This window comes from Pseudomonas sp. UBA6699 (assembly GCF_002454615.1).
In the GTDB taxonomy this organism is placed as follows: domain Bacteria; phylum Pseudomonadota; class Gammaproteobacteria; order Pseudomonadales; family Pseudomonadaceae; genus Aquipseudomonas; species Aquipseudomonas juntendi.
In genome coordinates, this window is record NZ_DKJF01000023.1 from 53505 (window position 1) to 109942 (window position 56438).

General features: G+C 64.9%; 47 protein-coding genes and 4 pseudogenes (2 of these 51 cut by a window edge). 27 read left to right on the forward strand and 24 right to left on the reverse strand.

The features are described 5' to 3' along the window. Window positions 1–1056, reverse strand: the 5' portion of a protein-coding gene (gene glcD / locus B3361_RS04910) for a glycolate oxidase subunit GlcD (protein ID WP_154211006.1). It extends 444 nt beyond the left edge of the window; only the first 1056 of its 1500 coding nucleotides appear in the window; its start codon is at window positions 1054–1056; its stop codon lies beyond the left edge, outside the window. Window positions 1057–1251: 195 nt separating this feature from the next. Here glcD and glcC point away from each other — a divergent pair, with 195 nt between their 5' ends. After that, window positions 1252–2016, forward strand: coding sequence for a transcriptional regulator GlcC (glcC, locus tag B3361_RS04915; RefSeq protein ID WP_054905544.1), 765 nt, complete (start codon window positions 1252–1254; stop codon window positions 2014–2016). 60 nt (window positions 2017–2076) lie between these two features. Here the strand turns inward: glcC and B3361_RS04920 are convergent, their stop codons facing one another. Further along, on the reverse strand, window positions 2077–2394 hold the full coding sequence (locus B3361_RS04920) for a DUF2388 domain-containing protein (protein WP_009686497.1): 318 nt from the start codon (window positions 2392–2394) through the stop codon (window positions 2077–2079). 189 nt (window positions 2395–2583) lie between these two features. On the opposite strand from B3361_RS04920, the gene B3361_RS04925 reads away from it, so the two are divergent. Beyond that, window positions 2584–3216 (forward strand): glutathione S-transferase family protein, encoded by a 633-nt coding sequence (locus tag B3361_RS04925; protein WP_054905545.1) that lies wholly within the window; start codon window positions 2584–2586, stop codon window positions 3214–3216. A 61-nt stretch (window positions 3217–3277) separates the two neighbouring features. Here the strand turns inward: B3361_RS04925 and mrdA are convergent, their stop codons facing one another. Then, entirely contained in the window at window positions 3278–5173 is a 1896-nt protein-coding gene (gene mrdA, locus B3361_RS04930) for a penicillin-binding protein 2 (protein WP_054905546.1), read from the reverse strand. A 358-nt stretch (window positions 5174–5531) separates the two neighbouring features. On the opposite strand from mrdA, the pseudogene B3361_RS04935 reads away from it, so the two are divergent. Both B3361_RS04935 and B3361_RS04940 read left to right on the forward strand, forming a co-directional pair. After that, window positions 5532–6494, forward strand: a pseudogene (locus B3361_RS04935) (MFS transporter); the annotation flags it as partial. A 56-nt stretch (window positions 6495–6550) separates the two neighbouring features. Then, on the forward strand, window positions 6551–7291 hold the full coding sequence (locus B3361_RS04940; protein WP_009686503.1) for a GntR family transcriptional regulator: 741 nt from the start codon (window positions 6551–6553) through the stop codon (window positions 7289–7291). On the opposite strand, the gene B3361_RS04945 is transcribed toward B3361_RS04940, so the two are convergent. Together B3361_RS04945 and B3361_RS04950 are read right to left on the reverse strand one after the other, a co-directional pair. After that, window positions 7271–8221 carry a PDR/VanB family oxidoreductase gene (locus tag B3361_RS04945; RefSeq protein WP_054905547.1) on the reverse strand — a complete coding sequence of 317 codons (951 nt, stop codon included), beginning with the start codon at window positions 8219–8221 and terminating at the stop codon, window positions 7271–7273. The two genes, B3361_RS04940 and B3361_RS04945, sit on opposite strands and share 21 nt — an antisense overlap. A 12-nt stretch (window positions 8222–8233) precedes the next feature. Beyond that, on the reverse strand, window positions 8234–9301 hold the full coding sequence (locus B3361_RS04950) for an aromatic ring-hydroxylating oxygenase subunit alpha (RefSeq protein WP_054905548.1): 1068 nt from the start codon (window positions 9299–9301) through the stop codon (window positions 8234–8236). Between the two features lie 201 nt (window positions 9302–9502). Between B3361_RS04950 and B3361_RS04955 the strand changes: the two genes are divergently transcribed. From B3361_RS04955 to B3361_RS04965, 3 genes are read left to right on the forward strand one after another with little or no spacing between them, the layout of a single operon-like run. Next, a complete protein-coding gene (locus B3361_RS04955; protein WP_054905549.1) occupies window positions 9503–10171 on the forward strand; it encodes an ABC transporter ATP-binding protein in 669 nt (222 codons plus the stop codon). Next, a complete protein-coding gene (locus tag B3361_RS04960; protein WP_154211007.1) occupies window positions 10168–12630 on the forward strand; it encodes an ABC transporter permease in 2463 nt (820 codons plus the stop codon). The genes B3361_RS04955 and B3361_RS04960 overlap by 4 nt, the downstream gene beginning before the upstream one ends. Next, the gene (locus tag B3361_RS04965) at window positions 12620–13675 is read left to right on the forward strand and encodes a lipocalin-like domain-containing protein (RefSeq protein WP_054905551.1); all 1056 of its coding nucleotides are present in this window, start codon (window positions 12620–12622) and stop codon (window positions 13673–13675) included. The genes B3361_RS04960 and B3361_RS04965 overlap by 11 nt, the downstream gene beginning before the upstream one ends. A 101-nt stretch (window positions 13676–13776) precedes the next feature. On the opposite strand, the gene B3361_RS04970 is transcribed toward B3361_RS04965, so the two are convergent. Next, complete coding sequence (locus B3361_RS04970) at window positions 13777–14649, reverse strand: LysR family transcriptional regulator (RefSeq protein ID WP_054905552.1); 873 nt, start codon at window positions 14647–14649, stop codon at window positions 13777–13779. 135 nt (window positions 14650–14784) lie between these two features. Here B3361_RS04970 and B3361_RS23985 point away from each other — a divergent pair. The 3 genes and pseudogenes from B3361_RS23985 to B3361_RS04980 all read left to right on the forward strand — a co-directional run. Then, window positions 14785–15546 (forward strand): annotated as a pseudogene (locus tag B3361_RS23985) (muconate/chloromuconate family cycloisomerase); the annotation flags it as partial. After that, window positions 15544–16185: pseudogene (locus B3361_RS23990) on the forward strand (catechol 1,2-dioxygenase); the annotation flags it as partial. The pseudogenes B3361_RS23985 and B3361_RS23990, both read left to right, overlap by 3 nt. Before the next feature lie 173 nt (window positions 16186–16358). Further along, entirely contained in the window at window positions 16359–18449 is a 2091-nt protein-coding gene (locus B3361_RS04980; RefSeq protein WP_054905554.1) for a putative bifunctional diguanylate cyclase/phosphodiesterase, read from the forward strand. On the opposite strand, the gene B3361_RS04985 is transcribed toward B3361_RS04980, so the two are convergent. Together B3361_RS04985 and B3361_RS04990 are read right to left on the reverse strand one after the other, a co-directional pair. Continuing rightward, the gene (locus B3361_RS04985; RefSeq protein ID WP_009686520.1) at window positions 18446–18706 is read right to left on the reverse strand and encodes a DUF1652 domain-containing protein; all 261 of its coding nucleotides are present in this window, start codon (window positions 18704–18706) and stop codon (window positions 18446–18448) included. The two genes, B3361_RS04980 and B3361_RS04985, sit on opposite strands and share 4 nt — an antisense overlap. Before the next feature lie 274 nt (window positions 18707–18980). After that, window positions 18981–19628, reverse strand: a complete 648-nt coding sequence (locus B3361_RS04990) for a DUF1345 domain-containing protein (protein WP_009686521.1) — start codon at window positions 19626–19628, stop codon at window positions 18981–18983. A gap of 204 nt (window positions 19629–19832) precedes the next feature. Here B3361_RS04990 and pgm point away from each other — a divergent pair, with 204 nt between their 5' ends. The 4 genes from pgm (at window position 19833) to B3361_RS05010 (ending at window position 25473) form a co-directional block, all read left to right on the forward strand. Then, the gene (gene pgm / locus B3361_RS04995) at window positions 19833–21470 is read left to right on the forward strand and encodes a phosphoglucomutase (alpha-D-glucose-1,6-bisphosphate-dependent) (protein WP_054905555.1); all 1638 of its coding nucleotides are present in this window, start codon (window positions 19833–19835) and stop codon (window positions 21468–21470) included. A 77-nt stretch (window positions 21471–21547) separates the two neighbouring features. Next, the gene (locus B3361_RS05000; RefSeq protein ID WP_009686523.1) at window positions 21548–22060 is read left to right on the forward strand and encodes a sigma-70 family RNA polymerase sigma factor; all 513 of its coding nucleotides are present in this window, start codon (window positions 21548–21550) and stop codon (window positions 22058–22060) included. Beyond that, window positions 22057–23001: a FecR domain-containing protein gene (locus B3361_RS05005; protein ID WP_054905556.1), complete on the forward strand. Its 945-nt coding sequence runs from the start codon at window positions 22057–22059 to the stop codon at window positions 22999–23001. Before B3361_RS05000 ends, B3361_RS05005 begins: the two co-directional genes overlap by 4 nt. A gap of 66 nt (window positions 23002–23067) precedes the next feature. Then, window positions 23068–25473, forward strand: coding sequence for a TonB-dependent receptor (locus B3361_RS05010; protein ID WP_054905557.1), 2406 nt, complete (start codon window positions 23068–23070; stop codon window positions 25471–25473). Window positions 25474–25643: 170 nt separating this feature from the next. Here B3361_RS05010 and B3361_RS05015 read toward each other — a convergent pair whose 3' ends face one another. Then, window positions 25644–26060: a RidA family protein gene (locus B3361_RS05015; protein WP_029887064.1), complete on the reverse strand. Its 417-nt coding sequence runs from the start codon at window positions 26058–26060 to the stop codon at window positions 25644–25646. After that, window positions 26060–27379, reverse strand: coding sequence for a flavin-containing monooxygenase (locus B3361_RS05020; protein ID WP_054905558.1), 1320 nt, complete (start codon window positions 27377–27379; stop codon window positions 26060–26062). The genes B3361_RS05015 and B3361_RS05020 overlap by 1 nt, the downstream gene beginning before the upstream one ends. Window positions 27380–27687: 308 nt before the next feature. Here B3361_RS05020 and B3361_RS05025 point away from each other — a divergent pair, with 308 nt between their 5' ends. Both B3361_RS05025 and argE read left to right on the forward strand, forming a co-directional pair. Beyond that, on the forward strand, window positions 27688–28365 hold the full coding sequence (locus B3361_RS05025) for a DUF1028 domain-containing protein (protein WP_054905559.1): 678 nt from the start codon (window positions 27688–27690) through the stop codon (window positions 28363–28365). Next, window positions 28358–29518 carry an acetylornithine deacetylase gene (gene argE / locus B3361_RS05030; RefSeq protein ID WP_054905560.1) on the forward strand — a complete coding sequence of 387 codons (1161 nt, stop codon included), beginning with the start codon at window positions 28358–28360 and terminating at the stop codon, window positions 29516–29518. Before B3361_RS05025 ends, argE begins: the two co-directional genes overlap by 8 nt. Before the next feature lie 70 nt (window positions 29519–29588). On the opposite strand, the gene B3361_RS05035 is transcribed toward argE, so the two are convergent. Together B3361_RS05035 and B3361_RS05040 are read right to left on the reverse strand one after the other, a co-directional pair. Continuing rightward, window positions 29589–30857: a carbohydrate porin gene (locus B3361_RS05035; protein WP_192440204.1), complete on the reverse strand. Its 1269-nt coding sequence runs from the start codon at window positions 30855–30857 to the stop codon at window positions 29589–29591. A gap of 128 nt (window positions 30858–30985) precedes the next feature. After that, the gene (locus B3361_RS05040; protein ID WP_054905561.1) at window positions 30986–33403 is read right to left on the reverse strand and encodes a glucose/quinate/shikimate family membrane-bound PQQ-dependent dehydrogenase; all 2418 of its coding nucleotides are present in this window, start codon (window positions 33401–33403) and stop codon (window positions 30986–30988) included. Window positions 33404–33721: 318 nt separating this feature from the next. Here B3361_RS05040 and B3361_RS05045 point away from each other — a divergent pair, with 318 nt between their 5' ends. Together B3361_RS05045 and B3361_RS05050 are read left to right on the forward strand one after the other, a co-directional pair. Beyond that, window positions 33722–34627 carry a LysR family transcriptional regulator gene (locus B3361_RS05045; RefSeq protein ID WP_054905562.1) on the forward strand — a complete coding sequence of 302 codons (906 nt, stop codon included), beginning with the start codon at window positions 33722–33724 and terminating at the stop codon, window positions 34625–34627. A 104-nt stretch (window positions 34628–34731) separates the two neighbouring features. Continuing rightward, window positions 34732–35934: an MFS transporter gene (locus tag B3361_RS05050; protein ID WP_054905563.1), complete on the forward strand. Its 1203-nt coding sequence runs from the start codon at window positions 34732–34734 to the stop codon at window positions 35932–35934. 41 nt (window positions 35935–35975) lie between these two features. Here the strand turns inward: B3361_RS05050 and B3361_RS05055 are convergent, their stop codons facing one another. After that, on the reverse strand, window positions 35976–36587 hold the full coding sequence (locus B3361_RS05055) for a LysE family translocator (RefSeq protein ID WP_054905564.1): 612 nt from the start codon (window positions 36585–36587) through the stop codon (window positions 35976–35978). A 105-nt stretch (window positions 36588–36692) separates the two neighbouring features. Between B3361_RS05055 and B3361_RS05060 the strand changes: the two genes are divergently transcribed. Continuing rightward, a complete protein-coding gene (locus B3361_RS05060) occupies window positions 36693–37667 on the forward strand; it encodes a GlxA family transcriptional regulator (RefSeq protein WP_029887073.1) in 975 nt (324 codons plus the stop codon). Between the two features lie 34 nt (window positions 37668–37701). On the opposite strand, the gene B3361_RS05065 is transcribed toward B3361_RS05060, so the two are convergent. From B3361_RS05065 to B3361_RS05080, 4 genes are all read right to left on the reverse strand, one after another. Next, window positions 37702–38553 (reverse strand): CAP domain-containing protein, encoded by an 852-nt coding sequence (locus tag B3361_RS05065; protein ID WP_047149650.1) that lies wholly within the window; start codon window positions 38551–38553, stop codon window positions 37702–37704. Between the two features lie 231 nt (window positions 38554–38784). Then, the gene (locus tag B3361_RS05070) at window positions 38785–39396 is read right to left on the reverse strand and encodes a cell wall hydrolase (protein ID WP_054903941.1); all 612 of its coding nucleotides are present in this window, start codon (window positions 39394–39396) and stop codon (window positions 38785–38787) included. Window positions 39397–39428: 32 nt separating this feature from the next. Then, on the reverse strand, window positions 39429–40346 hold the full coding sequence (locus B3361_RS05075; protein WP_154211009.1) for an AEC family transporter: 918 nt from the start codon (window positions 40344–40346) through the stop codon (window positions 39429–39431). A gap of 124 nt (window positions 40347–40470) precedes the next feature. After that, complete coding sequence (locus B3361_RS05080) at window positions 40471–41169, reverse strand: pirin family protein (protein WP_054903943.1); 699 nt, start codon at window positions 41167–41169, stop codon at window positions 40471–40473. Between the two features lie 184 nt (window positions 41170–41353). Here B3361_RS05080 and B3361_RS05085 point away from each other — a divergent pair, with 184 nt between their 5' ends. From B3361_RS05085 to B3361_RS05095, 3 genes are all read left to right on the forward strand, one after another. Further along, complete coding sequence (locus B3361_RS05085) at window positions 41354–43858, forward strand: UvrD-helicase domain-containing protein (RefSeq protein WP_054903944.1); 2505 nt, start codon at window positions 41354–41356, stop codon at window positions 43856–43858. A gap of 152 nt (window positions 43859–44010) precedes the next feature. Further along, window positions 44011–44937: an alpha/beta fold hydrolase gene (locus B3361_RS05090; protein WP_009686546.1), complete on the forward strand. Its 927-nt coding sequence runs from the start codon at window positions 44011–44013 to the stop codon at window positions 44935–44937. Window positions 44938–45004: 67 nt separating this feature from the next. After that, window positions 45005–45445, forward strand: coding sequence for a VOC family protein (locus B3361_RS05095; protein WP_054903945.1), 441 nt, complete (start codon window positions 45005–45007; stop codon window positions 45443–45445). Between the two features lie 34 nt (window positions 45446–45479). Here B3361_RS05095 and B3361_RS05100 read toward each other — a convergent pair whose 3' ends face one another. Together B3361_RS05100 and B3361_RS05105 are read right to left on the reverse strand one after the other, a co-directional pair. Further along, window positions 45480–46049: a hypothetical protein gene (locus B3361_RS05100; RefSeq protein ID WP_054903946.1), complete on the reverse strand. Its 570-nt coding sequence runs from the start codon at window positions 46047–46049 to the stop codon at window positions 45480–45482. 42 nt (window positions 46050–46091) lie between these two features. After that, entirely contained in the window at window positions 46092–46478 is a 387-nt protein-coding gene (locus tag B3361_RS05105; protein WP_054903947.1) for a VOC family protein, read from the reverse strand. A 208-nt stretch (window positions 46479–46686) separates the two neighbouring features. On the opposite strand from B3361_RS05105, the gene B3361_RS05110 reads away from it, so the two are divergent. Then, window positions 46687–47619, forward strand: coding sequence for a LysR family transcriptional regulator (locus tag B3361_RS05110; RefSeq protein WP_029887319.1), 933 nt, complete (start codon window positions 46687–46689; stop codon window positions 47617–47619). 6 nt (window positions 47620–47625) lie between these two features. Here the strand turns inward: B3361_RS05110 and B3361_RS05115 are convergent, their stop codons facing one another. Further along, complete coding sequence (locus B3361_RS05115) at window positions 47626–48276, reverse strand: TIGR04211 family SH3 domain-containing protein (RefSeq protein ID WP_054903948.1); 651 nt, start codon at window positions 48274–48276, stop codon at window positions 47626–47628. 159 nt (window positions 48277–48435) lie between these two features. Here B3361_RS05115 and B3361_RS05120 point away from each other — a divergent pair. Further along, a pseudogene (locus B3361_RS05120) lies at window positions 48436–48540 on the forward strand (hypothetical protein); the annotation flags it as partial. A 222-nt stretch (window positions 48541–48762) separates the two neighbouring features. Here the strand turns inward: B3361_RS05120 and B3361_RS05125 are convergent. Continuing rightward, window positions 48763–50511 (reverse strand): BCCT family transporter, encoded by a 1749-nt coding sequence (locus tag B3361_RS05125; RefSeq protein ID WP_054903949.1) that lies wholly within the window; start codon window positions 50509–50511, stop codon window positions 48763–48765. Window positions 50512–50825: 314 nt separating this feature from the next. Between B3361_RS05125 and B3361_RS05130 the strand changes: the two genes are divergently transcribed. From B3361_RS05130 to B3361_RS05140, 3 genes are all read left to right on the forward strand, one after another. Further along, a complete protein-coding gene (locus B3361_RS05130; protein ID WP_054903950.1) occupies window positions 50826–51143 on the forward strand; it encodes a hypothetical protein in 318 nt (105 codons plus the stop codon). Window positions 51144–51150: 7 nt separating this feature from the next. Next, window positions 51151–51348, forward strand: a complete 198-nt coding sequence (locus tag B3361_RS05135; protein ID WP_029887314.1) for a DUF1289 domain-containing protein — start codon at window positions 51151–51153, stop codon at window positions 51346–51348. Between the two features lie 241 nt (window positions 51349–51589). After that, complete coding sequence (locus B3361_RS05140; RefSeq protein ID WP_054903951.1) at window positions 51590–52378, forward strand: substrate-binding periplasmic protein; 789 nt, start codon at window positions 51590–51592, stop codon at window positions 52376–52378. A 21-nt stretch (window positions 52379–52399) separates the two neighbouring features. Here B3361_RS05140 and B3361_RS05145 read toward each other — a convergent pair whose 3' ends face one another. The 3 genes in view from B3361_RS05145 to B3361_RS05155 are tightly spaced (at most 50 nt apart) and all read right to left on the reverse strand, a layout consistent with a single transcriptional unit that may run on beyond the window. Then, the gene (locus B3361_RS05145; RefSeq protein ID WP_047149645.1) at window positions 52400–53419 is read right to left on the reverse strand and encodes an XdhC family protein; all 1020 of its coding nucleotides are present in this window, start codon (window positions 53417–53419) and stop codon (window positions 52400–52402) included. Window positions 53420–53469: 50 nt separating this feature from the next. Then, a complete protein-coding gene (locus B3361_RS05150) occupies window positions 53470–54813 on the reverse strand; it encodes a c-type cytochrome (protein ID WP_054903952.1) in 1344 nt (447 codons plus the stop codon). Between the two features lie 17 nt (window positions 54814–54830). Next, window positions 54831–56438, reverse strand: the 3' portion of a protein-coding gene (locus B3361_RS05155; RefSeq protein ID WP_054903953.1) for a xanthine dehydrogenase family protein molybdopterin-binding subunit. The gene runs 642 nt beyond the window's last position; the window shows 1608 of its 2250 coding nt (coding positions 643–2250); its start codon lies off the right edge, out of view — the gene reads right to left on this strand; its stop codon occupies window positions 54831–54833.

The window sequence follows — 56438 nt, forward strand, 5'->3', positions numbered from 1 at the left end:
GTAGTAGTCGGGTGAAATGCGCCCCACGGCCGGGAAGGCGTTCTTGCGCCCGGCCCAGAAACGCACCCGCTCGGCCTCGTCGCAGGCCAGCCGCACGTCGCGGGCGCCGGCTTGCGCCAGCACGGCCGCGACCCGTTCGCAGTCAGCGTGCACATCGGCCTCGACACCGTCCAGCTCGCACAGCAGGATGGCTGCCGCCTCCACCGGGTAGCCCGCGTGGATGAAGTCCTCGGCGGCGCGGATTGCCAGGTTGTCCATCATCTCCAGGCCGCCGGGAATGATCCCGGCAGCAATGATCTGGGCCACGGCGCGGCCGGCGTCCTCGACACTGTCGAAGCTGGCCAGCAACACCCGTGCGACTTGCGGCTTGGGCAGCAGCTTGACGGTCACTTCGGTGACGATGCCGAGCATGCCTTCGGAGCCGGTGAACAACGCCAGCAGGTCGAAGCCAGGGCAGTCGAGGGCATCGCTGCCAAGGGTCAGGCGTTCACCCTCGACGGTGAGTATTTCGACCTTGAGCAGGTTGTGCACGGTCAGGCCGTACTTCAAACAGTGCACGCCGCCGGCGTTTTCAGCCACATTGCCGCCGATGGAGCAGGCTATTTGCGAAGAGGGGTCAGGTGCGTAGTACAGGCCATGGGGGGCTGCAGCCTGGGAAATGGCCAGGTTGCGTACCCCGGGCTGCACCCGGGCGAAGCGACCCTGCGGGTTGACCTCCAGGATGCGGTTGAAGCGCGCCATGACCAGCAGAATGCCCTTGGCCAACGGCAGGGCGCCACCGGACAGGCCGGTACCGGCGCCGCGCGCCACTACCGGTACGCCGCGTTGATGGCACAGCTTGAGCAGCGCCTGCACCTGTTCCAGGCGTTCGGGCAGCACGACCAGCAACGGTACGGTGCGGTAGGCCGACAGGCCGTCGCACTCGTAGGGCTTGAGGTCTTCCTCACGGTGCAAAACGTGCAGGTCGGGCAGGGCAGCCTGCAATGCCTGCAACAGCCCCTCGCGGTCACTGCTGGGCAGCGCACCATCGACGCGTTCGTCGTAGAGAATGGTCATTAGCTCACTCGGCAACGGTTTTTATTGTTGTTGGCAAAGCGGTCACGCTTGCAGCCTGCGCGCGGTGCTAGTCTGGGTCGAGTGGGCTCGCCACTGGTCCTACCAGTTTTTCCGCTGGGTACTGGCCGTTGGTGGCCTGGCTTGGCTAGATTGCAGGCGGGTGTGCAAGTGGTCCTACCAGCAGGAGGGTGCGCAATGGCGAACGAGGGCAGGGCGAAGGTGGCCGACCAGGTGGCCGAGCGGGTCGAGCGGCTGATTGTCGACGGCGTGCTCAAGGTGGGCCAGGCATTGCCTTCGGAGCGGCGGCTTGTCGAGAAGCTGGGGTGCTCGCGCTCTGCACTGCGTGAGGGGCTGCGGGTGCTGCGCGGGCGGGGCATCATCGACACCGAGCACGGGCGCGGCTCCTTTGTTGCCGACCTCACCGGGCAGGCGGGCCACACGCCGTTGATGCATCTGTTCAGCTCACAGCCGCGCACATTGTTCGACTTGCTGGAAGTGCGCGCTTTGCTGGAGGCCGAATCTGCCCGGCTGGCAGCGTTGCGCGCCACCGACGTGGACCGCTTGCTGATCCGCCGCCGCTATGAGGAGATGCTGGCCGCGCATCAGGCCGTCGAGGCCATTGATGCCCGTGAGCACGCCCACCGCGATCATGCGTTCCATCGGGCGATCAGCGAGGCCTCGCACAACCCCGTGCTGGTACATACCCTGCAATCGCTGAGCGATCTGACCCTTAACACAGTGTTTGCGTCGGTCAACAACCTGTACTGCCGGCCGGCGCAGAAACGCCAGATCGATCGCCAGCATGCACGCCTGTATCACGCGGTGATGGAGCAGTTGCCGGAACAGGCCCAGCGCGCGGCGCGCGAGCACATCAATGGCATTCGCGACAGTTTGCGGGAGATCGAACAGGAGGACCAGCGCCTGGTCAGGGCGACCATGCGTATGGATGGTTGGGAGTAAGCCGAACCTGCACCGGCCTCGGCGTGGGTAGATTCACGCAGAGGCGGGTGCAAGTCTGATTCAACGATCAGCGATGCGGTCATCCTGCGACAGAATGGCCCTGGCCAGCTCTTCGTCGTCGGCCTGGAGCCCTGGGTGGTCCTTGCGGGCCTGTTCCAGTGCGGCTTCGACATAAGCGCCGCGAATCGCACCCCCACTGGCAACGAACGCCGAAAGCTCGTCGCGGGCTGGAATGATGCGTTTGTCATCTTTGAAGGTGGAATACAGCGAAGCGGAAACACCGGCCGAGGTGGCGACGTCGCCCGCATCGACGCGGGCCAGTGCGGCACCGGCAGGCAGCAGGAGCAGCAGCGCAGGTGCGATGAGTAGGTGGCGCATGTCGTGTTCTCCAGAAGGGTGAAGCCCAAGGAATAAACCACTCAGAGGTTAAGAAAGCATCAGTGTGAAAGTAGTTCCGTTGTTCGTTGGCAGAATGCATGCCCGCAGGTGGTACCGGGCATTGACCGCCACGCGGTGCGCGTGGTCTGCTCTGCCATTCGCTCATCACAGCCACCGCAAGGTTCGCCCATGCCTGACTACAAGCTGCATTGCTTCGCCGAATCCGGCAACGCCTACAAGGCCGCGCTGATGCTGCAATTGACTGGCCAAAACTGGCAGCCGGTGTTCGTCGATTTCTTCAACGGCCAGACCCGCGAGCAAGCCTGGCGCGATGAGGTCAATGAACAGGGTGAGGTGCCGGTGCTGGAGCACGCTGGCAAGTCCTTGACCCAGTCAGCGCTGATTCTGGAGTACCTTGCGCAGCAGACCGGGCAATTCGGCCCCCGCGACGCGGACGAAAAGCGCGAAATCTGGCGCTGGATGCTGTTCGACAACCATAAGTTCACCAGCTATTACGCGGCGCTGCGTTTCCTGTTCTGCCTGAAGAACACGGGCGAAACCGACGTGACGCAGTTCTTGCGCGAGCGTGCCACCGCCGCGTACCGCATTGTCGATGCCCATCTGGCGAAGGCCCCGTTCATGGTGGGCGGGCGGTTGACCATCGCCGACCTGTCGCTGGCGGGGTATGTGTTCATGCCGGAGGACACCGGTATGGCGTTGGCCGAGTTCACCCACATCGAGGCATGGAAGGCACGCATCCAAGCCATGCCAGGGTGGAAGCACCCCTACGAGCTGATGCCTCGTACCGGTGAGCAGCACTGAGGGCACGGGGCTGCTCTGGGCTTGAAGCGCGGGCCCGCTCAGCCAGCAGGCCCGCGCAGCATCAGGTATGCGGCGTAGTGCGCGGTGGCACGGCACCCGCATACTCGGGCTTCAGGTGCCCCTGTTCATCCAGCAGGTAGGCGTCCATCACTTCACGCACCACAGGCCCCGCCACCCGGCCACCGGCTTCGCCGTTCTCGATCATCACCGCCACCACCACGGCCGGGTGGTCAGCCGGGGCAAAGCCGACGAACAGGGCATTGTCGCGGTGCCGTTCCAGTGTCTTGTCACGGTTGTAGCGTTCACCCTGCTTGATCGCCACCACCTGTGCGGTGCCGCTTTTGCCGGCAATCCGGTACTGCGCGCCGGCAGCGGCCGCACGGGCGATACCCCGCGGGTCGTGCATGACCATCTGCATGCCCTGGCTGACCTGGTCCCAGGCGTGCTTGTCATGCAGCACGATGTCGGGCATCGGGTGGGGGTCGACCGGTGCATCGCCGCCTACGGTCATGGCCAGGTGCGGGCGGTGCCACACGCCCTTGCTGGCCAGCAGGCTGGTGGCCTGGGCCAGCTGCAACGGGGTGACCTGCATGTAGCCCTGGCCGATGCCAAGGATCAGTGTTTCGCCAGGGAACCAGGCCTGGCGCCGGGTGGCCCGTTTCCATTCGGCAGAAGGCATCAGGCCGGCGGCCTCTTCGAACATGTCCAGCGACACCTTCTGACCCAGGCCGAACTCCGCCATGTAGTCGTGCAGGCGATCGATGCCCAGTTTGTGCGCCAGGTCGTAGAAGTAGGTGTCGTTGGAGCGCATGATGGCTGTGTACATATCTACCCAGCCGTCACCGCTGCGGTTCCAGTTGCGGTACTTGTGGGCGTAGTTGGGCAGCTCGTAGTAGCCCGGGTCGAACACCCGGCTGCCGGGGGTGATCACGCCGCTGTCGAGGCCGGCGATGGCCACTTCCGGCTTCACCGTCGAGCCGGGCGCGTACAGGCCGCGCAGCACGCGGTTGAACAGTGGGCGGTCGATCGAATCGCGCAATTGTGCGTACTGCTTGAAGCTGATGCCCTTGACGAACAGGTTGGGGTCGAAGCTGGGGTTGCTGACCATGGCCAGCACGTCACCATTGGCCGGGTCCAGCACCACGACCGAGCCACGGCGGTCGCCCAGGGCCTTTTCTGCAGCGACTTGCAGGCGGGCGTCCAGCGTCAGCACGATGTCCTGCCCGGGTGTCGGGGCCTTGTGGTTGAGCACGCGCATCACCCGGCCCTGGGCGTTGGTCTCGACTTCCTCATAGCCCACATGGCCATGCAGCTGGCTTTCGTAGAAGCGCTCGATGCCGGTCTTGCCAATCGACTGGGTGCCCCGGTATTCGGTGCTGTCGACTACCTTGGCCTCCTTCTCGTTGATACGGCCCACGTAGCCAACCGAATGGGCGAAATGCGCGCCCAGCGGGTACTCGCGGATGAACTGTGGTTCGACCTCCAGGCCCGGCAGGCGGAACTGGTTGACCGCCACCAGGGCGATCTGCTCTTCGCTCAGCCCCACTATCAGGGTGACCGGCTCGAACGGCTTGCGGCCCCGGCGCAGGTCCTTGTCGAACTGCTTGCGGTCGTCCTCGTTCAGCCCCAGCACCTGGGTCAGGGTGTCGAGCACCTTGGCCGAATTGCCGCCGGTCCGCTCGCGGGTGATGGTCAGGTCGAAGCTGGGCTTGTTGTCGGCCAGCACCACGCCGTTGCGGTCGTAGATAAGCCCGCGCTCAGGGGCGATGGGCAGCACATGCACGCGGTTGTTTTCCGACACGGCACTCTGCTGGTCGTGCTGCAGCACCTGCAGCACATAGAGCCGACCCACCAGCACGGCACACAGGCTGAAGACCAGGGCGGCGCAGGCCAGAAGCCGGCGGTTGACCAGGTGCTTTTCCTTTTCGTGGTCCTTGAGGGGGATAGGTTGCGGCATTCGGGGCTCTTTTGTGCGGGTTACGCGTCGATGTGCAGGCGCGCGAACGGGCGGGGGATGCTACGCAACCCACCCGGCAGCCTCAAGCCGGGTGGTGGCTGGCGGTAGCCTGGCTTGCGCTGTGCGCCGCATGGTCAGGGCGCTGGGGCGCTATATGAAGATTTGTTCATGGCGCCGGGTGCGATGACAGGCCTATGCGGTAATGCCGTGATCGATATGGATCCATGTACTGAATCTGTTCGATAAACGAACGCGAATTGACGGTAATCATGAATATGTAAAGTACTGATAATTAAGATTTAAATTTTTGGTTTTTGGGCTGATCAGAATGTCATCACCGGCCTGAGCCGTGCTTGCGTTAGCCCCTGGATTCGTCATTGCCAGCGAATATGCCAGCAAACGCTGGCGCGGCCTGGCGGTCAGCCTGCAGTCCACCGGCTATGCCCTGGGGGCAACCCTGGGCGGTTTGCTGGCGGTGTGGCTGCTGGGGCAGTGGGGTTGGCGGTCGGTGTTTCTGTTCGGCGGTATCGTCACCGTCTGCGTGTTACCGCTGGTGTGGTTGTGGTTGCCGGAGTCGCTGGACTTTCTGCTGGCACGCCGGCCCGCCAACGCCCTGGTGCGGGTCAATCGCTTGGCGGCAAGGCTAGGCCACCCGGCACTGGCGCAGCTGCCAGCGCTTGCGGCCAGGGTGCCGGGCAGTGCCAGCGGTTTCCGGCAACTGTTGGCGCCGGCCATGCGCCGGACCACGCTGGTGATCTGGCTGCTGTTCTTCCTGGTCATGTTCGGTTTCTACTTCGTCATGAGCTGGACCCCGAAGCTGCTGGTGGCTGCCGGGCTGTCCGCGCAGCAAGGCATTACGGGCGGTGTTCTGTTGAGCGTGGGCGGCATCCTCGGCGCGGCGCTGATCGGCGGGCTGGCCTCGCGCTGGCCGCTTACCCGCGTGCTGGCGCTGTTCATGCTGACCACTGCGGCGCTGCTGGTGCTGTTCGTGGCCAACGGCGCCTCGGCTAGCGCGGCATTGGCCCTGGGCCTGTTGATCGGGCTGTTCGCCAACGGCTGCGTGGCCGGCTTGTATGCCTTGTCGCCGGTGGTCTACGACGCATCGGTGCGCGCCACCGGCGTGGGGTGGGGCATCGGCATCGGGCGTATGGGCGCCATTGTGTCGCCCACCGTCGCGGGTGTGCTGCTCGATGGCGGCTGGCAGCCGCTGCACTTGTATGGGGTGTTTGCCAGTGTGTTCGTGCTGGCGGCGGGGTGCCTGCTACTGCTGCGCGCACCCAGGCCGGCCCCAGTGGCGGTCAGCGATGCGCTGAGCCACTGACTACTCGAGCCCGGCTTGCGCTAAGATGCCGGCTAGTTTCCCTGGAAGTTGCCTGGATGAGCAAGCCCGGTCAAATGGTGCTGGTCGCGTTGCGCAAGATGATCGCCTCAGGCGAGCTGGCGGCCGGCGAGCGCCTGATGGAAGTTCCCACTGCCGAACTGTTCGGCGTTTCACGCATGCCGGTGCGCATGGCCTTTCGCACGCTCGAACAGGAAGGCCTGCTGGTCCGCTTCGGCGGCCGGGGCTTTCAAGTGCGTTCGGTGAGCGCCGATGACATTGCCGGTGCAGTCGAGGTGCGCGGTGTGCTCGAAGGCCTGGCCGCCCGCCAGGCTGCCGAGCGCGGCTTGGCCGCGCCGGCCCGTGCGGCACTGCAGCAGTGCCTGATAGAGGGCGACCAGCTGTTCGACAAGGGCTTCGTAACCGAAGAAGACCTGCAGGCCTACCACGATCTGAACATGCGCTTTCATCAGGTGATCATCGAAGCCAGCCACAACCCGGCCATTACCGTGGCGCTGGCGCGCAACGACCACCTGCCATTCGCCTCGGTCACGGCGCTGGCGGTAGACCGCCACGACCTGGCCCGTGAATACCGGCGCTTCAACTTCGCCCACATGCAGCACCATGCCGTGTTCGATGCCCTGGTCAACCGCCAGGGTGCCCGCGCCGAAGCGATCATGCGCGAGCATGCCAATGCAACCTTGCGCTATGCCGAAACCTTCGGCGCAAACGCCTCGGGCACCGGCATGCAGGTGATCCTTCCCAGTGCGCTGGCCGCTTCAGATATCCAGCACCAGTAACGGTGTTTTCGCGCGCGAGCAGCAAGGCGTGAACTGATCGTTGAGGGCTTGTTCCTCTTCGGTCAGGAACAGGTCGCGGTGGTCTGGCGTGCCCTGCAGTACGCGGGTCAGGCACGTGCCGCAAATACCTTGCTCGCACGACATGGCGATCTCGATGCCGTTTTGCTCCAGTACCTGTACCACGGTCTGGTCGGCTGGCACCTCGAACACTTGGCCGGTGCTGTTGACCTGTACCGAGAAGCTGCCGTCGTTGCTGGCGTCCACGGGTGCGGCTGCGAAATACTCGCGGTGCAGGTTGGCCTCCTGCCAGCCCAGCTCCCTGGCGCTGCCCAGCACATGCTGCATGAACCCGCCCGGCCCGCACACATACAGGTGCACGTCAGCTTGCGGGTTGCCCAGCACCTGGCGAGCGTCCAGCGCCGTTTCCGGCTGCTGGTCAAAATGCACGAACAAGCGGTCGGCAAAGGGCGCGTTGCGGATACGCCCGACGAATGCGGCACGCTCACTGGAGCGGGCGCAGTAGTGCAGCTCGAAATCGTGGCCACTGTGGGCCAACTGCTCGGCCATGCACAGGATCGGGGTAATGCCGATGCCGCCGGCAAACAGCAGGCTGCGCCGCGCCCCATCGGCCAGCGGGAACAGGTTGCGCGGTGCACTGATCTGCAGCCGCGCGCCGACCTGCACCTGCTCGTGCAGGCTGCGTGAGCCGCCCCGCGAAGCCGGGTCATGGAGTACGCCGATCAGGTAGCGGTGGCGCTCTTGCGGGTGGTTGCACAGCGAATACTGGCGCACCAGGCCATCGGGCAGGTGCACGTCAATGTGGGCCCCGGCGCTGAATGCCGGCAGCAGGCTGCCATCTGCCGAGGCCAGCTCGAAACTGCAGATACCCTGCGCTTCATCGTTACGGGATACCACGATGGCATCGATCATGTCGGTGGCTCCTCAGGCAGGGGTGGCGCTGGTGGCGATCAGTTGCGGCTGTGCTGCACGCTCTTTGGCGATGACCCGCTCCAGCACCTTGCGCGATTGCACGCCACCGGCATCGATGTTCAGCTTCAGCAGGTTGCGCCCAGGGTTGGCCAGCAGGTTTTGTTGCTGGCGCTCGAGCATTTCCAGGTCCTCGCTGAAAATCTTGCCCTGGCCCTCGCGGATGTCGGCGGTCAGGTTCTGGTCGTGCGCGGCAAAATTGCGCGCCATGCCCCAGAAGTACCAGATCGAGGTGTCGCTTTCCGGGGTGATGAAGTCGACCACGATGCTCGCGGCCTTGTGCTGCGCTGCAGCGTGGTAGCCACCCTTGCCGGCATGTGCCACACCCACTTCGATCAGGACGTGGCTGGGTGGGGTGAAGCGGCAGATCTGCCAGCGGTCCACCGGCACATCGTCGGCCAGGCCGTTGCCGCGCAGGGCCATGCGCCAGAAGGGCGGGGCCATGATGTTTTCCATGTGCCGGGCGGTGACCACCTCGTCGCCGGTGACGGTGGTGACGGGCGGCGCTTCGTCGATTTCCTTCTGGCCGATGCTGGAGGCATGCACGTAGGTTTCGTGGGTCAGGTCCATAAGGTTGTCGATCATCAGGCGATAGTCGCAGCCAATGTGGAACAGCCCTCCGCCGTAGGCCCACTCTTCATTGTCTGCCCATTCCAGGTGCGGGATAAGCGCTGGGTCGGCTTGCGCCTGGTCGCCAGGCCAGACCCAGATGAAGCCATGGCGCTCCACAACGGCAAACGCCTTGTTGCACGGAAAGCCGCGAACCCGCTGGCCAGGCATCGACACCGTCTTGCCGTCGCAGCCCATGACCAGGCCGTGATAGCCGCAGACCAGGTTGCCGTCCTCCACGTAGCCGAGGGATAACGGCGCCCCTCGGTGCGGGCAGAAATCCTCGACAGCGGCTACGCGGTTCTGCTGGCCACGGTAAAACACGATTTTTTCGCCGCAGATCTGTCGGCCCAGGGGCTTGTCGGCAATTTCGTCAGGGGTGCAGGCAACGTACCAGGTGTTTTTCGGGTACATGAAGGCTCTCCAGGTTTTGTTTTTTTGTAATGGATCCATTAGAGCCATATGCCCGTCCGTGGTCAATCTGACTTTAGGTAATGAGTAGTGCTATTTGTGCGATTATCGAATCGCCTGTGGATCCATTGATGGGCGCGTCTCTCCTATGTGTCCGTGACCTGCTATTACTGGATAGTCACCCGATACCCCAAGGCCCCCCCGATGCTGGCCATCGAAAACCTGCACAAATCATTTGCCACCCCCCAAGGGCCGTTGCCGGTGTTGCAGGGTGTCGACCTGTGCCTGCCGCGCGCCAGCAGCCTGGCCTTGATGGGCGAGTCTGGCAGTGGCAAGAGCACCTTGCTGCACCTGGTGGCCGGCCTGGACCGTGCCGACAGCGGGCGCATCCTGATTGACGGCAGTGCCCTGGACAGCCGCTCGGAGGCGTCCCTGGCACTGTGGCGGCGACAGGGGATTGGCCTGGTGTTCCAGCAGTACAACCTGATCAGCAGCCTGGACGTGGGCAGCAACCTGGCATTCCAGGCCCGGCTGGCCAACCGGCACGATCCCGAATGGGGCGCCCACCTGGCTCAACGCCTGGGCCTGGCTGACCTGCTCGGGCGTTACCCTGAACAACTGTCGGGCGGCCAGCAGCAACGCGTGGCCATCGGCCGCGCATTGGCTGGGCGCCCGGCCTGGTTATTGGCTGACGAACCCACCGGCAGCCTTGACGAAGCCACCAGCGACGAAGTGCTGAGCCTGTTGCTGCAACTGGTCAGCGAGGCTGGCAGTGGCCTGCTGATGGTCACCCACAGCCCTCGGCTGGCGGCGCGGCTGCAGCAACGTTGCTACCTGCAGGGTGGCCGTGTGCGCAGCGGGCAGGGCGCATGAGGCTGCTGTCGCTGGCCCTGTTGGCATTGCTCAGCCACTGGCGGCGCCACCGCGTGCAGTTTTTCAGCATCTTCACCGGGCTGTGGCTGGCCACGGCGTTATGGACCGGGGTGCAGGCCTTGAACAGCCAGGCACGCAGCGACTACGCCAGGGCCAGTGCGGTGCTGGCCGGGCCGCTGCAGACGCAACTGCTGCCACGCCACGGCGAACGCTTTGACCAGGCGCTGTACGTGCAACTGCGCAGGCTGGGTTGGGCGGTGTCGCCGGTGCTGGAGGGGCGCCTGCGCCTGCCAGGCGAGCCCGGGCGCAGTGTGCGCCTGATCGGCATCGAGCCATTGAGCCTGCCGGCGGCCAGCAGTATTGCCGGGGTGCAGCCCCAGGCGTTCGACCTGCAGGCGTTCATCGGCGTGCCCGGGCAGGCCTGGGTCGGGCCAGACACCTTGCGCCTGTTGAACATGACCGCAGGGCAGGTGGCCCACGACCGCGATGGGCAACCGCTGCCACCGTTGCTGGTGCAAGCCGAGCTGGCCCCCGGGGTGATCGTGGTCGATATCGGCCACGCGCAGGCCTTGCTGCAGGCACCGCGGCAGTTGTCACGCCTGCTGGTAGCGGCAAGCCCGGGGCCTTTGCCTGCCGAGATTGCGGCTGACCTTGTCGTGCAACCCCGGCAGGATGATGGCGGTTTGCAGCGCCTGACCGACAGCTTCCACCTCAACCTCACTGCGCTAGGCCTGTTGGCCTTCGTCGTCGGCCTGTTCATTGCCCATGCCGCGATTGGCCTGGCATTGGAACAGCGGCGCGGGCTGATTCGCAACCTGCGCGCCTGTGGTGTCAGCCTGGCTACCCTGCTGTGTGCCCTGGGGCTGGAGCTGGGGCTGTTCGCAGTGCTCGGCGGGCTGGCCGGGGTTGCCAGTGGCTATGCGGTGGCGGCCTGGTTGCTGCCCGATGTCGCCGCCAGCCTGCGCGGCCTGTATGGCGCGCAGGTCGCAGGCACGTTGAACCTGCCTGCGCAGTGGTGGTTATGGGGCGTGCTGGTGAGCGTGCTCGGTGCACTGCTGGCCGGGCTGGGCAGCATCCTGCGCGCCGCGCGCTTGCCCTTGCTGGCGTTGGCGCAGCCGCAAGCATGGCGCCTGGCACAGGGGCCGTGGCTGAGGCGTCAGGCTTGGGTAGCGGGCCTGTTGCTGGTGCTGGCGTCAGCTTGTGGGGTGTTCGGTGACAGCCTGCCCAGCGCCTTCGGTATGCTGGCGGCGCTGCTGCTGGGGGCGGCATTGGCGTTGCCAGCCTGGCTCGACAGGGTGCTGGCCTGGTTGGCGCGCCGTTGTCAGCGGCCGTTGGCCCAGTGGTTCGTCGCCGACAGCCGCCAGCAGTTGCCTGCCTTGAGCCTGGCGCTGATGGCCTTGCTGCTGGCGCTGGCTGCCAGCGTGGGTGTGGGCAGCATGACCGAGGGCTTTCGCAAAACCTTTGTCGGCTGGCTGGACCAGCGCTTGTCCGCCGACCTGTACGTGAGCCCAAGCGATACCGCGCAAGGCCTGCAGATAGCCCAGTGGCTGGGGCAGCAACCTGCCGTGCGGGTGGTTTTGCCTGGCTGGCGCGTCGAAACGCAGGTGCAAGGCTGGCCGGTCCAGGTGCAGGGCATTGTCGACCACCCCGTTTATCACAGCCGGTGGCCGTTGCTGGAACAGCAGCCGCAGGCCTGGCAGCTATTGGCCGAGGGGCAGGCCGTGATGCTCAGTGAGCAGCTGGCGCGGCGGTTGCGTTTGCACCTGGGGGACCACCTGAAACTGCCCACGGACCCGTCTCGCCGCCTGCTCGTCGTTGGCCTGTACGCCGACTATGGCAACCCCAAGGGCCAAATGCTGGTGAATGCCCAATTGCTGCGCGCGCATTGGCCGGATGCTGCGTTGACAGGCTTGAGCGTCGACCTGCTCGACCCCCAGGGGACCGCCTTGAAAGCCGCGTTGCAACAGCGCTTTCACCTCGACGACAGCCGGGTCGTGCAGCAGGTGCAGTTGAAGCGGTGGTCGACCGAGGTATTCAACCGCACCTTCGCCGCCACCGCCGCGCTCAACAGCCTGACCCTGGGCGTGGCCGGCGTGGCGCTGTTCATCAACCTGCTGACCTTGGGCCAGTCCCGTCTGCGCCAGCTGGCGCCGCTATGGGCCTTGGGGGTACGGCGTACCCAGCTGGTGTGGCTAAGCCTTGGCCAGGCACTGCTGCTCAGCAGCCTCACCGTGCTGTTGGCGCTGCCGTTGGGCCTGTTGCTGGCCTGGTGCCTGGTCGCGGTGGTGAATGTTCAGGCATTCGGCTGGCGTTTGCCGCTGCATGTGTTTCCCGCCCAGTTGCTGCAACTGGCCCTGCTGGGCCTGCTCACCAGCCTGTTGGCCAGCGCCTGGCCACTCTGGCAACTGGCCCGGCGTCAGCCGCGCGAACTGTTGAGGCCGTTTGCCGATGAAACGTAGAGCCTGGCTGTTGCTCTTCAGCCTGTTGTGCGGCTGTGATCAGCCGGCACCGCAAAGCTATGCCGGCCTCGGCCAGCCGGCAGGCGGGTTCAGCCAGGTCACCCGCGGCCATCGCCTGGAATTCCCACGGGACCATGCGGCCCACGATGGTTTCCGCATCGAGTGGTGGTACGTCACCGCCAACCTCAAAGACACCCAAGGGCGTGACTGGGGCGCGCAGTGGACGCTGTTCCGCTCGGCCCTGCGCCCCGGCCCGGAGACCGGCGATTGGCAGAGCCCGAACCTGTGGATGGGCCACGCCGCGTTGACCGGCCCCGGCGGCCATCGGTCAGCTGAAACCCTGGCCCGTGGCGGGATTGGCCAGGCGGGTGTGCAGGCCCAGCCGTTTCGGGCGTGGATCGACGATTGGTCGCTGCAGGGGCCGGGCGGTATCGACAACCTGCGCATGACGGCCGCTGGCAAAGGTTTTCGCTACGACCTGCAGTTGCGCAGCGAGCGGCCTCTGGTGCTGCACGGCCAGCAGGGCTACAGCGAAAAGTCGGGCAAGGGCCAGGCTTCTTACTACTACAGCCAGCCGTTCTACCGGGTGCGCGGCGAGGTCGAGCGCGACGGCCTGTGCATCGCGGTGACTGGCCAGGCCTGGCTGGACCGGGAATGGAGCAGCCAGCCGCTGGCCGCCGGGCAAACGGGCTGGGACTGGTTCTCGCTGCACCTGGACAGCGGCGCCAAGCTGATGCTGTTCCAGGTGCGCGAAGCGCACGGGGAGGCGTATCGCGCCGGCACCTGGATCGACCCGCAGGGCCAGGGGCTAGCGCTGTTGCCGGCACAGATCCGCTTGCAGCCGTTGGCCTGGGCCCCACAGGGCAATGGCAAGCAGCTGCCGACCCGCTGGCGGGTGCAGGTGCCTGAGCACGGGGTGGATGTGCAGGTCGATGCTGTTCAGCCGCAGGCGTGGATGCAGACGCGCTTCCCGTATTGGGAAGGGCCGGTGCGCTTGAGCGGCAGTGCCGGTGGCCGTGGGTACCTGGAAATGACCGGGTACTAGGCATTTCAGGCCTCAGCATCCCCTTTGCCTGCCACATAGACCTCCCGGTACATGCACAGCCCATGCAACGCATCGCTACCTATGCCGTTGCAGCACTCGCCTCAGCCAGCCTGTCGCTCGAGCAAGGCCAGGCATCGCTGCACCATCGGGCTGATATCCCCCTGGCGGCGGCTGAGAATGATCGGGCTGACCGCGCTGCTGTCCAGCAGGCCCACGTATTCAATGTCGGTGCGGTGCTGCTGCTGCACCGATGCCGGCACCAGGGTGATACCGACACCTACTGCCACCAGGCCGATCGCTGTCTGCAACTCATTGGCCCACTGGCTGACCCGGATGCTCATGCCGTGCTGGGCAAACAGCGCCAGCACATGGTCGGCATAACTGGGCCGAGGGTTGGCCGGGTAAAGGATGAACGCCTCCGCCGCCAGTTGCGCCAGGCTCAATGGGCTGCCAGACAGCGGGTGGCCCTTGGGTAGCACCGCTACCAGCGGGTCCTCGCACAGTACCTGCTGCTCAATGGCCGGATCGTCGATGCGGATGCGGCCAAAGGCAATGTCGATACGCCCGCTTTTCAGGGCTTGCACCTGCTGCAGCGTGGTCATTTCGCTCAGGCCCAGCTCCAGGTCGCTGTCCTGGCGCAGCTCGCGGATCAAGTCGGGCAGCACGGTGTACAGGGTGGAGGGGGCAAAACCGATGCCCAGCCACTGGCGCTGGCCCTGGCCGATACGCCGGGTGTTGTCGTTGATGCTCTGCAACTGCTGCAGCACGGTGCAGGTTTGCTCATAGAAAAAACGGCCTGCATCGGTCAGCCGCAGCGGGCGTTCGCGCGCGACCAACAGGGTGCCGAGCTCGTCTTCGAGCTGGCTGATCTGCCGGCTCAGCGGTGGCTGGGCAATGTGCAGCAGCTCAGCGGCGCGGGTGAAGTTCAAGGTTTCTGCCAGGACCTTGAAGTAGCGCAGGTGGCGTAGCTCCATCAGACCTCCAGGGTATGGTGAGAGATTCATATGATATTGGACGCTGCGCAGGGTCTCGCGCAATCTTCGCACAAGCAAGCACATGCACCATCCGGGCTGGCCTTCGCCCTCCCGACCTGACGAGACCTGGCAACAATGACAAGCGCGCTGATTGAACGTATCGAGGCAGTCATCGTCGACCTGCCCACCATTCGCCCGCACAAGCTGGCAATGCACACCCTGCAGCAGCAGACCCTGGTGGTATTGCGCGTGCGCTGCAGCGATGGCGTGGAAGGCCTGGGCGAGGCCACCACCATTGGCGGCCTGGCCTATGGCTACGAAAGCCCCGAGGGTATCAAGGCCAACATCGACGCGTACCTGGCCCCGGCGCTGCTCGGCCTGCCGGCAGACAACATCAACGCGGCCATGCTCAAGCTGGACAAATTGGCCAAAGGCAACACCTTTGCCAAGTCCGGGCTCGAAAGCGCGTTGCTCGACGCCCAGGGCAAGCGCCTGGGCCTGCCGGTCAGCGAACTGCTGGGTGGCCGTGTACGCGACAGCCTGGAGGTGGCCTGGACCCTGGCCAGCGGCGACACTGCGCGTGATATCGCCGAAGCCCAGCACATGCTGGAAATACGCCGCCACCGGGTGTTCAAGCTGAAGATCGGTGCCAACCCGGTGGACCAGGACCTCAGGCATGTGGTGGCGATCAAGCGCGAACTGGGCGACAGCGCCAGCGTGCGGGTCGACGTCAACCAGTACTGGGACGAGTCCCAGGCGCTGCGGGCATGCCAGGTACTGGGCGACAACGGCATCGACCTGATCGAGCAGCCGATTTCGCGCATCAACCGCGCTGGCCAGGTGCGCCTGAACCAGCGCAGCCCGGCACCGATCATGGCCGATGAGTCGATCGAAAGCGGGGGGACCCCGCGCACCATCGAAGGGCCGCTGTACGTTGCCGGTGCCCCGCTGGCAGAAGGGGAGGCGCGCTTGGATGACGGCACCGACCCCGGGGTGGTGATGTTCCTGCACGGCCAGGTCTTTGCTGCCGACGGCCGGCCGTTGGCGGGCGCGACCGTCGATCTGTGGCACGCCAACACCCAAGGCACGTACTCGTACTTCGATTCGAGCCAGTCCGCGTACAACCTGCGCCGCCGCATCGTCACCGATGCCGAGGGCCGCTACCGGGCGCGCTCGATCGTGCCGTCGGGCTACGGCTGCGACCCACAGGGGCCTACCCAGGAGTGCCTGGACCAGCTCGGTCGTCACGGCCAGCGCCCGGCGCACGTGCACTTCTTCATTTCGGCACCTGGGCACCGGTACCTGACCACCCAGATCAATTTTGCCGGCGACCGGTATCTGTGGGATGACTTCGCCTATGCCACCCGTGACGGGTTGATCGGCGAGCTGCGCTTTGTCGAGGATGCCGCGGCAGCGCATGACCGTGGCGTGCAGGGTGGGCGCTTTGCCGAGCTGGCCTTCGACTTCCATCTGCAGGCGGCGACGGCGCCGCAAGCCGAGGAACGCAGCCACCGCCCGCGCGCCTTGCAAGGTTAGCCGCAAACACCCGCAAAGCCGTTGCCACCCGCCGCGGCACCGGCTCCGTTGGCAAACCCGCTACGGGCTTTTTTGGATCCATTTCCATTCGCAAAAACCCCGTGCGTTTCGCCAAAGCTTGAGTACAATCGTCAGCTTTTTCCGGGACTCCCGTCCCAGTGCTGGAAACCCCCATGCTGACCGGTAGCTACTCCTCTTCGCTGGTGTTGATTTCGCTGTGCGTGGCGATCCTGGCGTCCTATACCGCCCTTGACCTGGCCGGCCGCATCGCCACGGCCAAGGGCCGGGCTGCGCACTTGTGGATGTTCGGTGGCGCACTGGCCATGGGGATGGGCGTCTGGTCCATGCACTTCGTGGGCATGCTCGCCTTCAGCCTGCCCATCGACCTGGGGTACGACCTGGGCCTGACCGCGTTCTCGCTGTTGATCGCCGTGCTTTCATCGGGCTTTGCCTTGTGGCTGGTCAGCCAGCCAAGCCTGCCAGGGCTGCAATTGGCGTTTGGCGCGCTGATCATGGGTGCAGGCATTGCCTGCATGCACTACACCGGCATGGCGGCGATGCGCATGCTGCCAGGCATCGATTATGACCCGACACTGTTCGGCGCCTCGCTGCTGATCGCGGTCGGTGCCTCGGCGGCGGCATTGTGGATCGCCTTCCGCCTGCGTGCGCACACACCCTATGTGCGGCAGATTCGCGGCCTGGCAGCAGTGGTAATGGGCTTGGCCATCGTGGGCATGCACTACACCGGCATGGCAGCGGCGAACTTCCCGGATGGCAGCTTCTGCGGGGCGCTGGCGGGCGGTGGCCTGCAAGGCGATGGCCTGGTCTACCTGGTGCTTATCACCACCTTGTCCGTGTTGGCGGTAGCCTTGTTGACCTCGGTGCTGGACGCGCGCCTGGAGGTGCGCACCGCAGAGCTGGCCCGTTCGCTGACCTTGGCCAACCAGGAACTGACCCAGCTGGCCCTGCACGACACCCTGACAGACCTGCCCAACCGCACCTTGCTGGCCGACCGCATCGAGCAGGCGATCGCCAGGGTGGCGGAGCAGGGCGGCTGTTTTGCCCTGATGTTCATCGACCTGGACGGTTTCAAACCGGTCAACGATGCGTTTGGCCACCACATTGGCGACCTGCTGCTCAAGGCCGTGGCCGCCCGCCTGCGCGGCCACCTGCACAGCCAGGACACCCTGGCACGGATCGGTGGCGATGAGTTCGTGCTGCTGGTGCAGTTGCAGGAACCCGACGATGCCATGGACGTGGCGGTCAAGCAGGTCAACCTGGTGTCACGGCCATTCCGGGTGGCCGAGCACGACCTGCAGTTGTCGGCCAGCCTGGGTATCGTCCTTTACCCGGGCAATGGCCAGGACCAGCACGAGCTGCTGCGCAATGCCGACGCGGCCATGTACCACGCCAAGAGCGCCGGCAAGAATGGCTACAGGTTCTTCGACGTGTCGATGAACAGCAACGCCCGCCAGCAGTTGCAGCTGTTGCAGGACTTGCGTCAGGCCGTGGCACAGCGCCAGTTCCGCTTGCACTACCAGCCCAAGTTCGACGCCCAGGCTTGCCAGCCCATCGGTGCCGAAGCCTTGTTGCGCTGGGAGCACCCGCAGCAGGGGTTGCTGATGCCTGACCGCTTCATCGCGCTGGCAGAAAAAACCGGCCTGATCATCCCGATTGGCGAATGGGTGCTCAACGAAGCCTGCCGGCAGATGCGTCTCTGGCTGGACCAAGGCCATCATCAGTGGCGCATGGCGGTCAACCTGTCGGCTATCCAGTTCAGCCATTGCGGGCTGGTCGACAGCGTGGCCCAGGCGTTGCAGCACAATGGCCTGCCAGCCAACTGCCTGACCCTGGAAATTACCGAAACCACCGCCATGCATGACGCCGATGCCAGCCTCACGGTGCTGCAGCGCTTGTCCGACATGGGCGTGGACCTGTCCATTGATGATTTCGGTACCGGTTATTCCAGCCTGATGTACCTCAAGCGCCTGCCCGCCAACGAATTGAAGATCGACCGGGGCTTTGTGCGTGAACTGGAACAGGACAGCGATGACGCCGCGATCGTGTCGGCGATTGTCGCGCTAGGCCAGGCACTGGGGCTGCGAATCGTCGCCGAAGGGGTAGAAACTGACCGGCAGCGGGCGTTCCTGACCCGCCTGGGCTGTGACTCGCTGCAGGGCTACCTGTTGGGGCAACCCGTACCGGCCGAGCAATTTCTGAGCAAGCTGCAAGCGATGGGCCCGGGGGCCCTGGCAGCCGGTTAACCGGCGTCGCGCAAGGTAAAGGCGGGGGCGAAGGCATCCATCTCGGCCTCGACGGCCTCGATGATGCGTTCGACATCGGCGGCGGCCATGATTGCCGCACACGGGATGCCGGCAATCGCCAGCACGGTTTCTCCGGTGGCCCGGTCGAACAACCGCGCGACCATGCTGCGTGGCGCATCCATGCTGGCTTCGAAGCCCAGCGGGTGGAAATGCCAGCGCATCACCTGGCAGGCGTTGGGGAACGTCATCTTGTTCATGCCAGCCTCCTGGTCCGTGCCTGGACGTAGTGGGCGGGTGGCCACATCGATGCGGCCGCCGGGTAAGTAAACATAGCACCTGCAATGCGCGATTCTCAGCGGCGAACATGACAAATGTATTGATGCATGACAACGGTCACATCTGCGGCCCCGCCGGCGCAGTGCCAAAGCCCTCGGGGCAAACGTTTTCGCCTGTTGGATGTGCGCCCCGGCGCACCTTTCATGCGGGTTGCACTGTCGGCCCTGGCCCCTGGCTTTCAGACGAACGGCGTGCTCAACCCAGCAAACCGGCTGCGATGTTGATGGTGAACCCCAGGATCGCCGTGTTGAACACGAACCCCACCAATGAATGCGCCAGCACTACCCGGCGCAAGCCACGCCCGGCCACTCCCACGTCGGAGGTCTGCACGGCCACGCTGATGGTGAACGAGAAGTAGTGGAAGTCCCAGTAGTCGGGGTTGCGTTCGCCATCGGCAAATCGCAGGGGGGGTTCATGCTGCCGCCCGGTGTAGAACAACCGCGCATAGTGCAGGCTGAAGATGCAACCGATCATCAACCAGGACCCCGCTACCGTCAGGCCGGTGTACAGGTAGTGCAGGGCCTGGGCGCTGCCCTGCAGGCCGCGGCTGGACACCAGTTGCAGCGTCACTGCGGCCAGGCTGGCGATGGCGGCAATGCACACCGTCAGCAGCACCAGGCCGGCATTTTCATCTTCGATGCGGGCCACCTGGCGGACTTTCTCCGGGTTGGCGCTGCAGCTCAGGTACAGCACCAGCAGCAGATACAGCCAGACCCCCAGGTTCCAGCCAGCGAGAATATGCTGCACGCTGTCGCCAGCGGGTATCAGCCAGCCGCCCAGCAGGCCGACCACGGCGGCGATGCTCAGGCGGGGGTGTGTACGGGTCAGGCGGTGGAAAGCCATGGGGCCTCTTTCTCGGTCGATATGGCTATCACTCTAGCCTGTCGTGGCCAACCCGGTGGCAGGTCACCGGGCGCTTCAGGCCGCCAGCGGCAGGGTGGCCGGCGGCAACGCCGGTGTTGTTTGCTGGCGCCCATCGCACACCCTTGCAACTCTCAGTACACTGCACGTTCCAACACCAACATCCGTTGATCTCGAGGTTTTTGCATGAAGCTCAGTCCTTTGGCAGGCAAGCCGGCACCAGCCAGCGTGCTGGTCGATATTCCCCGGCTGCTCACCGCCTACTACACCGGCCGCCCAGACGCCGCCGTGGCGGCCCAGCGGGTGGCCTTCGGCACCTCGGGGCACCGCGGCACTTCGCTTGAATTGAGTTTCAACGAGTACCACGTCCTGGCCATCACCCAGGCGATCTGCCTGTACCGCAAGGAAAAGGGCATCGATGGCCCGCTGTTCATCGGCGCCGACACTCACGCCCTGTCGGCCCCTGCCGCCGCCAGCGCCCTGGAAGTGCTGGCCGCCAACGGCGTGCATGTCATGCTGTCCAAGGATGACGAATACACGCCAACCCCGGCCGTGTCGCACGCCATCCTCTGCCATAACCGTGGCCGTACCCAGGGCCTGGCCGACGGCATCGTCATCACCCCGTCGCACAACCCGCCGCAAAGCGGTGGCTTCAAGTACAACCCGCCCAATGGCGGCCCGGCCGACAGCGACGTGACCAAGTGGATCGAAGCCAAGGCCAACGACTTGCTGGCGGCCAACCTGGCCGGCGTCAAGCGCATGGACCATGCCCAGGCCCTGCAGGCGGCCACCACCCAGCGCCATGACTACGTCAGCCACTATGTGGCCGACCTGGAAAACGTCATCGACTTCGACGTCATCCGTGCTGCCAAGCTGCGCTTGGGCGTAGACCCCCTGGGTGGGGCAGGGGTGCGTTACTGGTCGGCGATCGCCAAGCATTACCAACTCGACCTGGAAGTGGTGAATACCGAGGTCGACCCGACCTTCCGCTTCATGACCGTCGACTGGGATGGCCAGATCCGCATGGACCCATCCTCGCCGTATGCGATGCAGGGCCTGATCGGCCTGCGCGACCGCTTCGACGTGGCGTTCGCCTGCGACCCGGACCACGATCGCCATGGCATCGTCACGGCCGATGGCCTGCTGCAGCCGAACAACTACCTGGCCGTGGCCATCGATTACCTGTACCGCCATCGCCCGCAATGGCGCAGCGATGCCGCCGTGGGCAAGACCGTGGTGTCCAGCGGCCTGATCGATCGGGTTACCCAGCGCCTGGGCCGCGAGCTGTATGAAGTGCCGGTGGGCTTCAAGTTCTTTGCCCAAGGCCTGTTCGACGGCACACTCGGTTTTGGTGGCGAAGAAAGTGCAGGGGCATCGTTCCTGCGCCGCGATGGCTCGGTGTGGGCCACCGACAAGGACGGCCTGATCCCCGCGCTGCTGGCTGCCGAGATGACCGCCCGCACCGGGCGCAACCCTAGCCAGGCCTATGCCGACCTGACCGAGGCACTGGGCAAACCCTATGCCACCCGCGTCGAGGCCAAGGCCGATGCGCGGCAGAAGGCGCTGCTGAGCAAGCTGGCACCGGAGCAGGTGAAATCCACCGAGCTGGCCGGTGAGCCGATCGTGCAGATCCTCAGCCACGCCCCAGGTAATGGCCAGGCGATTGGCGGGCTGAAGGTGATGACTGCCAACGGTTGGTTCGCCGCACGCCCGTCAGGCACCGAAGACATCTACAAGATCTACGCCGAAAGCTTCATCGACGAAGCCCACCTGCAGCGTCTGGTGCAGGAAGCGCAGGTGCTGGTGGACGCTGCTATCGCCTGACCGGCAACAAAGCACTTGGAACTGCGGCGCGATGTAAATTAGAATTAATCCTATTTACGCCGCCGCAGGGCCTTCCCATGATCGACGCCGCGCCGCCACAAGAGCCTAGCCTGCCTGCCCTGTATCGGGAGCATCGCAGCTGGCTGGAAAGCTGGCTGCGCCGGCGCATGGGCAATGCCTGGGATGCCGCCGACCTCAGCCAGGATACGTTCCTGCGGGTGCTGGCCAGTGCTCAGCCGCTGGCAGACATCCGCGAGCCACGCGCCTACCTGCTTACCGTGGGCAAGCGCCTGCTCAGCAACTTCCACCAGCGCCGCAGCCTGGAGCAGGCCTACATGGATGCCTTGGCGCAGTTGCCTGAGCAGCATGTACCGTCGCCCGAGCAGCGCTGGATCGTGCTGGAAACCCTGCAAGCACTGGATGAACTGCTCGACGGCCTGAAGCCGCCGGTGCGCAGGGCGTTTCTCTGGAGCCAGCTGGAAGGCCTGGGCTATGCCGAAATCGGCAAGCGGCTGGGTGTGTGCGAGCGCTCGGTCAAACGTTACATGGCGCAGGCTTACGAGCATTGCCTGTTGGCCGATCTGCAATGACCCAACCTAGCGCCGAAACCCGCAAGGCCGTGCGTGCCGCTGCCCGTTGGCTGGCACTGCTGGATTCCGGCGCCGCCAGCGACAAGGACCTGCAGCGGCTCGCGCAATGGCGCGCCAGCAGCAGCCTGCATGAGCAGGCGTGGCACAAGGCAGCCTTGTTGCGCGCGCGCTTCTCCGGGCTGCCAGGGGCGTTGGCAATGGCCACGCTGGACCGCCCGGATGCCGGCCGACGGGCGCTGCTCAAGCGCGCCCTGGGCGTGGCGGCGGTGCTGCCGGCGGCGTGGCTGGCAAGCCGTGAGCTGCCCCTGGAAACCTGGGCTGCCGACCTGCGCACCGCGGTGGGAGAGCAGCGCCAGGTGCTGTTGAGCGACGGGACCTTCCTGCAGTTGAATACCGACAGCGCGGTCGATCTCGACCTCGGTGCACGGCGCCTGACCTTGCTGCGCGGGGAGGTTGCGGTAAAGGTGCCCGCGCATCTGCAACTGACCTTGCACGTGCCCGAGGGCCAGGTGCTGCTGGGCGATGCCGAGGTGTGCTTGCGCCTGTTGGGCGACGCCTGCCGGGTGTCGGTGCTCAACGGCAGGGCCCAGCTTCAGCCGGCCCGCGGCCCGGCACGCACGCTGCTGGCAGGGCAGCAGGCCAGCTTGCAGGCAACTGGCGTCGGCGCGGTCAGCGGGCTGGACCCTTGGCGGCTGGGCTGGCGCGAAGGGGTGCTGCGGCTGGACGACCGGCCGCTGGGCGAACTGTTGCACGAGCTGCGTCGCTACCGCCCCGGGGTGCTGCGCTGGGCGCCCGCGCTGGAGCGGCTGCGCGTCACCGGCACCTTCCGCCTTGACGACACCGACCGGGTGCTGGCCTTGCTGGCTGCAAGCCTGCCGTTGCAGGTGCAGTCACGCACCCGTTACTGGGTCAGTTTGTCTGCGCGAGAAAATCGTGCATGAGGCTGTCCCCTTTTTTTCACTCGCCGGTCATTACCGGTAGGAGAAAATAAAGGGGAGCCTTGTTCAATGCCTGCAGTAAAGTCTTGCCGCTTGCGCCCACTGGCGCGCGCCGCGCATCCGTTGTTCGCTATGAGCCTGTTGCTGTGTTCACCGGCCTGGGCCGATGAGCCCGTGCGCCGCACTTACCAGGTAGCGCCCGCCAGCCTGGGGGCCGCGTTGACCCGCTTCGCCGACCAGGCGGGCGTCAGCCTTTCGCTGGACCCGGCACTGGTGCAAGGCCGGCAGAGCGCTGGCCTGTCTGGCGCCTACAGTGTTGACGAAGGGTTTGCCCAATTGCTGCGTGGCAGCGGCCTGCAATGGCTCCCGGTGGGTGAAGGGGCCTTCACCCTGGTGCCGGCCCCCCAGGCCGGTAGCGCCCTGGAAATCGCCCCTACCAGTATCGTCGGCGGGCTGGTCGCCCCTGGCCAATCGCAGCCCTACGCTGGCGGCCAGGTGGCACGCCAGGGCGCACAAGGCCTGCTCGGCTCGCGGGACTTCATGGAAACCCCCTTCAGCATCACCAGTTACACCAGCGAGGTGGTCAAGAACCAGCAGGCCCGCACCCTGGGCGAGCTGATTGCCAGCGACCCCTCGGTACGCGCCACCAACCCCGCCGGCGGGCGCTTCGAACAATTCACCATTCGCGGCTTCAGCCTGTTCAATAGTGATGTCGCCTACAACGGCTTGTACGGGATCTTGCCGACCTATTCGATCGACATGGAAATGGCCGAGCGGGTCGATATCATCAAAGGCCCCAACCAGTTGCTCAACGGCATATCGCCCCGGGGCAGCGTAGGCGGTGGCATCAACGTGCAACCCAAGCGCGCTGGCGACAAGCCGATTACCATGTTCACCGGCAGCTATGCCTCCGACAGCCAGGTGGGGGGGGCCGTGGATATCGGCCGGCGCTTCGGCGAAGGTGACCAGTTCGGTGTGCGCTTCAACGGCGTCAAGCAAGCCGGCGATACTGCCTGGGACCACCAGTCTGTCGATCGCCAGATGGCGGTGCTGGGCCTGGATTTCCGCGGCGAGCGCCTGCGCCTCTCGGCCGACCTGGGCCACACCGAGCGCGATACCGATGCGCCGCAGGAGCGTGTGCTGATCGGCGCCAACGCCAAGGTGCCGGATGCCGATGACGTGCGCCACAACTATGCCCAGGCCTGGAGCAAGGCGCGCACCAATGACACCTTTGGCGCACTGAATGCCGAATACGATATCAGTGATTCGCTGCTGGCCTATGGTGCGGTCGGCGCGCGCAAGAGCAACCATGACTTCCTGCGCCACAACGTGTCGGTCATCAATGACGCCGGCAATTTCAGTGTGCAGCCCCGCGACTTTACCCGCGATGAATCTGTGCGTACCGCCATGGCTGGCCTGCGCAAGTGGCTGCAGACCGGGCCGGTCAGCCACGAACTGAACCTGGCCGCCAGCTATTACTACATGGACTTCACCAACGGCGGCGCCCGTTATGCCGCCGCACCCAGCAACCTCTACCACCCGGTGGCCACACCCACGCCGGGCACACCCACCCGCTTCGATTCGAAGGTCTACACGGAAAACCGCTTCTCCGGCGTGGCCCTGGCCGACACCCTGGGCTTTTTCGACGACCGCCTTCTGCTGACCCTGGGCGCGCGCTGGCAGCGGGTGCAAGTGGATGACTGGAGTGATGGCGTCAAAGGCGACACCGCCTATGACGAAGAAAAGGTCTCGCCCTCTGGCGGGGTGCTGCTCAAGGTCACCGAGCAGTTGTCGCTGTACGCCAATTACATGGAAGGCCTGAGCCAAGGCAAGATCGCCCCGTCGACCTCGGTCAACGAAGACCAGATATTTCCGCCATTCACCAGCCGCCAGGTCGAGGTCGGGGCCAAGTATGACTTTGGCCAGGTGGCCTTCACCGCCAGCGCGTTCCGCATTCGCCAGCCGGCCTACGAAACCAACCCGGCTTCGCGGGTGTTCGGCCCCAATGGCAAGCGTGATAACCGCGGCATCGAGCTGAGTGTGTTCGGTGAGCCTGTGCAGGGTGTGCGGGTACTGGGTGGGGTGATGTACATCGACAGCGAGCTGACCGACACGGTCGATGGCGCCTACGACGGCAACCGCGCCCCGGCCACGCCGGAGTACAACGTGAACCTGGGGGGCGAGTGGGACGTGCCGGGGGTCAAAGGCTTGACCCTGACGGCACGCGGTATCCACTCCAGCTCGCAGTACCTGGACCAGAACAACAGCAAGAAGATCGATGGCTGGGAGCGCTATGACCTGGGGGCGCGCTACGCGTTCAAGGTGGATGAGACCGAGGTCACATTGCGTGCCAGCGTCGAGAACGTGCTGGATGACCGCTACTGGAGCTCGACAGGGGCCCCGGATGACAGCGAGCCGGGCCTGACCCTGTCGACCCCACGCACCTATCTGCTGTCTGCCACGGTCGGCTTCTAAGCCTTGCACCGTCCCCTGTAGGAGCGGCCTTGTGTCGCGATGGGGCGCGAAGCGGCCCTAAATTTCCAGCTTCGCCGCAACTTCAGCTTCGCCGCAAAAAAACGGGGCCGCTTCGCGCCCCATCGCGACACAAGGCCGCTCCTACAGGGCAAGCGCCTGGCAATTGCCGGTCACGCCTGGTCCGGCACCACGGCGATCACGTCGATCTCCATCAGCCATTCGGCCTGGGCCAGGCCGGCCACTACCAGGCCGGTGGAAATCGGGAACACGCCCTTGAGCCATTTGCCCACTTCCTTGTACACCGGCTCGCGGAAACGTGGGTCGGTGATGTAGGTGGTGGTCTTGACGATATGCGACAGGTCCGAGCCGGCTTCTTCGAGCAGTTGCTTGACGTTCTTCATCGCCTGTTCGGCCTGCGCCCGCGGGTCACCCAGGCCCACCAGCCTGCCTTCGAAGTCGGTGCCGACCTGGCCACGCACATAAATGGTGTTACCGGCCCGCACCGCCTGGCACAGGTCGTTGTCCAGGGTCTGGTTGGGGTAGGTGGCCTTGGTGTTGAACATGCGGATGCGGGTATGGGTAGGCATCAGTGGGCTCCGAGGGTGCTGACGTTGCTGAATGCGGCAGGTCGCTGCCGGTCGGCCGCGCGCTGGTCGCGGTCGAGGTAGGCGCTGTAGGTGCGTTGCGTGGCAATGTGGCCGGCGACGTGTTTGGCGTCGTGCCATACGCCCCAGATGAACGACGAGCCACGGCGCGACAGCCACGGCAGGCCCAGGAAATACACACCTGGTTCGCGAGCGACACCGCGCTGATGCTGGGGCTTGCCATTGGCGTCGAAGGTGTCCACCTGCAGCCAACTGAAGTCCACGCCGTAGCCGGTGGCCCAGATGATGCTGCGGACACCGGCCTTCGCCAGGTCCAGCTGCTGCAGTGGGTTGAGCATGCAGGCCGGGTCGGCCAGGCGCTGGCGCGCTTCAGGCTCTTGCGGCAGGTCGAGGCCGTTGCGCTCCACATAGGCATCGGCGGCGTCCAGCAAGGCCAGGTAGTTCTCATCGCCCCGCGTGATGTTCTCGACCAGGTTGTCCTGGAAGTGCGCCACGCCGTTTTCGAACGACCGGGTCAGGCCAACCAGGGTCATGCCCTGGTGGGCGAGGGCACGGAAGTCGACCGTATGGCCCCCACGGGCGCCGCTCACGGCAATGGTTACGTGCTCGCGGCCAGGCTTGGCAATCTCTGCGTCCCATTCACCCAATACGCCAAGCCACCAGCAGAAGTCGCGGTTGCGGTAAGCCCGTGGCGGGCGATCATGAGCGCCGACCGACAGGTACACCTGGCGGCCGGCACGCATCAGCTCTTCGGCGATCTGCACGCCGGACGAGCCTGCACCCACCACCAGCACTGCCCCTTCGGGCAGTTGTTCGGGGTTGAAGTAGGCGGCCGAGTGGATCTGGTGCAGGTTGGCGTCTTTTGGCGCGATCGCCGGTATCACCGGCTTCTGGAACGGGCCGGTCGCCGCCACCACGCGGTTGGCGCGGATCACGCCTTCATTGGTTTCGATGGTGAAGCCAGGGCGGTCGCTGTTGCGCTGTACTTTCTTCACTTCGATGCCGGTGCGCACCGGCAGGTTGAACTTGCGTACGTACTGCTCGAAGTAGTCGGCCACCTGGTCCTTGCCGGCGAAGGCGTCGGCATCGAGGTTGAATTCCAGCCCTGGGAAGCGGTCGTGCCAGGCCGGCCCATTGGCCACCAGCGAATCCCAGCGGCCGCTGCGCCAGGCCTCGGCAATGCGGTTGCGCTCCAGCACCAGGTGCGGCACGCCCAGCTTGCTCAGGTGTTCGCTCATGGCCACGCCAGCCTGGCCGGCGCCGACCACGAGGGTGTCGATTTCGAAGTTGTTCAGTGTCATGTCCGAGCCCTTGTTCAGGCGGTTTTTGTCAGGTCGGTTTGGGGACCGCCGTTGCCTGGGGCCAGACTAGGGATGCTGCGCAAATGGCGAAAATAGTATTTAGCTGGGGCTTGCCGATAAAACGGCGAAGGCCCGGATCTTGTGAACGCAACTGTCGTGTTGAAACGTTGAAAGCTCGCGCACTCGCTGTGGGAGCGGGCCTCAGACCCTAGTTTTTTCCTGCCTAGCTCCTCGGAAAAAGGTGGTTTCGCCTGCCCGAAGGTTCCACCCAGAATGGCCTGCATTGCACAGCACACAGGAACCATGCCATGACCTTCTCCATCATTGGTCGCTGCCAGGAAACCGGCCAGATCGGTATTGCCATCAGCTCGTCGAGCATCGCCGTAGGGGCCCGTTGCCCGTGGGTGCGTGCCGGCGTGGGCGCGGTCGCTACCCAGAACATCACCCTGCCGGCGCTGGGCCCGCAGATTCTCGACGCCATGGAGCAGGGCCAGTTGCCACCCGCCGCTGCGCTGGACCGGGTGTTGAGCGCCAATGGCTGGAGCGAGTACCGCCAGGTGACGGTGATCGACAGCACCGGCCAGGTGGCCTTGTTCACGGGGCGCGAGGCGCTTGGCACACACCATGCCGTGGCCGGCGAGCAATGCGCGGCGGCGGGCAATTTGCTGTCCTCCACCGTGGTGATCGAAGCGATGGTGCTGGCCTTCGAACAGGCCGGTGGGCACCTGGCCGACCGCCTGCTGGCGGCCATGCACGCGGCGATGGCTGCGGGCGGTGAGGCGGGGCCGGTACACTCGGCGGCGCTGAAAATTGCGGGCGAGCTGACCTGGCCACTGGTGGACCTGCGCGTCGACTGGGCCGACAACGACCCGATCGGAGCGCTCGATGGCCTGTGGCAAGCCTACCGCCCACAAATGCAAGACTACGTTACCCGCGCCCTCAACCCGACCTCTGCGCCAAGCTACGGGGTGCCGGGCGATGAGTGAGTTTGCCAGCCGCACGCTGCTGGCCAGGCTGGTCGGCTTTGCCACGGTCAGCCGTGACTCAAACCTGGCGCTGATCGGCTTCATTCGCGATTACCTGGCCGGGTTGGGCGTGGAATGCGAGCTGTTCCACAACCCGGAGAGAACCAAGGCTAACCTGTTTGCCACCATCGGGCCCAAGGATGTTGGCGGCGTGGTGCTGTCCGGGCATACCGACGTGGTGCCGGTAGACGGCCAGGCCTGGACGGCCGAACCGTTCGCCCTCAGCGAACACGATGGCCGCTTGTATGGCCGTGGCACAGCCGACATGAAAGGCTTCATCGCGTCAGTGCTGGCAGCGGTACCGGCCTTTCTCGCCCAGCCGCTACGCATGCCGGTGCACCTGGCATTTTCATATGACGAAGAGGTCGGCTGCCTGGGTGTACGCTCGATGCTCGCAGCGCTCGAACAGCGCCCGCACAAACCACGGCTGTGCCTGATCGGTGAGCCCACCGAACTCAAACCCGTGTTGGGGCACAAGGGCAAACTGGCGATGCGCTGCCAGGTGCATGGCGCTGCTTGCCATTCAGCGTATGCACCGTATGGCGTGAATGCCATCGAGTATGCCGCCAGGCTTATCGGCAAGCTGGGTGATATCGGCGACGCGCTGGCCTTGCCGCAGCATCACGACGAACGTTTCGACCCACCGTTCTCCACGGTGCAGACCGGGGTGATCAAAGGGGGCAGGGCGCTGAACATCGTGCCGGCCGAGTGCGAATTCGATTTCGAGGTGCGTGCCTTGCCGGGGTTCGAGGCACAGGCGGTGGCGGACCAACTGCAGGCCTATGCCGAGACCGAGTTGCTGCCGCGCATGCGCAAGGTCCACGCCGACAGCGCCATTCGCCTGCAGCCGCTGAGTGCCTATCCGGGGTTGGCTACACCGCAGAACAGCGAAGCTGCGCAGCTGGTGGCGCTGCTCAGTGGTTCGGACAAGTTCGGCACCGTGGCGTTTGGTACTGAAGGCGGGCTGTTCGACCAGGCGGGCATCCCCACCGTGGTGTGCGGGCCCGGGAGCATGGAGCAGGGGCACAAGCCGGATGAATTCGTCAGTGTCGAACAGCTGCAGGGCTGCGATGCCATGCTGCTCAGGCTGGTGGATCACCTCAGGCAGGCTTGACGGTTTAACTGCCGGGGCTCTGTGGGCGCGGATGCACCCGCGAATGGGCCGCAGTGCGGCCCCCGGCGACTCAGAAGGTTGCTTTTACCTGCAGGCCCACCACCAGCGCATTGTCGATGTCTTTGCCAGTGAACGCCCCTGGCTCGATGATGTACTGCACATCCGGGCGCAGGTTCAGCCATGGCGTGGCCTGGTAGCCGTAGCTCAGCTCGATCAACTGCTCGGCGCTGTCGATATCGGGGAACGGCTGGCCGGCGTTGAATGCAGCATCTTCCAGCACATCGCGGCTACGCGGGTTGGGTACGGCGCGGCCATAACCCAGTGCCACGGTATCTCTCGGGCGGCCTTCGAACGGCTTGTACAGCACCACCCCGGCGCCATACCACTTGGTAAACGGCGAAGCGGCCTTGCTCGACGCCGAATACTGGCCGAAGGCGTGCAGGCTGCGGCCTGGCGAGGCCTGATCGTTCCACAGCGCCTGGTCGACCAGCAGGTAGTGCCCGCCGCGCCCCGACACTTCGTCGTTGCTGCCGATGCGCTTCACGTCGGAGCTGTCGTAGTAGTACCCCAGCTTGTACTCGCCCGGCAGCTCGCCCTGCAGCTTGTACACCAGCTCCACCGGGACCACGGTGCCAGTGGTGTGCTTGGGCCCCAGGTGCCAGGCACGGCTGGAATTGCCGTTGCTCTCGGGGTCCACATTGAACGCTGCCACACGCAGTTGCCAGGCGGGCGACAGGTCGTACTTCACGCGCACGCCGAGGTGGGCGTTGGGGTAGTTGGTCCAGCCGCTGCCCCCCGACATGTTCAGCGGGTGGCCACAGAAGCCGGCGTTCATGAAATTGCACAGGATGCCGCTGTCCAGGCCGCCAACGTCGTTGCCCATGGCCATGTAGCCCAGCTTGACGTTGAGCGCAGGGGTGAACAGGGTGCGTTCGTAGCTCAGCTCGGTCAGGCGGGTGTACAGACCGCCGTAGTTTTCCTGGATCGGCAGGCGGTTGCCGACCAAGTCGTCCGACGCGCTGTTGCCGCGACGGTCGTTGATGGTCAGCTGGACTTTGCCGCCGTTGTCCAGGCCGTACAGCTTCGACAGGTCGAACTGCACGCCCAGCTTGACGTTCTGCGAGTAACGCGCCGAGCGGTGCAGGCCGCCATGCGCGTTGTAGGCGGTTTCACCGCTGTAGTCGCCGGTGATTTTCACCCCGTCCTGTTCCAGCTGGTGGCGCAGGCCGCCCCAGTCACCGGTGAGGGTGCTGCGGGTGAGGAGGTCGTCGTTGGCGAGTGCAGTGCTGCTGGCCAGCGCCAGCAGCAGGGTGGGGGTGAAGCGAATTACGGATGGCATTGCTGTGTCTCGGGTTGTCTGTTCGGGCCTCTTCGCGGGCGAACCCGCTGCCACAGGGGCTGCACCATTTGCCGGGGCAGTGATCCTCCTGTGGCGGCGGGTTCACCCGCGAACGGGGCGACGCTGTGTTACGGCAAGGCGTAAGCGATCACGTAGTCGCCACGGTCGGTCGACTGGCGCGCACCGCCCGCTGTCACGACCACGTACTGCTTGCCGGTTTTCGGCGAAACGTAGGTCATAGGGCCGCCCTGGCTGCCCACTGGCAGGCGCGCCTTCCAGATTTCGTCACCGTTGCCGCTGTTGTAGGCGCGCAGGTAGAAGTCCTGGGTGCCGGCAATGAACACCAGGCCGCCTTGGGTCGACAGGGTGCCGCCCAGGGTGGGCAGGCCGATCTTGATCGGCAGGTGCATGCGGATACCCAGCGGGCCGGTGTCTTCAACGGTGCCCACCGGTACCTGCCAGGCCACCTGACGGGTCTTCATGTCGATCGCGGTGAGGGTGCCGAACGGCGGCGCCTGGCATGGAATACCGGCTACCGACAGGAAGCGGTTCTTGTTCACCGCATACGGGGTGCCCTTGAGCGGTACTGCACCCATGCCGGTGTTCAGGGCTTCGCCGCCGGACGCTGCATTGCCTTTGTTCTGCGACGGAATCATCTGGATCCACAGGCCCAGGCGCATGTCGTTGACGAAGATGAAACCGTGCACCGGGTCGGTGGAAAGGCTGCCCCAGTTCATGCCGCCCAGCGAACCCGGGAAGCTCAGCGACAGGTCGGTGCCAGGCGCTGTGTACAAGCCGTCATAGCGCATCTTCTTGAAGTCGATGCGGCACAGCAGCTGGTCATACGGGGTAGCACCCCACATGTCCGACTCGGTCAGGGTCTGCGCGCCGATCTGCGGCATGCCCACCGACTTGGGCTGGGTTGGCGAGTACGGCTCGTTTGGAATGTTGCCTGGCTTGACCGGAACTTCGTCGACCTGGGTCAGCGGTTTGCCGGTGGCGCGGTCGAGCACATAGATCTGCCCGGCTTTGGTGCCGATCACTACCGCAGGTACGGTCTGGCCGTCGTCCTTGGTGAAGTCGATCAGGCTCGGCTGCATCGGCAGGTCGAAGTCCCAGAGGTCGTTGTGCACGGTCTGGTACACCCACTTCTGGTTGCCGGTGGTGGCGTCCAGGGCCAGCACCGAAGCGCCGTAGGTGTGGTCCAGCTTGCTGCGTTCAACACCGTAGATGTCGGTGGACGACGAGCCCATCGGCAGGAATACGGTGTTCATCGCCGGGTCGTAGGACATCGGTGCCCAGCTGTTCGGGGTGCTGCGCACGTAGGTGTTGTCGCCCTGCGGGGCCTGGCGGTCTTCCGGGTTGCCCGGGTCGAAGGCCCAGCGCATTTCCCCGGTGATCACGTCGAAGCCACGGATCACGCCGCCTGGCATGTCGGTCTGGACGTTGTCGGCAACGCGGCCGCCGACCACCACGGTGGTGCCGGCCATCAGCGGTGCCGAGGACAGCTGGTAGTAAGAGTCTGGCACATCGCCCAGGCCGGCCATCAGGTTGACCTGGCCGTTGTTGCCGAAGCCCTGGCAGAACTTGCCGGTGTCGGCATCGACGGCAATCAGGCGGCCATCGATGGTGTTGGTCAGCAGGCGACGCTGGCAGTTGGCGCCGGCCGGCACGCTACCGCCGGTGACCGGCGAGCTGTTGGGCTGGGTCGGCTGGGCGATGGCCGCAGTGGCATCGAAATAGGCCAGGCCACGGCAACGCTGCCAGACCTTGGACTGGGCATTGATGGCGTTCTTCCACAGCTCTTTGCCGGTGTCGGCATCCAGCGCGATCAGGTTGTTGTGCGGGGTGCAGATGAACACCTTGTTGCCGATCTGCAGGGGTGTCAGCTGGTCTTCGGCACCGTTGCCGTCGCTGATGGCGACGTCGCCGGTGTGGTAGGTCCAGGCCACCTTCAGCTTGTTCACGTTGTCACGGTTGATCTGGTCCAGCGCGGCGAAGCGGCTGCCACCTTCGGTATTACCGTAGTGGGCCCAGTCCTTCTGTTCCTTGCCGGCCTCGACCGCGGTCATGCCCGGGCCTTTGCCAGTAGGGGCCACGCTTGGGTGGGCGACGAACATGTTGCCGGCGGCAACCGCCAGCACCACGGCCATCACCGCGGCAACGCCGTAGGCACCGCGCCCGGCGCTGGCGCCATTGGCGCGGGCCAGCAGTGGGTACACCAGCGCTACCACCATGCCGATGACACCGAACATGAACAGGCGCGAGAACAGCGGCCAGAACACCAGGCCGGCGTCGACCAGCGCCCAGAGGGCAGTGCCAACCAGGAACAGCGCGTACAGCCAGGCGCCCGCTTTTTTACGGCGGGCAATGAGCACACCGGCGATGGCCATGGCCAGGCCGCCGATCAGGAAGTACCAGGAACCGCCCAGGCCGGCGAGTTTGACGCCGCCGGCAGCCAGGAGCAGGCCAAGCAGGGCGATGATCACGCCCAGGCCAATCAGGATGATTTTAGAGGCGCCAGAGGCGCGCGGTGTTTCGTTCATGCCAGGGATCTCAGCAGGTGGAATGCGCGCAGTTTAATCCCTTAGCTTGCTAATTAACAAGTTGGTACATAATTTTGTGAGGCTGATTGTCGCAGGGCTGAACTTAACGCGGTGTGTCTAAAATTCTAGATCGTGCCTGGAAAAATGCAGGAAAACACCGGGTATGGCGGGCAAGGTTTTTTTATCGCGGCTACGTTCATTTGTAGGCTTAACGCCGGTTGGGCGTGCGCCCGCCATGGCCCTGTTTGCTTGGCGCCATGCTTCTTGACCGGGCTGGCGGTTTATTAGACCTTTGCGAGTTTTCGAGGACGGCCTGACATGGACAAACTTTTGGCGATGAAAATGTTCGTGGCCACCGTCGATGCCCAGGGTTTTTCAGCGGCTGCACGCCGGCTGGGGGTGGCGACCTCATCGGTGACGCGCCTGGTCGATGCCCTTGAGTCGGCGCTGGGTGCCACCTTGCTCAATCGTTCGACGCGCCAGGTCAGTCTGACCGAGGCAGGCGCGCGCTACTACCAGCGCGCCCGAGGCATCTTCGAGGCGCTGGACGAGGCCGATGCCAGCATCTCGGACCGCGGTGAGGAACCGGTCGGTGTGCTGCGCCTGTGCTTGCCGGTGGAGTTCGGCAGGCGGGTCATCGCCCCGCACCTGGGGCCGTTTCTGGCGCGCCACCCGGCGCTGGAGCTGGACATCGACCTTAGCGACCGCATCGACGACCTGCTCGACGGGCGTTATGACCTGTCGATCCGCCTGGGTGACCCATCGCCCAGCGATGAAATGGTATGCCGCCCACTCGGCCGCTTCCAACGATGGCTGGTCGCCAGCCCGGGCTACCTGGCCGAGCGCGGGCCGCTCCTGCATCCCCGGCAGCTGCTTGAACACCCCTGCCTGCGTTTTCGCTATGGGCAAAAAGCACGGCCCTGGCGGCTGACCTGTGGCCAGGAAAGCCTGGAGCTCGACGTAAGCGGGCCGCTGCGCAGTGCCAACGCCGACATGTTGCGCGAAACGGCGCTGGCAGGCAGCGGTATTGCATTGCTGGCCGACTGGCTGGTACGCGAAGATGTTGAAGGCGGTCGGCTGCAGCGCCTCTTCCCTGAATGGCAAGCCAACCCTGGCACCGCCAACGACTGTATCAACGCCCTGTACCTGCCCAACCACCGGGGTTCGCGACGGGTCAGCGCTTTCATCGGGTTTTGCGAAAATGTGCTGAATACTGGCCGCTAGCGTTGCGCTGTACGCAAAGGCGCGTTGCGTAGCTGCCCAATTCTCGGCGCCGCTGCCCGCAGGTAAGGTGGCCGTCATCCCCATACCTTGTCGAGGAACCTCGCATGAACCCTTCCGTCGCGTCAGCGCAACCGGCCACTGCCGGCCTGAGCCGGGCCCTGGTGGTACTCCTGGCGTTTTGCTGCGGCGCTATCGTCGCCAACATCTACTACGCCCAACCCATCGTGGGGCTGATCGCACCGGACCTGGGGCTGTCTACCGAACATGCCAGCCTGATCGTTTCCCTCACCCAGCTCGGCTATGCGTTGGGCCTGTTGTTGCTGGTACCGTTGGCCGACTTGCTGGAAAACCGTCGTCTGATGGTGGCCACCGCCGTTCTGGCCTGCATCAGCCTGCTGTTGGCAGGTACCAGTGGCAGTGGCCAGGGGCAGTTGTTCCTGGGTTACGCCCTGCTGATCGGCTTCAGTTCAGTGGCGGTGCAGATGCTGATTCCGCTGGCGGCGCACCTGGCACCCGAGCACCAGCGCGGTCGGGTAGTGGGCAACATCATGGGTGGGTTGCTGCTGGGCATCCTGCTGGCCCGGCCGTTGTCCAGCCTGGTGGCCGACCACTTCGGCTGGCGTGCGGTATTCATCGGCGCTGCCGGGGTGATGTTGGCGATCATCCTGCTGCTGGCGTCGACCCTGCCGCAGCGTCGGCCCGAGCACAAGGCCAGTTACGCAGGGCTGATGCTGTCGCTGCTCACCTTGCTGCGCCGTTACCCGCTGCTGCGCCAGCGCTCGCTCTACCAGGCCCTGATGTTCGCCGCATTCAGCCTTTACTGGACGGCGGTGCCGCTGGCCCTGGCTGCAGGGCATGGCCTGTCGCAAAGCCAGATTGCCTTGTTCGCGTTGGTCGGCGCAGTGGGTGCGGTTGCGGCACCCATTGCCGGCCGCCTGGCCGATGCCGGGCATGCCCGGGCGGGGTCGTTACTGGCGCTGTTACTGGCGCCGGCCGCCTTGCTGCTGGGTTTGACGGTGCCCGGCTACAGCGTGATCGGCCTGGGCCTGACGGGTGTGCTGCTGGATTTTGCGGTGCAGATGAACATGGTGATCGGCCAGCGTGAAGTGTATGCACTGGACCCGGCCAGCCGTGGGCGTTTGAATGCGGTGTACATGACCAGCATCTTCCTTGGCGGGGCAGTGGGTTCGGCAGTGGCCAGTGCGCTGTTCAGCCAGGTTGGTTGGCCAGGGGTGGCATTGGTGGGCGCCGCCTTGCCGGGGCTGGCGCTGCTGGTCTTCGTTTTCCAGGCACGCCAGGCTCGATAGGCGCTGCAACGCCAGTGGCAGTGGCCTGCCTGTGCCAGGGGCTAGCGGCTCAAGGGCAAGGCCACGCCAATCAGGGCGAACAAGCCCCCGCAGCAGCGATTGAAGCCTTTGCCTGCTTTGCTCAGCCAGGGCCGAACGCGGTACGCCAGCCGCGCCAGCAGGTATTCGACCAGAAACTCGACGCTGGCGAAGGTGGCCGCCATGACCACGAACTGCAACAGCAGCCCGCGCTGTGGGTCGATGAACTGTGGCAGGAACGCGCCGTAGAACAGCAGCACCTTGGGGTTGGCCATGGCCGACAGCAGCCCTTGGCGAAACAACCCTGCGTTGTTCAGCCCAGCGTTGCCCGCATTGAGTTCCAACTGCAGGCCTGGGCTGCGCCACAGCTGCACACCTAGCCAGACCAGATAGGCACCCCCTAGCCATTTCAGTACGCCAAGCACCGACGCCGAGGACTGCAGCAATGCACCAAGGCCGAACATCGCCAGGGCGATGAGCGCGCTGAAGCCGAATACGCCGCCGACAATGGTGAACAGGGTTCGCCGGGCCCCATACAGGGCGCCGTGGGTCAAGGCCAGCAGGCTGTTAGGGCCTGGGGTGAGCGACAAACCGATGCTCGCCAGCAGGTAGATGAGCCATGTGTCGAGGTTCATGCCGGGTAACGCCATGTGATGAACAGGGCGCCAGTCTAGGGCGCAATGGTGGCGCTGGCAGGGTAATATCCGGACATTCGATGGTACTTTCTGGACGTGAATACTGTGTATCCCGATATTCGCTTGCTGATCTTGCCGCTACCGGATTTTGCCTTGCTGCCGTTTGGCGCTTTCCTCGACAAGTTGCGCTTCAGCGCCGATGACGAGGACTACAGCCAGCAGCGTTATTGCAGCTGGACGGTGGCGGGGCTGGGTGGTGAACCGGTGCCTTCCAGCAGCGGTGCAGTGCTGCAGGTCGAGGCCGTGGCCGGCGACCTCGAGTTGGCCAGTTTCGACTACCTGGTGCTGTTCGGCGGGCGCAATGCCATGGCCACCGCCGCACTTGCACCGCGCTACCAGGCTTTGCTCAAGCGCGCCAGCAAGGCGGGCGTCAAATTGGTCGGGGTCGACAATGGTGTTTTCCTGTTGGCGGCGTGCGGCCTGTTGCGTGGGCACAAGGTGGTGGTGCACTGGCGCCACGAAGCCGAATTCCGGGCGGCGTTCCCGCATGTGCAGCTACTGCCTGAGCAACTGTACTGCATCGATGGCAACCGTATTACCTGCGCCGGTGGCACGGCGGCCATCGACCTGGCTGTCGCGCTGCTGTCACGTGCCTGCGGTCGCACGCGGGCACTCAAGGGCTTGGCCGACATGCTGGTGGATGAAACCCGCGACAGCCGCCATGCCTTGCGCTCCCTGGAGCCGGGCAGCGGGCCGGGGCGCCAGGTGCAGAAGGCGCAGGCACTGATGCGCCATCACCTGGGGGCGCCGCTGGCGGTGGAGCAACTGGCGGCAGCGTTGGGCATCAGCCGGCGCCAGCTGGACCGGCAGTTTCATGCCAGTCATGGCCTGAGTGCCAAGGCCTGGTGGCGCGAAATGCGCCTGCAGCAAGCACGCTGGCGCTTGCTCAACTCCACGCACAGCCTGGCGCAGATTGCCGATGAAGTCGGCCTGGGCGATGCCAGTTACCTGGGCAAATGCCTGCGGGCGCGGTTTGGCTGTACCGCGCTCGAGCTGCGAGCAGCTACACACCAGGGCTGAAGCGCGCCTGACAGGGTTGCAAGGGGGCTCGAATTCACTGTGGTGTGCCGAACAGTGCGGTCCAGTAGATGCCCGCATCGCTTTTTGGGTCCACTGCGTAGGCAGCCCCCAGGTCGCGGAACTCGGGGTTCATCAACGTGGCACAGTGCCCGGGGCTGTCCAGCCAGCCTTCGACCACCTTGTGCGCAGTGTCACGCCCAGCAGCAATGTTCTCGCCGATCTGCTGATACAGGTAGCCGGCCAGCTCCGCCCGGTCGCCGGGGGTGCGGCCATCCTTGTCGATGTGGTCGAAGAAATTCTGGTTGGCCATGGCCCGCGTGTGGTTGGCGGCAGCCCCCGCCAGCACCGTGTTCCAGCTTAACGGCGGGGCGGCAGCGAAGGGTTGCCCGCCACACTGCCGGGCCACCTTGCGGGCCGCGTTGATTTCCTCCACCACTTTCTGCCCTTCGGCTTGCCAGTCACCGAGGCGGCCACTGAGCAGTGGCCGGGCCAGCACGATACGCCAATCGCGGCCTTCCTGGCTGACGCCAATGTCGACGAACTGCGGGTCCAGCACCACCTGGCAGAAACTTTCCTCGATGGCATGCATGGCCGCAGGCGCATCGCGCGGCCCTGACAGGCTGATGGCCTGCACATTGACCATAGGGTAGGCCGCCCGGGTCATGGCCTGCTGCAGATCGCGGGTGCCCTCCGGCGACAGCGCCAGGCGGGTATCGCTGTTCAGCGGTGGTAGTTCCAGCGATGCCTCGCCACCGCAAGGTTGGGCCTGGCTGCGGTAGGCATTGATCGACGCGATCAGTTGCGCTTCTTCGCCGGTAACGGCCAATGCCCCGGTCGAAATCAACAGGCCAAGCGACAAGGCGGCAACGGATGACAGCACGCGCATGTGTATCTCCCTATGACTGGCAGCGGCGTGGTAGGCGCTGCTCATCCTACACAAGCTCGGGGCTTTTGGCCCAGGCGGGTGCAAGGCAAATAAAACGCCGGCAACTAGTGCCGGCGGTACACGAAGGGAGGTAGACCATTGCCCGCCGCAAAAGTGCGAATCTGGGGCAAATAAACCTAAAAGCCGGCGACCAGTCAGGTGACAGGGCAGTGTGCGCTAACACGTGCCTTGTCAGCGGGCCAAAGCCTGGTTGGGTTTGTAGAACAAAAAGTGCGTGGTCTTGGCCGTTCGGCGATAAGTCTTGGCCCAGGCTGGATGCACACTGCGGTCATGGAAGTAGAGCGCGCCGCCAGTGGAATCCTGCAACTGCTGGTTGAGGGCTTTGCGCGCAATTTCCTTGGCAACGTCGTAGCGCTGCGGCTCCTCGACCTGGTCGGGGCGCCCGTCGCACCACCAGGAAAACTGGCAGGCTTTGCTTTCAACGCCCTGCTTGACCACACCACAGATGGTATCCGGAAAGCCATCCTGGCCCAGGCGGTTCAGCACCACGCTGGCCACGGCGGCCATGTCTGAGGCATCGGCGCCCTTGGCTTCCCAGTAAAGGGTGCGCGCCAGGCAGGTAAGGCTGTCATCCAGCGGTGCCTTGCCAGCCGGGTCCACGGCCTGCGCTTCGCTCGGGGTCAACTTTTCGGCGGGCTTGGGCGGGGGCGCTGCCTCGACCACTTTTTCTTCAAGGGCCTCGGCCTTGCCCTCGGCCACGGCGGCTTTGGCGGGGTCGGCAGCGTGCAAGGGGGCGGCAAGCAGGGCGGTGGTCAGGCCGATCAGCATCCACGAAAAGCGCATGGTCTAACTCCCAATGGTGGGCTGATGCCAGTCTAGCCAAGCGTAAGCATTAATACCAAAGGCAGGGTGGTGGCGGCGGCCACGGTTTGCAGGGCGATGATGGTGGCCATCAACGGTGCATTGCCGCCCATTTGCCGCGCCATTACGTAGGAGGACGAGGCTGTCGGCAGTGCCTGGAACAGCACCGCCACCACTGCGGCCTGGCCGCCCAGGCCCAGCAGCCGGCACAGGCCCCAGGTGGTCACGGGCATGACCAGGAACTTGAACGCCGAAGCCGCCAGTAATGGCCGCGCCTGCTGGCCGAGGCGGGCGCCGCCCAGCGCTGCCCCCACGCACAGCAGCCCCAGCGGCAGGGCAGCCTGGCCCAGGGCCTTGACCGTGGGCTCGATGCCCGGCGGCAGGCCCAGCCCGGTCAAACGCAGCAGCAGGCCACCCGCGCAGCCGACAATCAGCGGGTTGGCGAAGATTGCCTTCAGCACGGTTGCTGGCGAACTGTGGCGGGCGCTGAAGCGGGCGAACACCAGCACGCAGAGCAGGTTGACCAGGGGCACGATGGCCGCGTTGGCAACCGCGGCCAGGGCTATGCCGGCGCTGCCGTAGAGGCCGGCAGCCAGGGTAGCACCAATGTAGTTGTTGAAGCGGATACCGCCCTGGAACACCGAGGTGAAATCGGCACCCTCGTGGTCTGCCATGCCTTGGTAAAGCACCAGCATCACCGCGCCCGCCAAGGTGGAAAGCATCAGCGCGCCGACCATGCCCAGCACCGGCACACCCTCCAGGTTGGCGGTGGCCAGGCCATGCAGGAACAGCGCTGGCAGCAGTACGTAGTAGCTCAGGCGTTCAGCGCCAGGCCAGAAGGTTTCGGCCAGAAACCCCCGCAGGCGCAGGAAAGTACCCAGGGCAATCAGCAGAATGATCGGGAGCAGGGTGGTCAGCAGCAACTGCAGCATGTCAACGTTCCGTGGTCGGGTACCGGCAAAGACTACGGCTACGCAACGATTTGTGAAACGGTATTGACTGCACTCGCTGCTGAAAACGACAGCCCGGCTGACCACCAAGCCTGCCGGGTGAAGGTCAGGCCACGTCCACCAGCACGATCTCGCTGTCTTCGATGGCGGTCACGCGCAGAAGCTGCTCCTGCTCGATGGCCACACCATCACGCGCCTCGACCCGCAGGCCGTTGACTTCCACCCGGCCCTTGGCGGGTACCAGGTAGCCCCGGCGATCGGCGTCGAAACGGTATTCGGCGGTCTCACCCGCTTTCAGGGTGGCAGCCACCAGGCGTGCATCGGTGCGGATCTGCAGGCTGTCTTCATCGCCGGCGCGGCCGCTGGCCAGGGTCACGAAGCCTTCGCCACGTTCACCTTTGGGGAATGGTCGGCTACCCCATTGCGGTGCTTCACCGGTGCGTTCCGGCACGATCCAGATCTGGAAGATACGGGTATCGACGTCTTCCAGGTTGTACTCGCTGTGCACGATGCCGGTACCGGCACTCATCACCTGGACGTCACCGGCCTCGGTCCGGCCTTTATTGCCAAGGCTGTCCTGGTGGGTGATCGCGCCTTCGCGCACATAAGTGATGATTTCCATGTCACGGTGTGGGTGCGGAGGGAAGCCGCTGCCGGCCGCGATCAGGTCATCGTTCCAGACCCGCAGGTTGCCCCAGTGCATGCGCGCTGGGTCGTAGTACTCGGCAAAGGAAAAATGGTGGTGGGCGTCGAGCCAGCCGTGGTTGGCATGGCCGAGGCTATCGAACGAACGAAGTTGCAGCATGGTCGTGCTCCTTGAATCAGTGGATGAGGCCATGATGCGCCAAAGAAGCATCGAAAATAAGCGTAAATATCGGCTCAAAACAATCGAATTAGTGGTTCTATAACCTGCAGGCACTTATCCGCTTCATCGCCTAATCCCCTGATCTGCAAGCATTCGCTGGCCATTTTGAGTCGATGCGGCGAACATGCCCATTGTTTCTGTTCAGCAAGGAGTGACCGTGGCCCAAGAGCTACCCCATGCCCCCGCCGACCTTACCCCGCCCGCCCAGTTGCCCTGGTTTCGCCGTGTGGCGGCGCGCCTGCTGGGGCGCTGCCTGACCGGCTTGCAGGCGCAGCACCGGGACTCATGGTTCCAGGGCCATGCCAGCGGGCAACGCAGGGGCCATGCCGAGGGTGTGCGCGATGGTTTCGAGCGTGGCCGGGAAGCCGGCTACGAGGCCGGGCGCCAGGTACTGGTGATCCGCGACAGCCGCCCCGAGGATGCTGCCGTGCCTGGCTGCGACGACAACCTCTTCGACGACTGGCGCCTGCCGCTGACGGCCGAACTGAAAAAACGCTTCAAGGCCGATGTGGCCCAGCGCCTGCCCGCCGAAGCGCAACCCAGCGCTGCGCAATGGAAGCTGATTTTCAGCGACACGCCGTCTACCTGCGTGGTGGCCGGCGCGGGCGCGGGCAAATCGACGTCGCTGGTACTGCGCATCCTGCTGTTGCGCCATTACCTGGGCTACGAACTGGACGCGATGACCGTGGTCACCTTTACCCGCGAGTCGCGCAAAGACTTCATCAAGCGCCTGCTGCAGGTGTTCGCCCTATGGCAGATCAACCTGCAACCGGCGCAGGCGCGCGAGCTGGTGCGGACCTTCCATTCACGCATTCTTCCGCTGGTGCGCAGCCTGCCGGGTTTTGACCAGCTGCGTGCTTTCGAAACGCTGGGCAGCGACATGCCAGCCGGGCGCGAAGCCGAGGCCGACAGCAACCCGTTCGACCTGCGCTTGAATGACGCCCAACGCCAGCAACTGAACCAGTGCTACAGCCGCGTGCTGCATGAAAGCCCACGCTTTGCCGAGCTGGTCGGCTTGCTGCGAAGCGAAGCCTTGCAGCTCAAACCCCTGGACCCGAACAACCCCGAGGTGCAAAAACGCGCCCAGGTTACGCAATTGGCTGCGCAGCGCGACGAAGAGCTGTGCGATGTGATCGAGGACCTCTGGTTCGCTGCCGGCGCCTGGCCGATCACAGGTATCGAACCGTGCCGCGATACCGTCGAGATCCGTGGCAGCCGGTTTCATGTGCATGGGCGCCTGGCGGGGGGCGGGCCGTTGGTGGTGCTCGGCTTCGACCCGACGGAAAGCGCGCAGTACCAGCGCCCTGGCGCCAAGCTGGCGGTACGCGGTGAGTGGGCGGTCAAACGCACTTTGTTGCAGGCGTTCTGCGACCGGCCGCTGATCTGGCTCGACAACTACGCCATGGCTCGGCGCCTGGCAGCGTCGCTGGCCGGTGATGCCGTGGCGGGCCCTGGCTTCGAGTACAAGGTCAAGGGCGAGCTGGCGGCGGCGCCACTGCTGGATGCGTTCGTGGGGGCTGCCAATTTCATCGAGAACCTTGGCCTTGAGGTGAACACGGCCGTGGCGTCGATGAGTTTCCCCAGCGGTGACAGCGACGCCCTGTTCTTCGAGGCCCTGGCCTTGTACTGGAAAGCCCTGGAAGCGCACCTGCTGGGCCTGTCGCCACCGGTGATGAGCTACAACCGCATGTTCGCCCTGTTCGGCGAAAACAACCCGGAAAACCTGCGCCTGCTACCCGACCCGCTGTTGCGGCCATTGGCGCACCTGATGATCGACGAGTTCCAGGACGTGTCGCCACAGATCGTCAGCTGGCTGCGTGCGAGTTTGCGCGAAATACGCCGACGCGGCCCGGCCATGCACACCGGGCGGCATGCCCAGCATTCGTCACTGCTGTGCGTGGGCGACGACTGGCAGTCGATCTATGGCTGGCGCGGCAGTTCACCCAAGTACTTCATGGAATTCACCAAGGCCTTTGCTGCACCGGCAAACACCCGCGTGATGCTGGTCGATAACTACCGTTGCCAGCAACAGGTGATCGATGCCGCCGAGCACCTGGTCAAGGGCACCCCGGCAATTGCCGGCAAGAAGGCCCGCGCCAGCGGCCCCGCCGCGCAATTGCCGGGCTCGCCGGTCAAGGTCTTCGACCGGGATGAGGCAGCCTTGGGCCAGACACTGATGGAGCACTACCAGCGCGGCGAGACGGTGATGATGCTGTACCGCAAGGGCAGCGACCGGGTACTGATGAGCGAGCACCTGCAAAGCGTGGTGCAAGCCGAGGCCGCGCTGCCGGCCGAGCAACGCCGGCTGCGCCAGCTGACCTACCACAGTGCCAAGGGGCTGCAGGCCGACGCGGTGTTCATGCTCGGCGACTGCCAGTACCTGACCAGCTCCCCCTACAAGAACCAGGTCTACCGCCAGGCCGGGTTGGGCAAGGCCGCAGACGCCCAGCCGTTCGATACCGCGCAGAAGGAAGAAGTGCAGCGCCTGGCCTACGTGGCAGTGACCCGAGCCGTGCAGCACTGCTATTGGCACGTCGAGGCCGCCAGCGGCGAAGCGGCGGTGGCGCCAAGGGCGTCTGCACGGGTCGATGGTCGGCAGGCATTCTTCGAGGACCTGCGCGGGCAGTGAAGGGTGCTGTGGCCGGCGAGCAAGGGGCGCCGTTCAGCTGAGGGGTGTCGGTCTGGCCTATGCAAGTGTCGGCCCGGCACCAACGCGGCTGCCGGCATCGCGCCAAGGTAGGGGTGTCGCGGCCTTGCCAGGCCTTAGTCAGGAAGCTACCCATGCGTTCATCGTCGACACCCAAGGATTACTTGCTGGACAACAATGGCATCGAGATCGCGGTGCGCTGCTGGGGCCGGGAGGACGGCATGCCGGTCTTGGCCTTGCATGGCTGGCTGGACAATGCAGCCTCGTTCGACCGCTTGGCACCGCTGCTCGAACACTGTTTCGTCGTGGCCCCCGACCTGGTCGGCCATGGGCGTTCCGACCATCGCCGGCACGACAGTGGCTATTACCTGTGGGAGCACGCCGAGGACATGCTGGCGGTTGCCGACAGCCTCGGCCTGAGCCAATTCCATGTACTGGCCCACGGCATGGGCACGGGGGTGGCGTCACTGCTTGCGGCCATGACCAGCGGCATCGCCAGCATGACGTTCCTCGACGGCATGGGGGCACCGTTCACCGTCGCGGAGGATGACCGCGTGCAGCACCTGGCGCGGGCCTATCGGCTCAAGCGCATGGTGCAGCGCAGCCAGCTAGCGGGCTTCGGCGAGCCGGGCGCCGCCCGCTTCGATGACCTCGACACCGCCTTGGCGCAACGCCGCGAGCGGCTGGACACCGAGCTGTCCGAAGGCGCCGCCCGCTTGTTGGCCATGCGCGACCTGTTGCAGTTGGGCGAGGGCTATTGCTGGCGCCACGACCCTCGGCTGGTGCTGCCCGAACCCATGCCGCTGACCGAGCGCGAAGCGTGCGACCTGCTCAGCCAGATCCGCTGCCCGTTGTACCTGATGTTCGGCCGCCAGGGGGCATTTTCCGGCGATGCGTTCAGCCAGCGCCAGGCAGCTTTGCCCGACCATGCGAAGGTGTCCTGGCACCCGGGCGGTCATCATTTCCACCTGGATGCGCCGGACCGGGCGCTGGCCGACCAACTGCTGCGCATCATCGCGCGGCACGAAGGGGGCATGCTGCAACGCCTGGTGAATGAGTAGCGAGTGCTGGTGATGGCCTGGTGTCCTGCGCTATGGTGGTACACCTCCAGGCCAGCAGGAGCCCGCCATGCGACCCTTCGCCATCCAGCATATCGACCACCTGGTACTGCGGGTCAGGGACCTGCCGCGCAGCGTGGCGTTCTATACCGACCTGCTTGGCTGTTCGGTCAGCCGCGTGCGCGATGACCTGGGCATGGTGCACCTGGCCACGGGCACGGCGATGATCGACCTGGTTACGCTGGACGGGCCGCTGGGGCGAACCGGTGGTGCGGCGCCGGGCGCCGAGGGGCGCAACCTGCATCATTTCTGCCTGCGTATCGAGCCATTCGATGAGCCCGCCTTGCTGGCCTACCTGCAAGCGGCGGGGGTGCAGGTGGAACCTGCCGAGAAACGCTACGGTGCCGAAGGCGAAGGGCCGTCGCTGTACTGCTACGACCCGGATGGCAACCAGGTCGAGCTTAAGGGGCCGATAGCGCCAGTGGCAGCGGTGCACCCCCTCGGGGTTTAACCCTGGCGGCGCCGCACACCGGGGCAGGCAACCATCAGTCGAAATAGCCGCGCAGCCCGAACGCGTAGCCAGTGTCCACGGTGGCCGGCCGGCCCCGGTTCCAGCGCTTTTTCAACACGAACTCGAACGCTGGCTCGTACAAGGCGTCGCGCACCACTGCGCCGGCCAGCACCTCCACGTCATACCAGCCATTGTCCAGCTCGATGATCGGCCGCCCCGGTACCTGGTAACGCGCCAAGAAGTCACCCAGCGTCTTGGGCGTGAAGTGCTGAAGGATCCGCCAGGTATACAGCATCAGCGCCCCGTGCTCGACGCGCAGCACATAGCCGTTGCGCTGGTGCTTCAGGCGGCTGCCAGCTTCGCGCAGCGCTGGTGTGTGGTTGTCCAGGGTGAACAGAATGCGGTACGGCAGGTTATCGACCCCGGCCAGTGGCAGCACCACACCTTCACTCACGGCTTGGTCGCCGCTGTCGTCATGGGTGAAGGCGTAGGCCAGGTCATCGGGCAGTTGCTGGTCCTGCTTGAACCGTTCGAGCAACTGGATATCGCCAAGCAGAAAGTAGTCGACCCCGTCATTGAGCACTTCGCTGAATTCGTGGCGCATCTGTTTTCCTTATTTGTTGCGCAGTGCCATAGCGGCATGGGGTTAGTGCTTCTGTGCGATCTGGATCAGGTTGCCGCAGGTGTCATCGAACACCGCGACGGTTACCGCCCCCTTGTTGGTAGGGTGCTGGGTGAACTGGACGCCGGCGGCGCAGAGCCGGGCATACTCTGCCTGAATGTCACGCACGGCGAAGGAGGTGGCAGGGGTACCGGCTTTCTTGAGTCTCGCATGGTTGGCCTGGGCCTGTTCGCTGTCGTACGCCTCCAGCAGCAACTCAACGCCGTTGGGGTCGTTGGGCGAGGTGAGGGTCAGCCAGCGGTGGTCGCCCATGGGGAAGTCCTGCTTGGGCTCGAAACCGAGTACGTAATGGTAGAAAGCAAGGGCTTTGGCTTGATTGTCGACGAGGATGCTGGTGACGACGATCTTCATGAGTGCACACCGTATGCCTAGGGTCGATAAGCATTAGTAAAGACGCTGACGGCCATTTGACCAGTGCGCTTGAGCCTACCCAGGGAAAACCTGCTCAAGCCATAGGCAAATGCTTGATCCGCCAGCCACCGCCCGGGCGCCTGCGGGGGTAAAGTATCAGCCATGATCCCGATTCCCGTGCGCCCAGGCCGGCGCCAGAGAGGTAAGCGTGGCTGCCTATACCCTGCGACAACTCAAGTACTTCGTCACCACGGTAGAAGCCGGTAGCGTGGCGGAGGCTTCGCGCCAGCTTTACATCGCCCAGCCGTCGATTTCCACGGCCATCAAAGGCCTGGAGGAAAGCTTCGGGGTGCAGTTGTTCATCCGCCACCATGCTCAGGGTGTGTCGTTGACGCCCAGCGGCAAGCGCTTTTACGCCAAGGCCAAGTCGCTGCTGCAAATGGCCCATGAGTTCGAACAAAACGCCCTGGCCGACAATGACACCGTTGCCGGGCAAATCGATATCGGTTGTTTCGAAACCGTGGCGCCGTTGTACCTGCCACGGCTGATTGCCGGTTTCCGCCAGCGCTACCCTGGCGTGGATATCCGCCTGCGCGACGGCGAGCAGCAGGACCTGATCCAGGGCCTGACGGCAGGCAGCTTCGACCTGGCGTTTCTCTATGATCACGACCTCGATGGCACCATCGAGGCCGAGCCGCTGATGCCGCCGCAAAAACCGTACGTATTGCTGCCGGAGAACCACCGTTTTGCCAGCCAGGGCCAGGTCTCGCTGCGCGACCTGTGCCCGGAGCCGATGATCTTGCTGGACGTGGCGCCCAGCCGTACTTACTTCGTCAGCCTGTTCAACGAACTGGGCCTCACGCCAAACATCGTCTTCAGTTCGCCCTCGATCGAGATGGTTCGCGGCATGGTCGGGCAGGGGTTCGGGTTTTCGCTGTTGGTCACCCGGCCGCATTCGCCCTACACCTACGACGGCCAGCGCCTGGTCATGCTGGACATCACCGAGCCGGTGGCGCTGTCGGGGCTGGCCGCGGCTTGGTTGAAGCGTGTACAGCTGACCAAGCCGGCGCAGTTGTTCGTGGCGTTCTGCCGCGAAGAGCTGGCGAAGTTCCAAGATCTGCAGCCGCAGCGCGGTGCCTGACGCCGTTCAGAACCAGCGGTCATTCTTCTTGCGCCCGCGGGTCAGCGCCGGCAGGATCAGCCCCGCCAGCAGGCCCGCGCCGGCGATGCTGCCACCGTAGACCATGTAGCGCATCATCACCTGTTTGTTCTCATCGCCCAGGCGCGCCTGGGTGTCGCGCAGCTCCGACTGGCTCTGGTCGTATTGCTCGTTGAGCGCCTTGTTGCGTGCCTCCAGCTCGTCGATCAGCTTCTTGCGCGAGTCCAGGGTTTCCTGCATGCCCTGCACGCGGTTTTTCCAGCTGTCGTCGATGGTCTTCAGCTGGCCGGTGAGCTCTGCCACCTGCGCATCCAGCAGCGGCAGCCGTTCGTTCTGGCCGGGAACCGCCTGCAGGTCCTCGCTGAGGATCCACACCACATCGCCATTCTGGCCGCGCACCTGGCTGTACTTGCCTTGGCTGCCAAGCAGGGTCAGCTTTTGCCCGGACTTGAGGGTGCCGACAATGCGATGGCCGTCGGTCGGCCCGCTACGCACATAGGTGCTCAGGCTGTCGCTGACCCAGCGTGCGTCGCTGGCGGCCTGTTCGGCATGCACGGGTGCGGCAAGCGCCAGCAGGGCGGCGATCAGGCTGCCGCGCAGGGCAGGGAGGGCGGAGGCGGTTGGGCGGGAATCGGGCATGTTGGTCTTCGCTGCAACGGAGAAAAAGTAGGCCGGTGACTGGGCCGATGAACCGGTCGGTGAGTTGACCGTCAGCGAATGACCTTTTTTTTGTCAGCAGGTTCACTGCCTGGCGTCGGAAATGTCTGCAGGATGTTGCAGCGCCCAGGCCGTGCCCGGGCGCTGCGCGTACGCCAGGCCACCACCCGCGCCACGGCGTTCGAGTCGGACCTGGACGAAGTGCGGCTGATCGTCGAGTACCCACTGTCGAATTCACCTTGGTAGCTTTCCTGCTCCTTTGGTTTGGGTGAATGTTTTGCGCCCGTTGGGTGAGGCAAGTCAGTCAAGTAATTTGGGGCCGCTTTGCGACCCTTCGCGGGCGCGCCCGTTCCCACAGGGGATCGCGCATTTCTTGAGTTCAGCGCCAAACCTGTGGGAGCGGGCGCGCCCGCGAAGGGCTGCAAAGCAGCCCCTATAACGCTTAGTAGCCGTTACCGCTGCGCGGGTTCAGGTGTCTGCGGTTTCGCTCGCAGCCTGCGCCGTCTTGACCGACGCCTTTTTCTCCTGCACCACGATATAGAACTCTTCCCCATGCTTCACCGCCCCATACAGCACGGCTTTTTCGATCAGCTCGTTGCCGCGCAGCTGGCGCAGCATCATCGGGTCCTTGCGCAGGTCGCGGTACAGCGCCAGGCAAAGCAGCACCATCACCACCACAAACGGCAGGGCCACCACGATCGTCAGGTTCTGAAGCCCGGTCAGCGCTTCGCCAGGGTCCCGTGGGTCGCCGATCGCCAACATGATGGCCGCGACCGTCCCGGTCAGCGCGCCCCAGAAGATCACCGTGCGCCGCGAAGGTGCAGTGGTGCCGTGCTCCGACAGCGTGCCCATCACCAGCGACGCCGCGTCGGCGCCCGAGACAAAGAAGATGCCCACCAGCACCATCACCAGCACTGACGTCGCAGAGGCCAGTGGGTAGCTGTCCAGCAACTGGTACAACGCATGGTTGCTGTTGACGGCCCCGTTGGCCAGCTGGAAAGCACCTTCGCGCAGGGCATCGACGGCCGCGCCGCCGAAGATGGTGAACCACACCAGGCTGACCAGGCTCGGCACCAGCAGCACGCCGGTAACGAACTGGCGGATGGTGCGGCCACGGCTGATGCGGGCAATGAACATGCCCACGAACGGCGTCCAGGAAATCCACCAGGCCCAATAGAACACTGTCCAGCCGGCCAGCCAGCTGTTCATCTGCTCGCCACCGCTGGCGTTGGTACGGGCCATCATTTCCGGCAGCATCTTGATGTAGATGCCGAGCGAGGTCGGCAGCAGGTTCAGCATGAGCAGGGTCGGCCCGACCATGAACACGAACAGCGCCAGCACCAGGGCCAGCACCATGTTGATGTTGGACAACCACTGGATGCCCTTGCCGATGCCCGATACCGCCGACGAGACGAAGGCGATGGTCAGCAGGGTGATGATGGAGATGTAGAACAGCTTGCCAGGGCTTTCGATCCAGCCGTTGTATTCCAACCCGCCGGCGATCTGCAGGGCGCCCAGGCCCAGCGAGGCCGCCGAGCCGAACAGCGTGGCGAAAATTGCCATCATGTCGATCAGCCGGCCAAGCGGGCCGTTGGCGTGCTTGCCGATCAACGGCCGGAAGGCCGCGGAAATCAACTGTGAGCGGCCCCGGCGGAAGGTCCCGTAGGCGATGACCAGGCCAACGATGGCGTACATGGCCCAAGGGTGCAAGGTCCAGTGGAAGAGGGTGGTCGCCATCGCGACCTGCATCGCTTCGCTGGTCTGCCCGCTGGCCGAGCCGGGCGGCGGTGACACGTAGTGCGACAGCGGCTCGGCCACCCCGAAGAACATCAGGCCGATACCCATGCCGGCACTGAACATCATCGCCACCCAGGACACCGTGCGAAACTCTGGCTGTTCGCCATCACGGCCAAGCGGTACCCGCCCGTAACGGCTGGCGGCCAGCCACAGCACGAACATCACGAACAGGGTGGAGGTCAGTACGAAGAACCAGCCAAAGTTGAGAATGACCCACGATTGAGCGGTGGAGGCACTGCGCGCCAGGCTGGCCTGGTTGATGAAGCCCCAAAGCACGAAAGCGATGGCCAGGATGCTGGTGAAACCGAAGACCACCCAGTCCAGCTTGCCCTCGAAGCGCCGGTCCTGGCGGGCTTCTGCGGTTTTCGAGGGGTCGGTAACGCCAAGGTCGAGTGTTTCGTTGATGTGTTCCTTTACCATGAATGCTGAGGCCCCTGTGTGGCTTGCCTGTTCGTGCAGGCTTGTAGTTGTGTGAGCTACCGAGGGCGTTGGCGCCTCGGCCGGGTGGAGTGCTGGCGGGATTATCCTGCGCGGTCGGCGCCGGCACCTGTCCCGATAGCGTCCTGGGGCTGCCCTTGCGCGACTTGGCAAATACTTTTAGTTCTGGGGGCATTGGCCCTTTCTGTCTCGGCTTCTGGTACGCTGGTGAGCATTACCCGGGGCCGCACATCAAGCACCGTAGAAGCGCTGTCGCGTGCGGGCCCGGCCGTACCAGGAAACGGAGATTCGTAATAATGGCCACTGACCGTGTGAGCCTGATTCATTTCGATAAACTGAGCATGAGCCCTGCCGCAGCCGAGCGGTTCCAGCATGCTCTCGATGCGCTGGAAGCGCTCAAGCTGCAAGACCGTTACGTTTACCTCATCGCGCCTTACCTTGGGGATATCGCTGACGCTAGCGACGCCGACCAATTGAAGACGGCCTTGGAACAAGGCCTACGCGTTGTCGACGAGCTGGTGGCCGCCTACTCGGTCAACAAGGTCAAGGCCGATGAAGTGAGCAAAGTGTTCAAGGATGCTGGCGAGCGCGCGCGGGCCGAATTACCCGGCTGAACAGCATATGGCCAAAGACATCGACAACCCCTGCGTTTCGCTGTGCCAGCTCAACAGTGAGCTGTGCGTGAGCTGCGGCCGTACCCGCGAGGAAATCCGCAAATGGCGGGGCATGAAGCGCCCCGAGAAGATGGCGACCGTGCAGCGGGCGGCCACGCGCATGAAGGCCATCGCCAAGAAGGCGGCCAAGCGGCAGGTCAGTTAGGCCCTGCTGGCAGCCCATCAGCCCCCACAGGGGGCGCAAAGCATGAGGTCTGCACTGCTCCTGTGGGAGCCCGGCTTGCCGGCGATGGGCCGCACTCCTTTTTTTGCCCATAAAAGGTCCGCTAGTCGGCCTCTGATGGTCCAGACTGTATGCAGCCCCACACCTGATGCAGCCGACCAGCATTGCTCAAGCCATTGGTCACCCAGCGGGGCGGCGAAGTTACAACTGCCGAGGGTCGTTGATGATCAAGCGTTGCCTGCGCCACGCCTTGCCCTTGTTGTGCCTGATGCTGCTGCCCCTGGCGGCGGTAGCCGATGACACATGCCGGCGGCTGACCGCCACCGGTAACCCGGAATACCCGCCTTACCTGTGGCGCGATCCGCGCAACCCGCAGCAGTTGATGGGTGCCAATGCCGATTTGCTCAAGCACCTGGGCAAGCAGCTCGGGCTGGAGATCGACGTGGTTTACGCGGGGCCGTGGTCACGCGCGCAGGAAGAAGTGCGCACTGGTCGGATCGACCTTCTGGCCGGGTACTTTCGCACCGAGGCGCGGCAACAGCACATGGACTTCATCGAGCCACCGTTCCTGGCCACCCCCAGCGTGGTCTGGGTGCGCCAGGGTGACGCCTTTGCCTACCGGCAATGGGCGGACCTGAAGGGCCGCAAGGGCGGTACGTTGGTGAACAACAGCCATGGCCAGCAGTTCGACGAGTACGCGCAGGCTCATCTCACGCTCGAAGCGGTACCCACTGCTCGCCAGGCGTTCGAAAAACTGGTGCACAAGCGCAGTGCCTACGTGGTTTACGAACAGTACCCAGGCATGGCCCTGGCGCGCACACTGGGTATTGGCGGTGCCGTGCAGGTACTGCAGCCACCGGTCTCCAGTGAAGGGTTGTACCTGGCCATTTCGCATAATTCACCCTGCAACCAACCACAGCTGCGCGCAGCACTGGCCCGGGAGATGGCCAGGATCGTGGGCGGAGCCCTGCCGCAGCAGTTGTTGAAGCAGAACATGGAGCAATGGCAATGACAGGTCGTGCGCCGGCCGTTGCTACAGCGCGTGGGCCAGCTGCTCGGCTTCCTTGGCGTTGCTGACGTTGACCGCGCCAGGCAAATGCACATCATTTTTTGCCGCCAGCAGCTCGGCCATCACGCTGACGGCGATTTCCGCCGGGGTCTTGCTGCCGATATAGATGCCTATCGGTCCATGCAAACGCTGCAGCGACGCTTCGCTTTCGCCGAAATGCTCGATCAGCCGCTCACGGCGCAGTTGGCTGTTGCGCCGCGAGCCGATGGCGCCAATGTAGAAGGCCGGGCTGTGCAAGGCTTCGAGCAAGGCCAGGTCGTCCAGCTTGGGGTCATGGCTGACGGCAACGATGGCGCTGCGCACATCCGCCTTGAAGGCACGGACCACATCGTCTGGCATGCCTGGCAGCAGGGTAACGCCGGGGATGCTCCAGCCTGCCGTGTATTCCGGGCGCGGGTCGCACAACGAGACACTGAAGCCGTTGAACAGGGCCATGGTTGCGAGGTACTCGGCCAGGGCGCCAGCACCGATTAGGAGCAGGCGGTAACCAGGCCCAAGGGTGCTGCACAGGCGCTGGCCATCAAACCTGAACAGTTGTGGGGTAGCGGTGGCAACCAGGCTGGCAGCACCCGTGTGCAAGTCGAGTTCGCGACACATCAGGTTGCCGCTGTCCAGGCTGGCCAGCAGTTGTTCCAGGTGCGACAACGCGGGCGCGAACTCCAGCACCAGTTCAAGGGTGCCGCCGCAGGGCAGGCCGAAACGGTGGGCTTCGTCGGCGCTGACGCCGTAGCGCACCACCTGCGGCTGGCCGCTGGGCATGCCGGGGCCGCCATAGGCGCTGGTGTAGCGGTGGATCAGGTCGTCCTCGATACAGCCACCGGATACGCTGCCAACCACCCGGCCATCGCTGCGCAGCGCCATCATCGAGCCGACCGGGCGCGGTGAAGAGCCCCACGTACGGGCGACCGTGGCAAGCAGGGCGCGGTGGCCGCCGGCAAGCCAGTCGCGGGTGGTGCGCAGCACCAGCAGGTCGATGCTTTCCATGGAAACTCCGTTACAACGCTGTCGAGAAGGTTGGCTCAGGCATGCCCCCTTCAGCGCATATGCAAGATGATGGGGCTACTGCTGGCCGGGTCGGTGTGCCCGCGCAACTTGCTTACCGCCTGCGCGTCCACCGCGCCGCCCTGGTTGCCCCAGGCCGAGCGCACGAACGTCAGCACTTCGGCGATCTCCTTGTCCCCCAGTTGCTCGCGAAAGGCCGGCATACGGTAAGCATCAGGCACTCCAGCAGACACTACCCGCTGTGAACCGTTCAAGGTGATATTGATCGCCGACGCGTCTTCTTTGGCCAAAGCCGATGTAGCCCCGGCCAGTGGTGGCATCGATGGCGCCTGGCCCTTGCCGTCCAGGCCATGGCACGACGCGCAGCGGGTCACGTAGGTGTGCGCCCCGGGGGCGTCCAGCCGCTCGGCAGCCGACACCGCCTGGTACTGCCAGGGCGCGCCATCGCGCTGAGGGTCACCGGGCAGCGAATTCAGGTAATGGGCGATGGCGGCCAGGTCGTCGTCAGTCATGAACTGGGTGGAGTTGTTGAATGCCTCGGTCATCGAACCGAATACCACGGCATGGCGGTTGCGGCCGGTCTTGAGGAACTGGGCGATTTCCGCTTCGCTCCAGCGCCCCAACCCGGTGTTGTGGTCCGCACGCAGGCTCGGTGCATACCAGCCATCGAGCAATGCCCCGGCCAGGTACGCTGTGCCGCTGTCGTCCAGGGCCTTTTCGTTGAACGCCAGGCCACGCGGCGTGTGGCAACTGCCGCAGTGGCCAGGGCCCTGGACGATGTAGGCACCACGGTTCCACTGCGCGTCCTGCCCCGCCTGGGCGGTGTACGGCGCAGTCGGGGCGAACAGGCCGTTCCACAGCGCAATGGGCCAGCGCAGGTTCAGCGGCCACGGGATATCGCTGGGCAGGTTGGCTTGCTTGGCCGGCTGCACGCCGTGCATGAAGAACGCATACAGCGCCTTTACATCGTCGTCGCTGAGTTTGGCGTACGAGGGGTAGGGCATGGCCGGGTACAGGCGCCGGCCACCGGGCGCCACGCCGTGGCGCACGGCGCGGTCGAAGTCCGCCAGGCTGTAGGCGCCGATGCCAGTGTCGCGATCGGGGGTGATGTTGGTGGCATGAATGGCCCCCAGCGGGGTGGCCATTTGTAGCCCGCCGGCGAACGGTTGGCCCTCTGGCAGGCTGTGGCAGGCGACGCAGTCGCTGAGCCGGGCCACGTATTCGCCACGGCTGACCAGCGCTGCGGCGGCGGTATCCGCCTGCGCGTCGGTGAACGGCGAAGCGGGCTCGCGGGTGACATACCAGGCCAGCAGGCCCGCCGCGATCAGGCACGGCAGCGCCAGCCAACCAGCGGTTCTTGCGAAGCGATGGGTCATGGGGCAATCCTCGTGCGTCAGCTGAAGGTGTGGCGGCTCATTGGCAGGCTGCGTACGCGCTGGCCGGTCAGTTGCGCCACCGCGTTGGCCACTGCCGGCGCGACTGCGGGCAGTGGCGGTTCGCCAATGCCGCCCATTTTCGCCCCGCTTTCGACAATGCGCACATGTACCCGTGCCATGCGCGAAGGCGGCAGGATCGGGTAGAGGTCGTAATTGCGCGCGCGCGGCTTGCCATCCACGTACACCGCTTCTTCCACCAGCGTCTGCGACAGGCCCAACGCCACCGCCCCATTGACCTGGTGCTCGATGATGGCCGGGTTGACGATACTGCCGGGGTCGATGGCCTGCCAGATATCGTGCACCTTGACCTGGCCGTTCTCCATCGACACTTCGGCGATGACGGCTGCGTGCGAGCCGAAGGGCGAGGCCATGGCCACGCCACGGGCCCGCTTGCTGCCATCTTCGGCGGTGAACGGCCCGCGCTTCCAGCCCCCGGACAAGTCGGCGACCGCGTTCAGCAGGGTGGTCAGCCGGGGGTTGTCGCGCAGCAGGTGCAGGCGCAGTTCGAACGGGTCCTTGCCACCTTTGTCGGCCAGTTCGTCTAGAAACGACTCATAGAAGAAATCGTTCAGCGAGTTGCCCACCGAGCGCCAGTAGCCGAGCATGGCCGGACCTTTGACATAGACCTGGGCAATGCGTTTGTTGGCGATGGCATAGGCCTTGCCCGACAGCCCCTCAAGCGCGGTGGGGTCGACCTTGTCGCCCTGCTTGCCCGCCAGGGCCTCGGTCGGGCCTTCGGTGGCGCTGACCGCTTCGATGGCCACCGGCAGGCCGTCGGCATCGAGCCCAGCGCGGAACTTCACCACGGCGACCGGGCGCAGTACATCACGCAGAAACTCTTCTTCGCGGCTCCAGATCAGTTTGACCGGCCGGCCCACCGCCTTGGCCAGGGCAATGGCCTGCGGGTAGGGGTTGGCCGATTCGTACAGGAAGTGGCGGCCGAAGAAGCCGCCCAACAGTGGCGAGTGCAGGTTGATCTGGCTGGTTTGCAGGCCGGTGCGTTGGGCGATGTCGTCGCGGAACATGTCCGGGGCCTGGTTGGGTAGCCAGACATCCAGCGTGCCATCGGCATTGAAGCGGGCAAGGGCCGACGGTGGCTCCAGCTGGGCATGGTTCAGGTACTGGTTGTGGTAGCTGGCCTCGACCCGGGTCTTGGCATTGGCCAAGGCACCCGCTACATCGCCTTCGTTTTCTTCATCGCGCGCCGGGCCATCGACCGTGGCCAGGTGCTCGCGCCAGCCGTCGCTGGAAAAATCAGCCGGCATCGCCCGCAGGGTGCTGTCGGCGGCTGGTTCTTGCCAATCGACTTGAAGGGCTTCGACGGCGCGCTTGGCGTGCCACCAGCGTTCAGCGACCACCGCTACCGCCCCTGGCAACTGATGCACCGAGTGCACGCCGTTCATGGCCTTGACCTGGCCTTCGTTACGCAGGCTGCCAACGGTCATGCCCAGGCGCGGCGCATGCTGTACGGCGGCGTGGAGCATGCCGTCCACCTTGATGTCGATGCAGTATTGGGCTTTGCCGGTGGATTTGTCGTAGGCATCCAGGCGCCGAACCGGCTTGCC

Coding starts and splice junctions, on each gene's coding strand:
- B3361_RS05085 (WP_054903944.1), top strand. CDS start 41,354: ATGCCCATTGTTTCTGTTCAGCAAGGAGTGACCGTGGCCCAAGAGCTA.
- B3361_RS05090 (WP_009686546.1), top strand. CDS start 44,011: ATGCGTTCATCGTCGACACCCAAGGATTACTTGCTGGACAACAATGGC.
- B3361_RS05010 (WP_054905557.1), top strand. CDS start 23,068: ATGCCTGCAGTAAAGTCTTGCCGCTTGCGCCCACTGGCGCGCGCCGCG.
- B3361_RS04955 (WP_054905549.1), top strand. CDS start 9,503: ATGCTGGCCATCGAAAACCTGCACAAATCATTTGCCACCCCCCAAGGG.
- B3361_RS04970 (WP_054905552.1), bottom strand. CDS start 14,649: ATGGAGCTACGCCACCTGCGCTACTTCAAGGTCCTGGCAGAAACCTTG.
- pgm (WP_054905555.1), top strand. CDS start 19,833: ATGAAGCTCAGTCCTTTGGCAGGCAAGCCGGCACCAGCCAGCGTGCTG.
- glcC (WP_054905544.1), top strand. CDS start 1,252: ATGGCGAACGAGGGCAGGGCGAAGGTGGCCGACCAGGTGGCCGAGCGG.
- B3361_RS04965 (WP_054905551.1), top strand. CDS start 12,620: ATGAAACGTAGAGCCTGGCTGTTGCTCTTCAGCCTGTTGTGCGGCTGT.
- B3361_RS05015 (WP_029887064.1), bottom strand. CDS start 26,060: ATGCCTACCCATACCCGCATCCGCATGTTCAACACCAAGGCCACCTAC.
- B3361_RS05100 (WP_054903946.1), bottom strand. CDS start 46,049: ATGCGCCACGAATTCAGCGAAGTGCTCAATGACGGGGTCGACTACTTT.
- mrdA (WP_054905546.1), bottom strand. CDS start 5,173: ATGCCGCAACCTATCCCCCTCAAGGACCACGAAAAGGAAAAGCACCTG.
- B3361_RS05055 (WP_054905564.1), bottom strand. CDS start 36,587: ATGAACCTCGACACATGGCTCATCTACCTGCTGGCGAGCATCGGTTTG.
- B3361_RS05025 (WP_054905559.1), top strand. CDS start 27,688: ATGACCTTCTCCATCATTGGTCGCTGCCAGGAAACCGGCCAGATCGGT.
- B3361_RS05125 (WP_054903949.1), bottom strand. CDS start 50,511: ATGGTAAAGGAACACATCAACGAAACACTCGACCTTGGCGTTACCGAC.
- B3361_RS05035 (WP_192440204.1), bottom strand. CDS start 30,857: ATGCCATCCGTAATTCGCTTCACCCCCACCCTGCTGCTGGCGCTGGCC.
- B3361_RS05135 (WP_029887314.1), top strand. CDS start 51,151: ATGGCCAAAGACATCGACAACCCCTGCGTTTCGCTGTGCCAGCTCAAC.
- B3361_RS05065 (WP_047149650.1), bottom strand. CDS start 38,553: ATGCGCGTGCTGTCATCCGTTGCCGCCTTGTCGCTTGGCCTGTTGATT.
- B3361_RS05005 (WP_054905556.1), top strand. CDS start 22,057: ATGACCCAACCTAGCGCCGAAACCCGCAAGGCCGTGCGTGCCGCTGCC.
- B3361_RS04950 (WP_054905548.1), bottom strand. CDS start 9,301: ATGTACCCGAAAAACACCTGGTACGTTGCCTGCACCCCTGACGAAATT.
- B3361_RS05115 (WP_054903948.1), bottom strand. CDS start 48,276: ATGCCCGATTCCCGCCCAACCGCCTCCGCCCTCCCTGCCCTGCGCGGC.
- B3361_RS04990 (WP_009686521.1), bottom strand. CDS start 19,628: ATGGCTTTCCACCGCCTGACCCGTACACACCCCCGCCTGAGCATCGCC.
- B3361_RS05095 (WP_054903945.1), top strand. CDS start 45,005: ATGCGACCCTTCGCCATCCAGCATATCGACCACCTGGTACTGCGGGTC.
- B3361_RS05105 (WP_054903947.1), bottom strand. CDS start 46,478: ATGAAGATCGTCGTCACCAGCATCCTCGTCGACAATCAAGCCAAAGCC.
- B3361_RS05040 (WP_054905561.1), bottom strand. CDS start 33,403: ATGAACGAAACACCGCGCGCCTCTGGCGCCTCTAAAATCATCCTGATT.
- argE (WP_054905560.1), top strand. CDS start 28,358: ATGAGTGAGTTTGCCAGCCGCACGCTGCTGGCCAGGCTGGTCGGCTTT.
- B3361_RS05130 (WP_054903950.1), top strand. CDS start 50,826: ATGGCCACTGACCGTGTGAGCCTGATTCATTTCGATAAACTGAGCATG.
- B3361_RS05000 (WP_009686523.1), top strand. CDS start 21,548: ATGATCGACGCCGCGCCGCCACAAGAGCCTAGCCTGCCTGCCCTGTAT.
- B3361_RS04985 (WP_009686520.1), bottom strand. CDS start 18,706: ATGAACAAGATGACGTTCCCCAACGCCTGCCAGGTGATGCGCTGGCAT.
- B3361_RS05080 (WP_054903943.1), bottom strand. CDS start 41,169: ATGCTGCAACTTCGTTCGTTCGATAGCCTCGGCCATGCCAACCACGGC.
- B3361_RS04945 (WP_054905547.1), bottom strand. CDS start 8,221: ATGATCGATGCCATCGTGGTATCCCGTAACGATGAAGCGCAGGGTATC.
- B3361_RS05140 (WP_054903951.1), top strand. CDS start 51,590: ATGATCAAGCGTTGCCTGCGCCACGCCTTGCCCTTGTTGTGCCTGATG.
- B3361_RS04960 (WP_154211007.1), top strand. CDS start 10,168: ATGAGGCTGCTGTCGCTGGCCCTGTTGGCATTGCTCAGCCACTGGCGG.
- B3361_RS05075 (WP_154211009.1), bottom strand. CDS start 40,346: ATGCTGCAGTTGCTGCTGACCACCCTGCTCCCGATCATTCTGCTGATT.
- B3361_RS05020 (WP_054905558.1), bottom strand. CDS start 27,379: ATGACACTGAACAACTTCGAAATCGACACCCTCGTGGTCGGCGCCGGC.
- B3361_RS04920 (WP_009686497.1), bottom strand. CDS start 2,394: ATGCGCCACCTACTCATCGCACCTGCGCTGCTGCTCCTGCTGCCTGCC.
- B3361_RS04980 (WP_054905554.1), top strand. CDS start 16,359: ATGCTGACCGGTAGCTACTCCTCTTCGCTGGTGTTGATTTCGCTGTGC.
- B3361_RS05145 (WP_047149645.1), bottom strand. CDS start 53,419: ATGGAAAGCATCGACCTGCTGGTGCTGCGCACCACCCGCGACTGGCTT.
- B3361_RS05150 (WP_054903952.1), bottom strand. CDS start 54,813: ATGACCCATCGCTTCGCAAGAACCGCTGGTTGGCTGGCGCTGCCGTGC.
- B3361_RS04940 (WP_009686503.1), top strand. CDS start 6,551: ATGAGCAAGCCCGGTCAAATGGTGCTGGTCGCGTTGCGCAAGATGATC.
- B3361_RS04925 (WP_054905545.1), top strand. CDS start 2,584: ATGCCTGACTACAAGCTGCATTGCTTCGCCGAATCCGGCAACGCCTAC.
- B3361_RS05050 (WP_054905563.1), top strand. CDS start 34,732: ATGAACCCTTCCGTCGCGTCAGCGCAACCGGCCACTGCCGGCCTGAGC.
- B3361_RS05045 (WP_054905562.1), top strand. CDS start 33,722: ATGGACAAACTTTTGGCGATGAAAATGTTCGTGGCCACCGTCGATGCC.
- B3361_RS05070 (WP_054903941.1), bottom strand. CDS start 39,396: ATGCGCTTTTCGTGGATGCTGATCGGCCTGACCACCGCCCTGCTTGCC.